This is a genomic window from Streptomyces sp. NPDC046465 (assembly GCF_040646035.1).
In the GTDB taxonomy this organism is placed as follows: domain Bacteria; phylum Actinomycetota; class Actinomycetes; order Streptomycetales; family Streptomycetaceae; genus Streptomyces.
On sequence record NZ_JBEYZK010000002.1, the window covers coordinates 336397 to 389583 of the forward strand.

69 protein-coding genes (1 of these 69 only partly in view) are annotated in these 53187 nt (G+C 69.4%); 12 read left to right on the top strand and 57 right to left on the bottom strand.

Annotated elements, in window-relative coordinates; all coding sequences use genetic code 11:
* Positions 1-41: 41 nt before the first annotated feature.
* From guaB to ABZ953_RS04485, 3 genes are all read right to left on the bottom strand, one after another.
* Positions 42-1556, bottom strand: coding sequence for an IMP dehydrogenase (gene guaB, locus ABZ953_RS04475; RefSeq protein ID WP_361716552.1), 1515 nt, complete (start codon positions 1554-1556; stop codon positions 42-44).
* A 162-nt stretch (positions 1557-1718) separates the two neighbouring features.
* Entirely contained in the window at positions 1719-2294 is a 576-nt protein-coding gene (locus tag ABZ953_RS04480) for a sigma-70 family RNA polymerase sigma factor (RefSeq protein ID WP_361716555.1), read from the bottom strand.
* 245 nt (positions 2295-2539) lie between these two features.
* Positions 2540-3151, bottom strand: a complete 612-nt coding sequence (locus ABZ953_RS04485; protein WP_003948568.1) for a response regulator transcription factor — start codon at positions 3149-3151, stop codon at positions 2540-2542.
* A gap of 388 nt (positions 3152-3539) precedes the next feature.
* On the opposite strand from ABZ953_RS04485, the gene ABZ953_RS04490 reads away from it, so the two are divergent.
* Complete coding sequence (locus ABZ953_RS04490) at positions 3540-3989, top strand: WhiB family transcriptional regulator (protein WP_361716558.1); 450 nt, start codon at positions 3540-3542, stop codon at positions 3987-3989.
* A gap of 31 nt (positions 3990-4020) precedes the next feature.
* Here ABZ953_RS04490 and ABZ953_RS04495 read toward each other — a convergent pair whose 3' ends face one another.
* Positions 4021-4917, bottom strand: a complete 897-nt coding sequence (locus ABZ953_RS04495; protein WP_361716561.1) for a LysR family transcriptional regulator — start codon at positions 4915-4917, stop codon at positions 4021-4023.
* A gap of 80 nt (positions 4918-4997) precedes the next feature.
* On the opposite strand from ABZ953_RS04495, the gene ABZ953_RS04500 reads away from it, so the two are divergent.
* Positions 4998-5681: an MOSC domain-containing protein gene (locus ABZ953_RS04500; RefSeq protein ID WP_361716564.1), complete on the top strand. Its 684-nt coding sequence runs from the start codon at positions 4998-5000 to the stop codon at positions 5679-5681.
* A gap of 54 nt (positions 5682-5735) precedes the next feature.
* A complete protein-coding gene (locus ABZ953_RS04505; RefSeq protein WP_361716567.1) occupies positions 5736-6509 on the top strand; it encodes an SDR family oxidoreductase in 774 nt (257 codons plus the stop codon).
* 211 nt (positions 6510-6720) lie between these two features.
* Here the strand turns inward: ABZ953_RS04505 and groL are convergent, their stop codons facing one another.
* From groL to ABZ953_RS04520, 3 genes are all read right to left on the bottom strand, one after another.
* Positions 6721-8349, bottom strand: a complete 1629-nt coding sequence (gene groL, locus ABZ953_RS04510) for a chaperonin GroEL (protein WP_361716570.1) — start codon at positions 8347-8349, stop codon at positions 6721-6723.
* A gap of 136 nt (positions 8350-8485) precedes the next feature.
* A complete protein-coding gene (groES, locus tag ABZ953_RS04515) occupies positions 8486-8794 on the bottom strand; it encodes a co-chaperone GroES (RefSeq protein WP_018528412.1) in 309 nt (102 codons plus the stop codon).
* 595 nt (positions 8795-9389) lie between these two features.
* Positions 9390-10310 (bottom strand): polysaccharide deacetylase family protein, encoded by a 921-nt coding sequence (locus ABZ953_RS04520; RefSeq protein WP_361716575.1) that lies wholly within the window; start codon positions 10308-10310, stop codon positions 9390-9392.
* A 202-nt stretch (positions 10311-10512) separates the two neighbouring features.
* Between ABZ953_RS04520 and ABZ953_RS04525 the strand changes: the two genes are divergently transcribed.
* Positions 10513-11673, top strand: a complete 1161-nt coding sequence (locus ABZ953_RS04525; RefSeq protein WP_361717071.1) for a class I SAM-dependent methyltransferase — start codon at positions 10513-10515, stop codon at positions 11671-11673.
* A 26-nt stretch (positions 11674-11699) separates the two neighbouring features.
* Here the strand turns inward: ABZ953_RS04525 and ABZ953_RS04530 are convergent, their stop codons facing one another.
* The 3 genes from ABZ953_RS04530 to ABZ953_RS04540 form a co-directional block, all read right to left on the bottom strand.
* On the bottom strand, positions 11700-12926 hold the full coding sequence (locus tag ABZ953_RS04530; RefSeq protein ID WP_361717074.1) for a DUF6596 domain-containing protein: 1227 nt from the start codon (positions 12924-12926) through the stop codon (positions 11700-11702).
* A gap of 187 nt (positions 12927-13113) precedes the next feature.
* Entirely contained in the window at positions 13114-13467 is a 354-nt protein-coding gene (locus tag ABZ953_RS04535; RefSeq protein ID WP_361716578.1) for a YciI family protein, read from the bottom strand.
* Positions 13468-13508: 41 nt separating this feature from the next.
* A complete protein-coding gene (locus tag ABZ953_RS04540) occupies positions 13509-15137 on the bottom strand; it encodes an MFS transporter (RefSeq protein WP_361716581.1) in 1629 nt (542 codons plus the stop codon).
* Between the two features lie 80 nt (positions 15138-15217).
* Here ABZ953_RS04540 and ABZ953_RS04545 point away from each other — a divergent pair, with 80 nt between their 5' ends.
* Together ABZ953_RS04545 and ABZ953_RS04550 are read left to right on the top strand one after the other, a co-directional pair.
* Complete coding sequence (locus tag ABZ953_RS04545) at positions 15218-15937, top strand: helix-turn-helix domain-containing protein (protein WP_361716584.1); 720 nt, start codon at positions 15218-15220, stop codon at positions 15935-15937.
* A 28-nt stretch (positions 15938-15965) separates the two neighbouring features.
* Positions 15966-16553: a class I SAM-dependent methyltransferase gene (locus ABZ953_RS04550; RefSeq protein WP_361716587.1), complete on the top strand. Its 588-nt coding sequence runs from the start codon at positions 15966-15968 to the stop codon at positions 16551-16553.
* On the opposite strand, the gene ABZ953_RS04555 is transcribed toward ABZ953_RS04550, so the two are convergent.
* From ABZ953_RS04555 to tsaB, 4 genes are read right to left on the bottom strand one after another with little or no spacing between them, the layout of a single operon-like run.
* Complete coding sequence (locus tag ABZ953_RS04555; protein ID WP_361716590.1) at positions 16550-16807, bottom strand: hypothetical protein; 258 nt, start codon at positions 16805-16807, stop codon at positions 16550-16552. The two genes, ABZ953_RS04550 and ABZ953_RS04555, sit on opposite strands and share 4 nt — an antisense overlap.
* Positions 16804-17928 carry a tRNA (adenosine(37)-N6)-threonylcarbamoyltransferase complex transferase subunit TsaD gene (tsaD, locus tag ABZ953_RS04560; RefSeq protein WP_361716593.1) on the bottom strand — a complete coding sequence of 375 codons (1125 nt, stop codon included), beginning with the start codon at positions 17926-17928 and terminating at the stop codon, positions 16804-16806. The genes ABZ953_RS04555 and tsaD overlap by 4 nt, the downstream gene beginning before the upstream one ends.
* Complete coding sequence (gene rimI, locus ABZ953_RS04565; RefSeq protein WP_361717077.1) at positions 17921-18403, bottom strand: ribosomal protein S18-alanine N-acetyltransferase; 483 nt, start codon at positions 18401-18403, stop codon at positions 17921-17923. The genes tsaD and rimI overlap by 8 nt, the downstream gene beginning before the upstream one ends.
* Positions 18404-18447: 44 nt before the next feature.
* A complete protein-coding gene (tsaB, locus tag ABZ953_RS04570) occupies positions 18448-19104 on the bottom strand; it encodes a tRNA (adenosine(37)-N6)-threonylcarbamoyltransferase complex dimerization subunit type 1 TsaB (RefSeq protein WP_361716596.1) in 657 nt (218 codons plus the stop codon).
* A 223-nt stretch (positions 19105-19327) separates the two neighbouring features.
* On the opposite strand from tsaB, the gene ABZ953_RS04575 reads away from it, so the two are divergent.
* Positions 19328-19858 carry a hypothetical protein gene (locus ABZ953_RS04575; protein WP_361716599.1) on the top strand — a complete coding sequence of 177 codons (531 nt, stop codon included), beginning with the start codon at positions 19328-19330 and terminating at the stop codon, positions 19856-19858.
* Here the strand turns inward: ABZ953_RS04575 and ABZ953_RS04580 are convergent.
* The 6 genes from ABZ953_RS04580 to ABZ953_RS04605 form a co-directional block, all read right to left on the bottom strand.
* On the bottom strand, positions 19848-20036 hold the full coding sequence (locus ABZ953_RS04580; RefSeq protein WP_361716602.1) for a hypothetical protein: 189 nt from the start codon (positions 20034-20036) through the stop codon (positions 19848-19850). The two genes, ABZ953_RS04575 and ABZ953_RS04580, sit on opposite strands and share 11 nt — an antisense overlap.
* Positions 20037-20196: 160 nt before the next feature.
* Positions 20197-20739, bottom strand: a complete 543-nt coding sequence (tsaE, locus tag ABZ953_RS04585) for a tRNA (adenosine(37)-N6)-threonylcarbamoyltransferase complex ATPase subunit type 1 TsaE (RefSeq protein WP_361716605.1) — start codon at positions 20737-20739, stop codon at positions 20197-20199.
* Positions 20740-20784: 45 nt separating this feature from the next.
* Positions 20785-22032 (bottom strand): alpha/beta hydrolase, encoded by a 1248-nt coding sequence (locus ABZ953_RS04590; protein WP_361716608.1) that lies wholly within the window; start codon positions 22030-22032, stop codon positions 20785-20787.
* Positions 22033-22056: 24 nt separating this feature from the next.
* Positions 22057-23244 (bottom strand): alanine racemase, encoded by a 1188-nt coding sequence (alr, locus tag ABZ953_RS04595; RefSeq protein WP_361716611.1) that lies wholly within the window; start codon positions 23242-23244, stop codon positions 22057-22059.
* Positions 23245-23337: 93 nt separating this feature from the next.
* The gene (locus ABZ953_RS04600; protein ID WP_361716614.1) at positions 23338-24786 is read right to left on the bottom strand and encodes an NAD(P)H-hydrate dehydratase; all 1449 of its coding nucleotides are present in this window, start codon (positions 24784-24786) and stop codon (positions 23338-23340) included.
* A gap of 38 nt (positions 24787-24824) precedes the next feature.
* Entirely contained in the window at positions 24825-25193 is a 369-nt protein-coding gene (locus tag ABZ953_RS04605; RefSeq protein WP_361716617.1) for a holo-ACP synthase, read from the bottom strand.
* A 97-nt stretch (positions 25194-25290) separates the two neighbouring features.
* On the opposite strand from ABZ953_RS04605, the gene coaA reads away from it, so the two are divergent.
* The gene (coaA, locus tag ABZ953_RS04610; RefSeq protein ID WP_361717079.1) at positions 25291-26271 is read left to right on the top strand and encodes a type I pantothenate kinase; all 981 of its coding nucleotides are present in this window, start codon (positions 25291-25293) and stop codon (positions 26269-26271) included.
* Positions 26272-26326: 55 nt separating this feature from the next.
* Here coaA and glmM read toward each other — a convergent pair whose 3' ends face one another.
* The 4 genes from glmM to ABZ953_RS04630 all read right to left on the bottom strand — a co-directional run bounded on the left by glmM (position 26327) and on the right by ABZ953_RS04630 (position 30292).
* On the bottom strand, positions 26327-27685 hold the full coding sequence (gene glmM, locus ABZ953_RS04615; RefSeq protein WP_361716620.1) for a phosphoglucosamine mutase: 1359 nt from the start codon (positions 27683-27685) through the stop codon (positions 26327-26329).
* 157 nt (positions 27686-27842) lie between these two features.
* Positions 27843-28364, bottom strand: a complete 522-nt coding sequence (gene rpsI, locus ABZ953_RS04620; RefSeq protein ID WP_361716623.1) for a 30S ribosomal protein S9 — start codon at positions 28362-28364, stop codon at positions 27843-27845.
* A 46-nt stretch (positions 28365-28410) separates the two neighbouring features.
* Positions 28411-28854 carry a 50S ribosomal protein L13 gene (gene rplM, locus ABZ953_RS04625; RefSeq protein ID WP_361716626.1) on the bottom strand — a complete coding sequence of 148 codons (444 nt, stop codon included), beginning with the start codon at positions 28852-28854 and terminating at the stop codon, positions 28411-28413.
* Between the two features lie 211 nt (positions 28855-29065).
* Entirely contained in the window at positions 29066-30292 is a 1227-nt protein-coding gene (locus tag ABZ953_RS04630) for a glycosyltransferase family 87 protein (protein ID WP_361716629.1), read from the bottom strand.
* A 73-nt stretch (positions 30293-30365) separates the two neighbouring features.
* Here ABZ953_RS04630 and ABZ953_RS04635 point away from each other — a divergent pair, with 73 nt between their 5' ends.
* Positions 30366-31232, top strand: a complete 867-nt coding sequence (locus ABZ953_RS04635) for a hypothetical protein (protein ID WP_361716632.1) — start codon at positions 30366-30368, stop codon at positions 31230-31232.
* A 28-nt stretch (positions 31233-31260) separates the two neighbouring features.
* Here ABZ953_RS04635 and truA read toward each other — a convergent pair whose 3' ends face one another.
* The 31 genes from truA to rpsJ all read right to left on the bottom strand — a co-directional run bounded on the left by truA (position 31261) and on the right by rpsJ (position 48537).
* Positions 31261-32115 carry a tRNA pseudouridine(38-40) synthase TruA gene (gene truA, locus ABZ953_RS04640; protein WP_361716635.1) on the bottom strand — a complete coding sequence of 285 codons (855 nt, stop codon included), beginning with the start codon at positions 32113-32115 and terminating at the stop codon, positions 31261-31263.
* A gap of 88 nt (positions 32116-32203) precedes the next feature.
* A complete protein-coding gene (gene rplQ, locus ABZ953_RS04645) occupies positions 32204-32692 on the bottom strand; it encodes a 50S ribosomal protein L17 (protein ID WP_361716638.1) in 489 nt (162 codons plus the stop codon).
* Between the two features lie 167 nt (positions 32693-32859).
* Positions 32860-33882, bottom strand: coding sequence for a DNA-directed RNA polymerase subunit alpha (locus ABZ953_RS04650; RefSeq protein WP_016645160.1), 1023 nt, complete (start codon positions 33880-33882; stop codon positions 32860-32862).
* Between the two features lie 114 nt (positions 33883-33996).
* On the bottom strand, positions 33997-34401 hold the full coding sequence (gene rpsK, locus ABZ953_RS04655) for a 30S ribosomal protein S11 (RefSeq protein WP_003948617.1): 405 nt from the start codon (positions 34399-34401) through the stop codon (positions 33997-33999).
* 65 nt (positions 34402-34466) lie between these two features.
* Positions 34467-34847, bottom strand: coding sequence for a 30S ribosomal protein S13 (gene rpsM / locus ABZ953_RS04660; protein ID WP_030782528.1), 381 nt, complete (start codon positions 34845-34847; stop codon positions 34467-34469).
* Positions 34848-35048: 201 nt separating this feature from the next.
* Complete coding sequence (gene rpmJ / locus ABZ953_RS04665; RefSeq protein WP_003948619.1) at positions 35049-35162, bottom strand: 50S ribosomal protein L36; 114 nt, start codon at positions 35160-35162, stop codon at positions 35049-35051.
* 57 nt (positions 35163-35219) lie between these two features.
* Positions 35220-35441 (bottom strand): translation initiation factor IF-1, encoded by a 222-nt coding sequence (gene infA, locus ABZ953_RS04670; protein WP_003948620.1) that lies wholly within the window; start codon positions 35439-35441, stop codon positions 35220-35222.
* 176 nt (positions 35442-35617) lie between these two features.
* Complete coding sequence (gene map, locus ABZ953_RS04675; RefSeq protein ID WP_361716643.1) at positions 35618-36454, bottom strand: type I methionyl aminopeptidase; 837 nt, start codon at positions 36452-36454, stop codon at positions 35618-35620.
* Between the two features lie 118 nt (positions 36455-36572).
* Complete coding sequence (locus ABZ953_RS04680) at positions 36573-37226, bottom strand: adenylate kinase (RefSeq protein WP_361716646.1); 654 nt, start codon at positions 37224-37226, stop codon at positions 36573-36575.
* Positions 37226-38539, bottom strand: a complete 1314-nt coding sequence (gene secY / locus ABZ953_RS04685) for a preprotein translocase subunit SecY (RefSeq protein WP_361716649.1) — start codon at positions 38537-38539, stop codon at positions 37226-37228. The genes ABZ953_RS04680 and secY overlap by 1 nt, the downstream gene beginning before the upstream one ends.
* Before the next feature lie 224 nt (positions 38540-38763).
* On the bottom strand, positions 38764-39219 hold the full coding sequence (gene rplO, locus ABZ953_RS04690) for a 50S ribosomal protein L15 (protein ID WP_361716652.1): 456 nt from the start codon (positions 39217-39219) through the stop codon (positions 38764-38766).
* A 1-nt stretch (position 39220) separates the two neighbouring features.
* Positions 39221-39400 carry a 50S ribosomal protein L30 gene (gene rpmD, locus ABZ953_RS04695; RefSeq protein WP_326020845.1) on the bottom strand — a complete coding sequence of 60 codons (180 nt, stop codon included), beginning with the start codon at positions 39398-39400 and terminating at the stop codon, positions 39221-39223.
* Entirely contained in the window at positions 39400-40002 is a 603-nt protein-coding gene (gene rpsE / locus ABZ953_RS04700; protein ID WP_055513610.1) for a 30S ribosomal protein S5, read from the bottom strand. The genes rpmD and rpsE overlap by 1 nt, the downstream gene beginning before the upstream one ends.
* A 41-nt stretch (positions 40003-40043) precedes the next feature.
* Complete coding sequence (gene rplR, locus ABZ953_RS04705) at positions 40044-40427, bottom strand: 50S ribosomal protein L18 (RefSeq protein WP_055564833.1); 384 nt, start codon at positions 40425-40427, stop codon at positions 40044-40046.
* Between the two features lie 3 nt (positions 40428-40430).
* Positions 40431-40970 carry a 50S ribosomal protein L6 gene (gene rplF / locus ABZ953_RS04710; RefSeq protein WP_361716657.1) on the bottom strand — a complete coding sequence of 180 codons (540 nt, stop codon included), beginning with the start codon at positions 40968-40970 and terminating at the stop codon, positions 40431-40433.
* Between the two features lie 21 nt (positions 40971-40991).
* Complete coding sequence (gene rpsH, locus ABZ953_RS04715; protein WP_361716660.1) at positions 40992-41390, bottom strand: 30S ribosomal protein S8; 399 nt, start codon at positions 41388-41390, stop codon at positions 40992-40994.
* Between the two features lie 210 nt (positions 41391-41600).
* Positions 41601-41786: a type Z 30S ribosomal protein S14 gene (locus ABZ953_RS04720; protein WP_003956452.1), complete on the bottom strand. Its 186-nt coding sequence runs from the start codon at positions 41784-41786 to the stop codon at positions 41601-41603.
* Positions 41787-41791: 5 nt separating this feature from the next.
* Positions 41792-42349, bottom strand: coding sequence for a 50S ribosomal protein L5 (rplE, locus tag ABZ953_RS04725; RefSeq protein ID WP_055564831.1), 558 nt, complete (start codon positions 42347-42349; stop codon positions 41792-41794).
* Entirely contained in the window at positions 42349-42672 is a 324-nt protein-coding gene (rplX, locus tag ABZ953_RS04730; RefSeq protein WP_361716664.1) for a 50S ribosomal protein L24, read from the bottom strand. Before rplX ends, rplE begins: the two co-directional genes overlap by 1 nt.
* Before the next feature lie 2 nt (positions 42673-42674).
* The gene (gene rplN / locus ABZ953_RS04735; protein ID WP_003974257.1) at positions 42675-43043 is read right to left on the bottom strand and encodes a 50S ribosomal protein L14; all 369 of its coding nucleotides are present in this window, start codon (positions 43041-43043) and stop codon (positions 42675-42677) included.
* Between the two features lie 107 nt (positions 43044-43150).
* Positions 43151-43438, bottom strand: coding sequence for a 30S ribosomal protein S17 (gene rpsQ / locus ABZ953_RS04740; RefSeq protein ID WP_150171090.1), 288 nt, complete (start codon positions 43436-43438; stop codon positions 43151-43153).
* The gene (gene rpmC / locus ABZ953_RS04745) at positions 43438-43662 is read right to left on the bottom strand and encodes a 50S ribosomal protein L29 (RefSeq protein ID WP_006347226.1); all 225 of its coding nucleotides are present in this window, start codon (positions 43660-43662) and stop codon (positions 43438-43440) included. The genes rpsQ and rpmC overlap by 1 nt, the downstream gene beginning before the upstream one ends.
* Positions 43662-44081, bottom strand: a complete 420-nt coding sequence (gene rplP, locus ABZ953_RS04750; RefSeq protein ID WP_030782563.1) for a 50S ribosomal protein L16 — start codon at positions 44079-44081, stop codon at positions 43662-43664. The genes rpmC and rplP overlap by 1 nt, the downstream gene beginning before the upstream one ends.
* Before the next feature lie 5 nt (positions 44082-44086).
* A complete protein-coding gene (rpsC, locus tag ABZ953_RS04755) occupies positions 44087-44929 on the bottom strand; it encodes a 30S ribosomal protein S3 (protein ID WP_361716669.1) in 843 nt (280 codons plus the stop codon).
* Positions 44929-45276, bottom strand: a complete 348-nt coding sequence (gene rplV, locus ABZ953_RS04760) for a 50S ribosomal protein L22 (RefSeq protein WP_361716672.1) — start codon at positions 45274-45276, stop codon at positions 44929-44931. Before rplV ends, rpsC begins: the two co-directional genes overlap by 1 nt.
* A 42-nt stretch (positions 45277-45318) precedes the next feature.
* Positions 45319-45600 carry a 30S ribosomal protein S19 gene (gene rpsS / locus ABZ953_RS04765; RefSeq protein ID WP_356251643.1) on the bottom strand — a complete coding sequence of 94 codons (282 nt, stop codon included), beginning with the start codon at positions 45598-45600 and terminating at the stop codon, positions 45319-45321.
* A 12-nt stretch (positions 45601-45612) separates the two neighbouring features.
* The gene (gene rplB, locus ABZ953_RS04770; RefSeq protein ID WP_361716676.1) at positions 45613-46449 is read right to left on the bottom strand and encodes a 50S ribosomal protein L2; all 837 of its coding nucleotides are present in this window, start codon (positions 46447-46449) and stop codon (positions 45613-45615) included.
* 39 nt (positions 46450-46488) lie between these two features.
* Positions 46489-46908: a 50S ribosomal protein L23 gene (gene rplW, locus ABZ953_RS04775; RefSeq protein WP_361716679.1), complete on the bottom strand. Its 420-nt coding sequence runs from the start codon at positions 46906-46908 to the stop codon at positions 46489-46491.
* A complete protein-coding gene (gene rplD / locus ABZ953_RS04780) occupies positions 46908-47561 on the bottom strand; it encodes a 50S ribosomal protein L4 (RefSeq protein ID WP_356251647.1) in 654 nt (217 codons plus the stop codon). The genes rplW and rplD overlap by 1 nt, the downstream gene beginning before the upstream one ends.
* Positions 47562-47569: 8 nt before the next feature.
* Complete coding sequence (rplC, locus tag ABZ953_RS04785) at positions 47570-48214, bottom strand: 50S ribosomal protein L3 (RefSeq protein WP_055564825.1); 645 nt, start codon at positions 48212-48214, stop codon at positions 47570-47572.
* A gap of 14 nt (positions 48215-48228) precedes the next feature.
* A complete protein-coding gene (rpsJ, locus tag ABZ953_RS04790; RefSeq protein ID WP_003948644.1) occupies positions 48229-48537 on the bottom strand; it encodes a 30S ribosomal protein S10 in 309 nt (102 codons plus the stop codon).
* Between the two features lie 794 nt (positions 48538-49331).
* Here rpsJ and ABZ953_RS04795 point away from each other — a divergent pair.
* The 3 genes from ABZ953_RS04795 (at position 49332) to ABZ953_RS04805 (ending at position 50978) form a co-directional block, all read left to right on the top strand.
* Entirely contained in the window at positions 49332-50288 is a 957-nt protein-coding gene (locus ABZ953_RS04795; RefSeq protein ID WP_361716684.1) for a helix-turn-helix domain-containing protein, read from the top strand.
* Between the two features lie 88 nt (positions 50289-50376).
* Positions 50377-50724, top strand: coding sequence for a hypothetical protein (locus ABZ953_RS04800; protein WP_361716687.1), 348 nt, complete (start codon positions 50377-50379; stop codon positions 50722-50724).
* On the top strand, positions 50721-50978 hold the full coding sequence (locus ABZ953_RS04805; RefSeq protein ID WP_361716690.1) for a hypothetical protein: 258 nt from the start codon (positions 50721-50723) through the stop codon (positions 50976-50978). The genes ABZ953_RS04800 and ABZ953_RS04805 overlap by 4 nt, the downstream gene beginning before the upstream one ends.
* A 140-nt stretch (positions 50979-51118) precedes the next feature.
* Here the strand turns inward: ABZ953_RS04805 and tuf are convergent, their stop codons facing one another.
* Both tuf and fusA read right to left on the bottom strand, forming a co-directional pair.
* Entirely contained in the window at positions 51119-52312 is a 1194-nt protein-coding gene (gene tuf / locus ABZ953_RS04810; RefSeq protein WP_360768512.1) for an elongation factor Tu, read from the bottom strand.
* A gap of 143 nt (positions 52313-52455) precedes the next feature.
* On the bottom strand, positions 52456-53187 hold the 3' portion of the coding sequence (gene fusA / locus ABZ953_RS04815; RefSeq protein WP_361716693.1) for an elongation factor G. It continues 1395 nt past the right edge of the window; 732 of the gene's 2127 nt are visible here — the last part of the coding sequence; its start codon lies off the right edge, out of view; the stop codon is at positions 52456-52458.

Consider the following 53187-nt stretch of genomic DNA (forward strand, 5'->3'; position numbering starts at 1 on the left):
ATGCGGGGCCGCCCCTTCCACGCGCGCGTGGAACCGGAAGACTACTTACTGCGGCTGTAGTTCGGTGCCTCGACCGTCATCTGGATGTCGTGCGGGTGGCTCTCCTTGAGGCCCGCGGACGTGATGCGGACGAAGCGGCCCTTGGTCTCCATCTCGTCGACGCTCGCCGCGCCGACGTAGCCCATCGTCTGGCGCAGGCCGCCGACGAGCTGGTGCAGCACGTTGGCCAACGGGCCGCGGTAGGCCACCTGGCCCTCGATGCCTTCGGGCACGAGCTTGTCGTCGGAGGCGACCTCGGCCTGGAAGTAGCGGTCCTTGGAGTAGGACTTCCCCTGGCCGCGGGACTGCATGGCACCGAGCGAGCCCATGCCGCGGTACGACTTGAACTGCTTGCCGTTGATGAACAGCAGCTCACCCGGCGACTCCTCACAGCCCGCGAGGAGCGAGCCGAGCATCACCGTGTCGGCGCCGGCGGCGAGCGCCTTGCCGATGTCACCGGAGTACTGGAGACCACCGTCGCCGATGACCGGCACGCCGGCCGCGCGGGCCGCGACCGCGGCTTCGTAGATCGCGGTGACCTGCGGGACGCCGATGCCGGCGACCACGCGGGTGGTGCAGATCGAGCCCGGCCCGACGCCCACCTTGACGCCGTCGACACCGGCGTCGATGAGCGCCTGCGCGCCGTCGCGGGTGGCGACGTTGCCACCGATCACGTCGACGCCCACGCTCGACTTGATCTTCGACATCCAGCTCAGGGCGTTGCTGTTGTGGCCGTGCGAGGTGTCGACGATCAGGAAGTCGACCCCGGCTCCGGCCAGCGCCTGGGCGCGCTCCAGCGCCTCGGGGCTGGCGCCGACGGCGGCACCCACGAGCAGCCGGCCCTCGGCGTCCTTGGCGGCGTTCGGGTACTGCTCGGCCTTCTTGAAGTCCTTGACGGTGATGAGGCCCTTGAGGAGCCCGGCGTCGTCGACCAGCGGCAGCTTCTCGATCTTGTGGCGGCGCAGCAGCTCCATGGCGTCCACGCCCGAGATGCCGACCTTGCCGGTGACCAGCGGCATCGGCGTCATGACCTCGCGGACCTGCCGGCTGCGGTCGTTCTCGAAGGCCATGTCGCGGTTGGTGACGATGCCGAGCAGCTTGCCCGCCGCGTCGGTCACCGGGACGCCGCTGATCCGGAACTTCGCGCAGAGCGCGTCCGCCTCGGCGAGCGTCGCGTCCGGGTGCACCGTGATCGGATCGGTGACCATGCCGGACTCGGACCGCTTCACGAGGTCGACCTGGTTGACCTGGTCCGCGATGGAGAGGTTGCGGTGCAGGACACCGACGCCGCCCTGACGGGCCATGGCGATCGCCATCCGGGCCTCGGTGACCTTGTCCATCGCCGCGGACAGCAGCGGGATGTTCACCCGAACGTTCCGGGAGATGCGGGACGAGGTGTCGACCGCGTTCGGGAGCACTTCCGACGCGCCCGGCAGCAGCAGCACGTCGTCGTAGGTCAGCCCGAGCGTCGCGAATTTCTCGGGCACCCCAGTCGAAGAACCGCCGTTTGCAGTCATGACACCTTCCCCAAATGGCCTTGATCGGTGCGGATGTCCATGCTAACGGGAACCAAGGGTGTCTCATTCCACGATCAAGATCATCGGCAAGCTTTGTACGTTCACACGTACGCCGACCGTACGCCGACAGGCTCCTGACCGTCGTCCCACCAATGCGGGGCCCTACTGCTCGGCGAGCGCCCTCAGCCTGCTCAGCGCCCGGTGCTGGGCGACCCGCACCGCACCCGGTGACATGCCCAACATCTGCCCGGTCTCCTCGGCCGTCAGGCCGACGGCGATCCGCAGGAGGAGCAGCTCCCGCTGATTGTCCGGGAGGTTGGCGAGGAGCTTCTTGGCCCACTCGGCATCGCTGCTGAGCAGCGCGCGCTCCTCGGGACCGAGCGAGTCGTCGGGCCGCTCCGGCATCTCGTCGGAGGGCACGGCGGTGGACCCGGGGTGCCGCATCGCGGCGCGCTGCAGGTCGGCCACCTTGTGCGCCGCGATCGCGAAGACGAAGGCTTCGAAGGGACGGCCCGTGTCCTTGTACCGCGGCAGGGCGAGGAGTACGGCGACGCAGACTTCCTGCGCCAGGTCCTCCACGAAGTGCCGTGCGTCACCCGGCAGACGGGAGAGGCGGGCCCGGCAGTAGCGCAGCGCCAAGGGGTGCACGTGCGCGAGAAGGTCGTGCGTGGCCTGTTCGTCGCCCTCGACCGCGCGAAGGACGAGGGCACCGATCACCGTCGTCTTGTCATCGCGCATCGGTCCATGGTGCCTTGACGGCGACTGATCCGTGGCACCGCGTCCGTAGTTGTGCACTGAAGCGTTATGAGCAGGTGCGCCGGAACTCATCTCCTGCGCCCTCCCCTCCCGCTCGATCGACTCGTCCCCGAGGAACTCCACACCTCAAGGATGCGGCATCGGCGACGAAACAAGCAGCCACGGGCATCCGCCACCCCGCCCACCCAGTGGCAGGCGGGGATCGCGGGCCCCCCGCGGCAGCACACTCAGCGCACCAGACCCCACCGGAAACCGAGTGCCACGGCGTGTGCACGGTCCGAGGCGCCGAGCTTCTTGAAGAGCCGCCTGGCGTGCGTCTTCACCGTGTCCTCGGAGAGGAAGAGCTCGCGCCCGATCTCCGCGTTCGAGCGGCCGTGGCTCATGCCCTCGAGGACCTGGATCTCCCGCGCGGTGAGCGTGGGCGCGGCGCCCATCTCGGCCGAGCGCAGTCTGCGCGGAGCCAGCCGCCACGTCGGGTCGGCGAGCGCCTGGGTGACGGTCGCCCGCAGCTCCGCGCGGGAGGCGTCCTTGTGCAGATAGCCGCGGGCACCGGCGGCGACCGCGAGCGCGACCCCGTCCAGATCCTCGGCGACGGTGAGCATGATGATGCGCGCACCGGGGTCGGCGGACAGCAGCCGCCGGACGGTCTCGACGCCGCCCAGTCCGGGCATGCGTACGTCCATCAGAATCAGGTCCGAGCGGTCGGCGCCCCAGCGGCGGAGGACTTCCTCGCCATTGGCCGCTGTCGTCACGCGCTCGACACCGGGCACGGTCGCGACCGCGCGGCGGAGCGCCTCTCGGGCAAGCGGGGAGTCGTCGCACACGAGGACAGATGTCATGACTGTCCTCCGCGGCTCTCACAGCTGCTGCGCGTCACCTTGAGCCTCCAGGCTGGTACATATTCGTCACCTGTGCGGTTGACGCTCTCGGACACCTGCCCGAGCGCTTGTTCTTTCAACCGCCTCGCCCTCTCAACGACGGTCACCCGAAAGAGTTACGGGGCGGTCGGACACGTTCGGCACTCTACGTGAGGGCACGGACACAGCGCAGAGCGCGCGGGAGACCCTCAACCTTTCATCACAAGCTATGCCCCATTTAGCGGCTTTTCTTCCCTTTTCCTGGTGTCTATGGCTAGATTCGCAATGAGTCATATTTTCATCTCCTTAGACAGTAGATGTACGGTCATGGGCACCGTATCCGCGAAGAACGGCATCAAGGGGACCAGCAATGGCAGATTTCTCCCGCCTTCCCGGACCGAACGCAGATCTGTGGGACTGGCAGCTCCTCGCGGCCTGCCGAGGGGTCGACAGCTCGCTCTTCTTCCACCCGGAGGGCGAGCGGGGAGCGGCGCGCAGCGCACGTGAGAACTCCGCCAAGGAGGTCTGCATGCGCTGCCCGGTGCGCGCGGAGTGCGCGGCGCACGCCCTCGCGGTGCGCGAGCCCTACGGCGTGTGGGGCGGACTGACGGAGGACGAGCGCGAAGAGCTCATGGGGCGCGCGCGCAATCGACTGGTCACGGCGTCCGCGACGGCGGGCAGCGCCGTTTCGCGCGGTGCCGCGTCACACAGCACCGCCTCGCACAACCCCACGTCACACAGCACCGCCTCGCACAGCGCCGGGTCACACACCGCCGCGTCACACACCGCCGTGCCACGCAGTGCCGTGTCGCACAACTGAAGGAACGTTTCTTCGGAACCCGCGCGCGACGTCAGCGGGCAGCGGCCCGCGCGAGGTGGTCCAGCGTGGCGGCGACGGCCGGCACCTGTGCCAGATCCGGCAGCGTGAGCGCGACGATCTCCCGCTGCACGGCAGGCTCCACCGTCACGGTGCGGGCGCCCTTGGGGCGCACCGACTCGATCGCGAGCTCGGGCAGCACCGCCACTCCCAGCCCGGCGCCGACCAGGCCGATCACCGCCGGGTAGTCGTCGGTCGCGAAATCGATCCGGGGCACGAAGCCCGCGCTCTCGCAGACCTCCACCAGTTGCCTGCGGCAGCGGGGGCAGCCCGCGATCCATGACTCCTCGGCGAACTCGCCGATGGTGACCGAATCCGCGCCGGCCAGCCGATGCCCCTCGGGCACGAGACCGACCAGCCGGTCCGCCAGCAGCGGCCGCACGATGAGGTCGCCCCACTCCTCGGCGTCCTTCGCCCCTTCGTACCGGAACGCGAGGGCGACGTCGCAGTCGCCCTCGCGCAGCATCTCCACCGAGCGCGGCGGCTCGGCCTCCACGAGGGAGACGCGGGTGCCGGGGTGGGCGGCGCGCAGGGCGGCGAGGGCGCCGGGGACGAGGGTGGAGCTGCCGCTCGGGAAGGAGACGAGCCGCACCCGGCCCGCGCGCAGGCCCGCGATCGCCGCGACCTCCTCCTCCGCCGCGGTGAGTCCGGCGAGGATGCCCGAGGCGTGCCTGACCAGGGCCTCGCCTGCCTGGGTCAGGCGCATCTCACGGCCGGTGCGGATCAGCAGCGGTGTGCCGGTCGAGGATTCGAGGGCCTTCATCTGCTGGCTGACGGCGGGCTGGGTGCAGCCGAGCTCGCGGGCCGCGGCCGAGAAGGAGCCGGTGGCGGCGACGGCGCGCAGGACGCGGAGATGGCGGGCCTCGATCATGGATCGAGCATAAGCCGCACTTGGACATATCGCGAAATAATGCTTCGCCGCTTTGAGGGTGCTGGCTTAGCCTGCTGGGTATGGAGCTTCTTTCGGTGAATGTTGGCCGTCGCACCCTCGTCGAGCACGCCGGTGCCCCCTCCGGCAGTACCGGCATCGACAAGCGGCCGGTGCGCGGGCCGGTCCTCGTGACGGCGCCGGGCGAGAAGGGCGTCGGCGGGAGCGGCCTTGCCGGGGACCAGATCAGCGACCTGCGCCACCACGGCGGCAACGACCAGGCGGTGTACGCCTATGCCCGCGAGGACCTCGACGCGTGGGAGGCGACGCTCGGGCGCCCGCTGCCCGACGGCTCGTTCGGCGAGAACCTCACGACGTCCGGGGTCGACGTGACCGGCGCGCGGATCGGCGAGCGCTGGCAGATCGGCTCCGATCTGGTGCTCGAAGTGACGAGCGGGCGCATCCCCTGCCGTACGTTCCAGGGCCACCTCGACGAGTCGGGGTGGCTGAAGCGGTTCACCGAAGAGGGTGTTCCCGGCGCGTATCTGCGGGTGATCGTGGCGGGCGAGATCCGGGCCGGGGACGCGGTCCGGATCGTGCACCGGCCGGAGCACGAGGTCACCGTAGGCCTGCAGTTCCGGGCCGTCACGACGGAGAGGTCGCTGCTGCCGCGGCTGCTCGCGGCGGGCGACGCCCTGCACCCCGGGACGGCCGAGCGCGCCCGCAAGTACCTGGCGCAGCACGCCGCGCAGGACCTCGTGACCTGAAGTCCGGGCCATCGGCGCGCCACGGGGGCCGCTCGCTCTCACTAGCCTTGGGCCATGACTACGGCTCTGATTACGGGATCAACCGCCGGCATCGGCGCCGCCTTCGCGCGGCGTCTCGCCGGTGACGGGCACAACCTCGTCCTGGTGGCTCGCGACACCAAGCGGCTGCGCGAGCAGGCGACCGAGCTGCACGACCGGCACGGCATCGAGGCGGAGGTCCTGACCGCGGACCTCGCGACGGACGCGGGCATCGAGAGCGTCGAGAAGCGGCTCTCGAACCGCAGGGACACGGTCGACCTGCTGATCAACAACGCGGGGTTCGGCAACAAGGGCCGCTACCTGGAGGTCTCGCTCGCCGACGAGCTGACCATGCTCAAGGTGCACTGCGAGGCGGTGCTGCGCCTCACGTCGGCCGCGACGGAGGCGATGCGGGAGCGCGGGCGCGGCGGTGTCGTGAACGTCGCGTCGGTCGCGGCGTTCGTGCCGCGCGGGACGTACGGGGCCTCGAAGGCGTGGGTCGTGCAGTTCACCCAGGGCGCGGCGAAGGACCTGGCCGGTTCCGGGGTGCGGCTGATGGCGCTCTGCCCCGGCTTCGTCCGCACGGAGTTCCACGAGCGGGCCGGGATGGGCACGTCCAACATTCCCAACTGGATGTGGCTCGACGCGGACAAGCTGGTCGCGGCGGCCCTCGTCGACCTCTCCCGCGGCCGGACCCTGTCCGTCCCCGACCCGCGGTACAAGGCGCTGATGGGGGTGGTGAAGGTGACGCCGCGAGCGCTCCTTGGCGGAGTCACGTCCCGTACCGGGCGCAAGTACGGGCCGCAGTAGCCGTCTCGGGTGCGGGTCGCCGTCGGCTGGTCGCGCAGTTCCCCGCGCCCCTGAGGCGACTTCGGCGAGCGCCCCCTAAGGGGCGCGGGGAACTGCGCGAGGACGGACCGCGATCCGCACCCGGCAACGGGAAGCAACCCGGCAGACGCATCCCCGAAAAGGCCCGAGGCCCGGCTCCCTGTGATGGGAACCGGGCCTCGGGCAACTCAGGTCAGTGGCTGTGACCGTGCCCGTGGCCGTGACCGGCCTCCGCCTCTTCCTCGGCCGGCTTCTCGACGACCAGGGTCTCGGTCGTGAGGAGCAGCGACGCGATGGACGCGGCGTTCTCCAGGGCGGAGCGGGTGACCTTGACCGGGTCGATGACGCCGGCCTTGACCAGGTCGCCGTACTCGCCGGTCGCGGCGTTGAAGCCGAAGCCCTTGTCGAGCTCGGCGACCTTCGAGGTGATGACGTAGCCCTCGAGGCCGGCGTTCTCGGCGATCCAGCGCAGCGGCTCGACGGCGGCGCGGCGGACGACGGCGACACCGGTGGCCTCGTCGCCTTCCTTGCCGAGCGAGTCGCCGAGCACCTTGGCGGCGTGCACCAGGGCGGAGCCACCACCGGAGACGATGCCCTCCTCGACCGCGGCGCGGGTCGCGGAGATGGCGTCCTCCAGACGGTGCTTCTTCTCCTTCAGCTCCACCTCGGTGGCGGCGCCGACCTTGATGACGCACACGCCGCCGGCCAGCTTCGCGAGGCGCTCCTGGAGCTTCTCGCGGTCCCAGTCGGAGTCCGTGGCGTCGATCTCGGCCTTGATCTGGTTGACGCGGCCCTCGACGTCGGCCTTGTTGCCGCCGCCGTCGACGATCGTCGTGTCGTCCTTGGTGATGGTGACACGGCGGGCGGTGCCGAGCACGTCGAGACCGACCTGGTCGATCTTGAGGCCGACCTCTTCCGCGATGACGGTGCCGCCCGTGAGGGTGGCGATGTCACCGAGCATGGCCTTGCGGCGGTCGCCGAAGCCGGGGGCCTTCACCGCGACGGCGTTGAAGGTGCCGCGGATCTTGTTCACGACCAGGGTCGACAGGGCCTCGCCCTCGACGTCCTCGGCGATGATCAGGAGCGGCTTCGAGGCGTTGGCCTGGATGACCTTCTCGAGCAGCGGCAGGAGGTCCTGGATGGAGGAGATCTTGCCCTGGTGGATCAGGATGTACGGGTCGTCGAGGACGGCCTCCATACGCTCCTGGTCGGACACCATGTACGGCGACAGGTAGCCCTTGTCGAAGGCCATGCCCTCGGTGAAGTCGAGCTCAAGGCCGAAGGTGTTGGACTCCTCGACGGTGATGACACCGTCCTTGCCGACCTTGTCCATCGCCTCGGCGATGAGCTCGCCGACCTGCGGGTCCTGGGCGGACAGACCGGCGACGGCCGCGATGTCGGCCTTGTCGTCGATCGGCCGGGCGGTGGCGAGGAGCTCCTGCGAGACGGCCGCGACGGCGGCGTCGATGCCCTTCTTCAGGGCGGCCGGGGAGGCGCCGGCGGCGACGTTGCGCAGGCCTTCCTTGACCAGGGCCTGGGCGAGCACGGTGGCGGTGGTGGTGCCGTCACCAGCGATGTCGTTGGTCTTGGTCGCCACCTCCTTCACCAGCTGGGCGCCGAGGTTCTCGTACGGGTCGTCGACCTCGACCTCACGGGCGATGGTGACGCCGTCGTTGGTGATGGTCGGCGCGCCGAACTTCTTGTCGATGACGACGTTGCGGCCGCGGGGGCCGATCGTCACCTTGACCGTGTCGGCAAGCTTGTTGACGCCGCGCTCAAGGGCGCGACGGGCGTCCTCGTCGAACTTCAGGATCTTCGCCATGGGAGCGATTCAGCCCTCTCGAAAACTCGGGTGAACGAACTGCGCCCCTCGCCGCCCGGCAATCAGCGGGGTGACCAGGGGCGCAGCTCAAAAGCAAATCTGCTGGTGAAGCAGGTGAAGCAGGTGTAGCGGTGAACTACTTCTCGACGATCGCGAGCACGTCGCGAGCCGAGAGGACGAGGTACTCGTCGCCGTTGTACTTCACCTCGGTGCCGCCGTACTTGCTGTACAGCACGACATCGCCGACCTTCACGTCGAGCGGAAGGCGCTCGCCGTTCTCGAAGCGCCCCGGGCCCACGGCGAGGACAGCGCCCTCCTGGGGCTTCTCCTTCGCGGTGTCCGGAATGACCAGGCCGGAGGCCGTGGTCTGCTCGGCGTCGAGCGGCTGGACCACAATGCGGTCCTCGAGCGGCTTGATGGCAACCTTGGAGCTGGTGGTCGTCACGATCCGGTCTCCCCCTTCGGAGATCTCACGGGGTTAAGAGTCTGAGTGTGGCGACCAGGTGGATCCGTCGTCGCGGGTGCCGGACCTGCCCGTCGCTATTGGCACTCTCCAGTGGGGAGTGCCAGAAGTGAGACTAGGACGGGGATTAGCACTCGGTCAAGCGGAGTGCCAGTCGACTGCGTCGGGCTTTAGCGGATGGGGGTGCTCCGTGCCGGGGCTGGCGGTGAGTTTTCCCTGTCGGGGCAACGGTTCTCTGGGCCTTCGGGTTCCCCACCTGCGATTTGTGGATGCCCTGATTCACGTTGCTCGGCACCGGGGGCTGTGCCCACCCGTTCCTCCCCCAGTGCCTCAAGGGCCTGGGGGGACCCCCAGCGGAACGCCTGCCCACAGCGGGGGGCGGACGGCTCTGAGCCTGGCTTCGGGGCTGGGTGGGAGGTCGTGCCCGGTTTGCGTGGGGGGAGTTTTTGCGTTGCCTTTCTGCCCAGGCGTTCGATCGGGTCCACCGATTCCGCGCAGCCTGCGAGCAGTGCGGGCGCGAGTACTCCGCACAGCAGGGCCCCGGCGAGGAGGCGGCGGCGCGCTCGCGCCCGGGGGGTCACAGGTAGTCCTCCAGTCTGGCCACCGCGTAACCCTTGTCCGTGACCGTCTTCATGACCTTGCGGACCATGTCGGGCATGGTGCCCTTCCAGTCCTCACGGCCACGGAAGTGCGTGAGGATGATGTCGCCGGGGTGCAGGTCGCGGTCCCACTCGCGCCACTCCATGTGGTCGGCGAAGGCCTCCGACGCCCACAGCGGGACCGCCTTGACGCCACAGGACTTGGCGGCGCGCAGGGTGTCACGGTTGTAGTTGCCGTACGGCGGGCGGAAGAGTTCGGGGCGCTTGCCGTAGTGCTTCGTGATCACGTCCTGCATGCCGCAGATCTCGCGGCGCTGGCCCTCGTACGACAGGCCGGGCAGGTAGCGGTGGTGGAGGGTGTGGTTGTTCAGGGTGACGCCGCGGTCCTGCATCTTCTTGAAGTAGCCGTAGTCCTCCTTGACCAGGTAGTCGCTGAGGAACGCGGTGTACGGCAGGTGCAGTTCGCCCATCATCCTCAGCAGTGCCGGGTCCTTCTCGGCGCCGTCGTCGATGGTCAGGAAGACGACCTTCTTCTTGGTGGGGATCGTCGTGAAGACCGGCGGCAGGCTCGACTGGCCCTTGACGTCGAAGCCCTTGCGGGTGGTGATCCGCGGCTTGGTCCTGGGCGGCGGGGGCGCGGCGAGCGGGGTCTTCGCCAGGCCCCAGCGCTTGGCCGCCGCGGCCCGCGCGGCCTGGATCGCGCCGAGCTTCTGGGCGTAGGAGTCGAGGGCGCGGGCGGGCGGGGCGTTGAGCGGCTGCTGACCATGGGCGGGGTTCGCGGAGTCGCCCGCGGAGGCGCAGCCCGAGGCGATGGCGGAGGCGGCCAGGACGGCGACTGCGGCATGCACCCGGTTGTTCCGTCTTCTGGCGTATTTTACGTTTTGTCGTACTAGTTGCATGGAGCCGGATCCTCGCAGCTCAAGGTCGTGTCGCGGCCCCGACACCGCCACCGGCCGCGCACCGTCCACCGACTGGCCCACAATGGGGCAGGTGAACGACCCGAACACGCCGAGCGACCCGAACACGCCGAGCGGCCACGCGACCGACCTCGGCGACCCCCTCGCCGCCTTCGCCGCCCTCCGTACCGCCGAGGGCCGGGCCCTGCTCGACGAGGTGCGGGACATCGAGCCCGCACAGGAGCTCGCCGCCGCCACCCGGCTGCGCCGCACGCACCCGGCGCTTCTGGTCTCCGCCGCCCTCGCGCAGGCCCGGCTGCGCCAACGGGCCGTGCCGAAGTTCGGCGCCGAGGACGCGGCCCGGATGTTCTTCACGCCGGACGGCGTCGAGCAGGCCACCCGCTCCTCCGTCGCCACCCACCGCGCCGAGCGCTTCAAGGCCCTCGGGGTCCGCTCGCTCGCCGACCTGTGCTGCGGCATCGGCGGCGACGCGATCGCCCTCGCGCGGGCCGGGATCTCCGTGCTCGCCGTCGACCGCTCGCCGCTGACCTGCGCGGTCGCCCGCGCCAACGCGGAGGCCCTGGGGCTCGCCGGGCTCATCGAGCTCCGCGAGGCCGATGTCACCGAGGTCGACACGTCGGCGTACGACGCGGTGTTCGTGGACCCGGCGCGCCGCTCCTCCAAGCGCGGCCGCATCTTCGACCCGGAGTCCTACTCCCCGCCCCTGTCGTGGGCGGTCGAGACGGCACTGAAGGCGCCGCGCGCCGCGCTGAAGATCGCTCCCGGCATCCCGCACGAGGCGATCCCGGCCGAGGCGGGGGCCGAGTGGATCTCGGACGGCGGGGACGTGAAGGAGGCCGTGCTGTGGTTCGGCACGGACGCGCCCTCCTCGCACCGCGCGACGCTGCTGCCCGGCGCCGCCTCCCTGTGGTCCTCGATCGACGCGATGCTGCCCGACCCCGACGTGCGTCCCGTCGGGCGCTATCTGTACGAGCCGGATGGCGCCGTCATCCGCGCGCATCTGGTCGCCGAGGTCGCCGCGCGGGTCGACGGCGGGCTGATCGACGAGACCATCGCGTACGTCACCTCCGACGCCCTGCACGCCACCCCGTACGCCACCGCCTATGAGATCACCGATCAACTCCCCTTCGGCGTGAAGAAGTTGAAGGCGCTGCTGCGGGAGCGCGGGGTCGGCATCCTCACCGTCAAGAAGCGCGGGTCCGCCGTCGAGCCGGAGGAGCTGCGACGCAAGGTGAAGCCTCAGGGGAAGCAGTCCGCGACCGTCTTCCTGACGCGGGTGGCGGGCGCGCCGACGATGCTGATCGGGCACCCGGCGCAGACGGCGCAGACGGCCGCCTCGGACTGACCCGGGCGGCGTTCAAAGACAGGCGCTCAGAGCTGGCAGGAGGCCGCCCGCGCGAGCAGCAGCTCCCGTTCCCTCTCGTTGCGCGCCAGCGACGCCGCCCGTTCGAACTCCGCGCACGCCTCGGCCGTCCTGCCGAGCCGCTCAAGCAGGTCGCCCCGCACGCTGGGCAGCAAGTGGTAGCCCTTCAGGGCCGGTTCGGCGCTGAGCGCGTCGACCAAGGACAGGCCGGACTCCGGGCCCTGCGCCATCGAGACCGCGACCGCGCGGTTCAGCTCGACCACCGGGGACGGGGTGCGGGCGGCGAGCAGGCCGTAGAGGACGGCGATCTGCTGCCAGTCCGTCTCCTCGTACGAGTGCGCGTGGGCGTGGCAGGCGGCGATCGCGGCCTGCAGCGCGTACGGGCCGAGGGCCCTGGACGAGGCCGCCGCGGCCCTGGCCCGCGCGAGGGCCGCGTAACCGCGCCGGATGAGGAGCCGGTTCCAGCGCGCCCTGCTCTGCTCCCTGAGCAGTACCGGCTCGCCGAACGGGCCCGTGCGTGCCGCCGCGCGCGACGCCTGCAGTTCGAGGAGCGCGGCGAGGCCGTGCGCCTCGGACTCCTCGGGCATGAGACCCGCGAGGACCCGCGCCAGGCGCAGGGCGTCCTCGCACAGCGCCGGGCGCAGCCAGTCGTCGCCCGCCGTGGCGGCGTACCCCTCGTTGAAGATGAGGTAGATGACTTCGAGGACCGAGCCGAGGCGGGCCTCGCGGTCCGGGCCGCGGGGGACTTCGAAGGCGACGTCCTTGGTGGCGAGGATGCGCTTGGCCCGCACGATGCGCTGCGCCACGGTCGGCTCGGGGGCGAGCACGGCGCGGGCGATCTCCGCGGTGGTCAGGCCGCCGAGCAGCCGCAGGGTGAGCGCCACCCGGGCCTCGGCGGAGAGCAGCGGGTGGCAGGCGGTGAAGACGAGGCGGAGCAGGTCGTCGTCGATCTCGTCGGGGTCGGCGGGGTCGGCGGGCTCGTCCGCGCCGGGCCGCATGGTCTCCAGGTCGCGGCCGACCTCCGCCAGCTTGGCGGCGTAGCGCTCGCGGCGGCGGACCAGGTCGATGGCGCGGTGCTTGGCGGTGGCCATGAGCCAGGCGCCCGGGTTGTCGGGGACGCCTTCCTCGGGCCACTGTTCGAGGGCTGCCACCAGGGCGTCCTGCGCCAGCTCCTCGGCGATGCCGACGTCTCGTACGATCCGCGTGACACCGGCGATGATGCGCGGCGACTCCATGCGGAAGACGGTCTCGACGGCGCGGCGGGGCTGCCGCTCCGGCGGTGTGCGACGGGGGTGCTCCGGCGGATGGCTCACGGCCACCCATCAGAACACCCCGGCGCACCCCCCGCAAAGGCTGGGACCGGTCCGGGCGGGCCCTGAGGCGGCCCCGCGGAGATCCGTCAGAAGCGCCCTGGCCCCAGCCCTAGCCCTCGATCTCCCGGACCTCCGCGGTGATCGTCCAGTAGTCCTCGTGGGTCCCCAGGAAGCGCTTGGTCCACTCGACCGCCTCGGCCATGTCCTTGGCCTGACAGATCGAGTAGCCGCCGATGACCTCCTTGGTCTCGGTGAACGGGCCGTCGGTCACGGACATCTCGCCCTTGTCCCAGGTCACGCGGGCGCCTTCGGAGGTCGGCCGCAGGCCCGCGGTGTCGAGCATCACCCCGGCCTTGGTGATCTCTTCGAGCAGTGCGCCCATGCGCTCCTGCAGCTCGGGGCTCGGGCCGCCCTCGGGAACGTTGTTCTCGTCGATACGGATCATCGTCAGGTAGCGCGGCATGGTGTCTCCCATTGGGTGGTGGCGGGGCCTCTCCTCGCCTCTCACCCCTGCGTCGAACGGGAGACGCCCGTTTCGACATCGTCGCCGAGATTTTTCGAGATTTCTTTCCCGGCAGGCGATTCCGCAGGTCGCAGCGGTGCGGTCGAGCCGGTCGAGTCCGTCGAGCCGGTCGAGTCGGTCGAGTCGGTCGAGTCGGTCGAGTCGGTCGGCGGGGTCGTACGGCGGCCGTGCAGCACCGCCGTCGCCAGGGCGGCCGCCACCAGGAGCCCCGCGGACGCCGCGAAGGCCGCCGCGTGCCCCTCGGCGAGCGCGCTCCTGCCCTGCCCCTGGCCCGTGAAGTTCGCCGCGACCGTGACCAGGACCGCGAGGCCGAGCGAGCCGCCGAGCTGGCGCGAGCTGTTGAGCAGTCCGGCGGCCATGCCGGTCTCCTCGGGGGCGACGCCGCTGGTGGCCGCCGTACCGAGCGGCACGAAGCACAGGCCGATGCCGACGCTCGCGACCAGCGAGGGGCCGAGGATGGAGCCGAGGAACGTGCCGCCCGCCTCGACCGTCAGGGCGAACCACCCGAACCCGGCGGCGCCGAGCAGCCCGCCCGCCACGAGGAGCGTCCGCTCGCCGAGCCGCCCGACCGTGCGGGTCGCGACCGTCGACCCGGCCACGATGCCCGCGCAGAACGGCAGGAACGCGGCGCCGGCCGCCGTCGGCCCGTACCCCATCACCTGCTGGAGGTAGAGCGAGGTGAAGTAGAAGGCGGCGAACTGTCCCGAGGACATCAGGAGGGCGAAGACATTCGCGGAGAGTACGGGCCGGTGCGCCGTGCCGAGCAGGCCGAGCCGCAGCAGCGGCTCCCGCTTGCGGGCCTCGACGGCGACGAAGGCGGCGAGCAGCAGGGCCGCCGCGCCGAGCGTGCCCAGCGTGGCGCCCGACTCCCAGCCGTACGTCTCCGTGCGCACGAGGCCGAGGACGAGCAGCGTCGTCCCGGCCGTGACAAGCAGGGCGCCGGAGATGTCGAGGCGGGGCGCGGGGCCCGTACGGCGGTCGGCGGGGACCCCGTGCCGTGCGGCGAGGAGCGCGGCGAGCACCACGGGGACGTTGATCAGCATCACGGAGCGCCAGCCGACCCAGTCGGTGAGCAGTCCACCCGCCATGATCCCGACGGCTCCGCCGAGCGCCCCCGAGACGCCCCACAGGCCGAGCGCCCGGGACCGTGCGGGGCCCGCCGCGTAGTTCACGGTGATCAGGGCGAGCGCGACGGGGGCGAGCGCCGCCGCGCCCGCGCCCTGCACGGCCCGCGCCGCGATCAGCTGTCCCGGCGCGAGGGCCAGCCCGCCCGCGAGGCTCGCCGCGCCGAAGACCGCGAATCCCCAGGTCAGGGTGCGGCGCCGACCGACCAGGTCGGCGAGGCGGCCGCCGAGCATGAGCAGGCCGCCGAAGGCGAGCGCGTAGGCGTTGACGACCCAGAGCAGCGAGTCGGGGGCGAAGTCGAGGTCGTCGCCCATGTCGGGCAGGGCGATGTTGACGACGGACATGTCCAGGGAGACGAGGAACTGCACGGTGAGCAGCACCGGCAGCAGCCAAGGCCCGCGCGGAGCGTTCGAGTTCACCGTGTCCGCCGAGTTCACCGTGTCCGTCGAGTCCGTCGAGTCCGCCGTATCTATCGGTTTCACCATGCGACGCACGTTACTATACGCGTATAGAAACTGCGCAAGGGTTGCCGCCCGCTTCCCCTCCCAGGCGTGACAATGAGCAGGTGGCAGCAGATGACAACAAGCAGACAGCGGCGGACGGGGCCGAGGCCCCCGCTACGGCGAAGAAGCGCGCCGTAGGACGCCCCCGCCGCATCGAGAAGGCGACCATCGTCGCGACCGCCCGCCGAATCCTGGAGACGGAAGGCGTCTCGGCCCTGAGCATGCGCCGGGTCGCCAAGGAGGTCGGCGCGACGCCGATGGCGCTCTACCACCACGTGCGCGACAAGGACGAGCTCCTGATGCTCACGCTCGCGGGTACCGCCGCCACGGTCCCGCGCCCCGAACTGCCCGCCGACCCGCGCGACCGCCTCCTCGCCGTCTCGGTGCACATGCACGGGATCCTGGCGGGGATGCCCTGGGTGGTCGAAGTCCTCAGCCTCGGCGACCTCACCGACGAGGGCGCCCTGTGGATGGTCGAGGAGATCATCGCCTCCGGCATCGCGTGCGGGCTCACTCCCGAGGACGCCGTTCGCGCGTACCGGACCATCTGGCACTGCGTCTACGGAGACCTGGCCTTCCACCGCGCGATGGAGCGCCGCGCCGAGGACCCGGACCGCAAGCGCCACTTCCCCGGCCTGCTCACCGACGCGGACGCGGCCGAGCTGCCCCACCTCGCGGCGCTCGCGGGCCGCTGGGCCGAACTGACCGAGGACTACGACGTGACCCGCCAACTGGGCGCGGTCATCGACGGGTTGCTGGGCCGGGCGGCACACCGCACATGATTCAGGGAGGTGTGCCAGGCTCGCCCGCGTGCCCTTCGACCACAACGACCACTACCACCCGCTGCTCCTGCGGAACCTGCCGCCCGGCGGCCGCACCGCCCTCGACATCGGCTGCGGCACCGGGCGCTTCGCCCGCCGCCTCGCGGCCCGCGGCTACGAGGTCGACGCGCTGGACCCGTCGCCGGAGGTCATCGCCGAGGCGGAGGCCGCGGGCGGCGGCCCCCGCTTCCGCCGGGCGGACGTGACGAAGGAAGACCTGCCCGCGGCCCGGTACGACGTCATCACCTGCCTGGCGAGCCTGCACCACATGCCGTTCGCCACGGTGACCCGCCTGCGTGACGCCCTCGCCCCGGGCGGCACCCTGCTCGTCCTCGGCTGCTACGCGGGCATGACCTGGTGGGACCTCGCGGCATCCCCGGCGAACGCGGTGGCCCGCGCGACGGTGTACGCCTCCGAGCGCCTGCGCGGCGAGCACACGCCCCCGCTCAAAGCCCCCGTCCGACAGCCGGACATGCGGCTCCCCGACATCCGCACCGAGGCGGCCCGCCTCCTGCCCGGCAGCAGCGTGCGCCACCTGCTGTTCTGGCGCTACTTGTTGACGTACAAGAAGTCCTAGACCCGCTCCACCGACTCGAACCGCCAGCGGTGCACCGCCCGCGTCACCAACCCCTCAGCGGGCTCCGGGAGTTCGGGCAGCTCGGCGTCGGGCCCGGCGTCCCACCAGGTGATGACGAGGACCCGGTCCTGCGGCGCGCGGAAGGTCTCGCGGCGGACCGGGGAGCCGTCGATCTCCTGGGCCCGCGCCCAGGCCAGCAGCTCTTCGCCGCGCCCCTCGACGGCACGGGCCTCCCACATCAGCGCGAGCGTCATGAGTAGAGGTTCTCCTTGCTGACCTCGTGCACGTGATCGTGATCGTGGCCGTGGCCGTGGCCGTGCGTGTGCCCCGGCACGTGCGGCTCCGTCACCGGCAGCGAGGAGTCCGCCGACAGGTCCCAGGACGAGGCCGTCCGGTTGCGGGCCACCATCTCGGCGCCGAGGGCCGCGACCATCGCGCCGTTGTCCGTGCACAGCTTGGGGCGCGGCACGCGCAGCCGGATGCCCGCCTTCTCGCACCGCTCCTGCGCGAGCGCGCGAAGGCGCGAGTTGGCGGCCACGCCACCGCCGATCATGAGGTGGTCGACGCCCTCGTCCTTGCAGGCCCGCACGGCCTTGCGGGTCAGCACGTCGACGACCGCCTCCTGGAAGGACGCGGACACATCACGTACCGGCACCTCCTCGCCCGCTGCCCGCTTCGCCTCGATCCAGCGGGCGACGGACGTCTTCAGACCGGAGAAGGAGAAGTCGTACGGGGCGTCGCGCGGCCCGGTGAGCCCGCGCGGGAAGGCGATGGCCTTCGGGTCGCCCTCGCGTGCGTACCGGTCGATGACGGGGCCACCCGGGAAGCCGAGGTTCAGCACCCGCGCGATCTTGTCGAACGCCTCGCCCGCCGCGTCGTCGATGGTCGAGCCGAGCGGCCGTACGTCGGACGTGATGTCCTCGGACAACAGCAGCGACGAGTGGCCGCCGGAGACCAGGAGCGCCATGGTCGGCTCGGGCAGCGGCCCGTGCTCCAGCTGGTCCACGCAGATGTGCGAGGCGAGGTGGTTCACGCCGTAGAGCGGCTTGCCGAGGGCGTACGCGTACGCCTTGGCGGCCGAGACCCCGACGAGCAGCGCGCCCGCGAGCCCGGGGCCCGCGGTCACCGCGATGCCGTCCAGGTCCTTCGCGCTCACGCCCGCTTCCTTCAGGGCGCGCTCGATGGTCGGCACCATCGCCTCCAGGTGCGCACGCGAGGCGACCTCGGGGACGACGCCGCCGAAGCGGGCGTGCTCGTCGACGCTGGAGGCGATGGCGTCCGCGAGCAGGGTGGTGCCGCGGACGATGCCGACGCCGGTCTCGTCGCAGGAGGTCTCGATGCCGAGGACGAGGGGTTCGTCGCGCGAGTCAGCCATGAATCTCGGTTCCTTGTACGCCGGATACGGGGGTGGAGGGATCGGTGCGGCGCATGACCAGGGCGTCCACGTTGCCGGGCTGGTAGTAGCCGCGCCGGAAGCCGATGGGCTCGAAGTTGAAGCGCTCGTACAGCTTCTGCGCCCGTGTGTTGTCGACCCGCACTTCCAGCATCACCTCGGCACACTCGAAGGCGGTCGCGGCCTGCAGCAGGTCGGTGAGGAGCCGGGCGCCGAGGCCGGAGCCCCAGTGGTCGCGCGCCACGGCGATGGTCTGGACGTCGGCCAGGTCCCCGGAGGCGGCGAGCCCCGCGTACCCGACGAGGCGGTCGCCGTCCATGGCGACCACATAGCGGCGGGTGGCCAGCGGCCCGCGCGCGTGGGCCAGCTCCGACCAGAACATGCCGCGCGACCAGGCGTCGTCCGGGAAGAGCTCCTTCTCCAGGACGAACACCGCGTCGATGTCCCACCAGCGCATCTCGCGCAGCACGGCGGCCTCGGTCGCCTGGGTCACCTGGGTGGTCACTTCGGGGTGACCACCTTGTAGTTCTTGGGCACCTGCGCGTCAGGCCTGCGCAGGTACAGCGGCCGGGGCTCCAGGAGCTCCTCGCCCGCCGCCAGCCTCTCCGCCGCCAGGGCGGCGAGCGCGGCGGCCGAGACGTGCTCGGGCGCGCGGGCGTCGGGGAAGGTGTCGGGGTAGAGCAGCGCGCCCGCGCCGACCGCGGGCACCCCCGCGACCTCGGCCGCGATGTCCGCGGGGCGGTCTACGGCGGGTTCGCCCACGCGGGTGCGGACGTCGTCGTAACGCGCCCAGTAGACCTCCTTGCGCCGGGCGTCGGTGGCCACCACGAAGGGGCCTTCCTCGATGCCCGAGGCGTACGCGAGGCCGTCCAGCGTGCACACGCCGTGCACGGGCACGCCGAGCGCGAGGCCGAAGGTGTCGGCGGTCATCAGGCCGACGCGCAGACCGGTGTAGGGGCCGGGGCCCACCCCGGCGACGATGCCCGTCACGGCGTCGAGTCCGAGGCCCGCCTCGGCGAGCACCCGGTCGACGGCCGGAAGGAGCAGTTCTCCGTGCCGCCGGGCATCGACCTGGCTCGACTCCGCGATGACGGAGGAGCCGTCGTGGAGGGCGACGGTGACGGCGGGCGTTGCGGTATCCAGAGCGAGCAAGAGCACGCGAACAGCCTACGGCTCCGAGGCGCGGCGCACGGCCGTACCGGCATCCGGCGGGCATCCGACAGGCATCCGACGGGCATCGGACGGCATCCGACGGGCATCGCACCGGCGCCGGGTGCGGATGCCCGGGGATGGGGCGTGGCTGCTGCTAACGTCAACCCGGCAGCCGTACGCAGTACTAAGAGGTGGGTGGCGCAAGGTGTCAAGGAGCAGCTCGGGATTCGTGGCCGGGCTCACCGCCGCTGCGCTCGCCGCGGTCGCCTTCCTCGCCTACCAGGCCTCGGCCAGCGCGCCGGACGACCTGGCCAAGCACCCCGGCAAGACCTCTCCCTCGGCCGCCGCGCCGCGCTCCCCGAAGGAGAAGGCGGACCCGAAGGCGGTGCCCGCGCGGTCGGGGACGGGGCAGCGCGTCGTGTACTCCGTGGGCGAGGACCGGGTCTGGCTGGTCGAGCCCGACGGGAAGCTGCGGGTCACGTTCACGGTCACGCCGGGCACGATCGACCCGGCGCCGGGCACCTACAGCGTCACTTCGCGTACCGGTGCCGTCACCGGTACGGATGGCAAGGCGGTCGAGCACGTCGTGCGGTTCACGTCCGTCGAGGGGATCGGGGTCGGCTTCAGCGCGGCGGTCGACGGCTCGACTCCGGAGCCGGACCCGTCGAAGAAGACCGGTGGCATCCGCGAGTCGCGGGCGGACGGCAATGCGATGTGGGAGTTCGCGCTGCGCGACCGCAAGGTCGTCGTTATTCCTTGATCGACGGGCGGACCGCGGGAGCGTCCTCCGTGGCCGGATCGCCGGGCGGCGTGGAGACCGCCGTCGCCGCGGCACAGGACGCCAGCAGGTCACTCATCGACAGGTGCGAGGGCATCGGCACGGGCGAGGACGTCGGCACGTGCGGCTGCGGCTGTCCGTCGTGTTCTGAAGCCGACATGGATGCCTCCTGGGCTCCGGGGGCAGACGTGGTTAGGTAGACCTAACCAGTACCTCTCTCCATGTGACCACGCCCGGCACGCGCAACGCAACATTTTGCCGACGACTTGTCGGAACGTTAGGGCGAACGTACGAGAAGAGGCCGCGCCTCAGGCCGCGCCTCAGGCCGCGAGCGACTCCAGGTCCGCGTCGGCCCACCGCTGTCCGAGACCGGTGAGCGTCACCTCGCGCACCTCGTCCGTCGTATCCCCCACCGTCGTATCCCCCACCGCCGTGTCCCCCACCGCACGGTCGATGACGATCCGCAGCCGGTCGTCCGAGAGCTCCTCGACCTTGCCGTCGCCCCACTCCACGACGATCACCGAGTCGGGCAGCGAGACGTCGAGGTCCAGGTCCTCCATCTCGTCGAGCCCGCCGCCCAGGCGGTACGCGTCGACGTGCACGAGGGCGGGCCCTGCGCCGAGCGGCGGGTGCACGCGGGCGATGACGAAGGTCGGCGAGGTGACGGCGCCGCGCACGCCGAGGCCCTCGCCCAGGCCACGGGTCAGTGTCGTCTTGCCGGCGCCGAGCTCACCGGTGAGCATGACGAGGTCGCCGGGGCGCAGGATCTTGGCCAGGCGGCGGCCCAACTCACCCATCTGACCGGGGGAGTTGACCGTGATCTTGAGTACGCCGGCGGGGGCCTGGTGGTGCGGTGCTTCCATACCGTCCACGGTAGCGGCTGGCGGACCCTGCCCGAGCCGGGACGGTCAGCCGCCCGTCCGCCCCGCACGCCCCGTCCGACCGGTCCGCCCCGCACGGTCGGCCGCCGGTACGGCCCCCACCCGCACGAGGAGATCCGCGAGCCGGTCCATGACCACCTCCGGGTGCTCCAGCATGACCAGATGCCCGGCGTCAGGGACGAGAACCAGTTCGGCGTCGGGCAGCCGCTGGGCGATCGTCTCACTGTGCTCGCTCGGCGTGACCAGGTCCTTGTCCCCGGCGAGCACGAGCACCGGCAGCTCGGCGAAGTACTTGAGCGCGTCCGCCTTGTCGTGCTCGGCGAACGCCGGATAGAACTCCGCCACCACGTCGATCGGCGTCGCCTCGATCATCCGCTCCGCGAACCGCGCTATGGCCGGGTCCACGTCCCTGCGCGAGAACGAGTACCGCTTGATGACGCCCGCGAAGAGGTCAGCGGTGGCCCGGCGCCCGCGCTCCACCAGCTCGGCCTGCGAACCGAGCGCCCGCAGCAGGCCGGGCAGCACCCGCCGGACCGCGTTCATCCCCGCCACCGGGAGCCCGAAGTTCACCTCACCGAGTTGCCCCGACGACGTGCCGACCAGGGCGATGCCCACGACGCGCTCACGGATCAGCTCGGGGAACTGGTCGGCGAGGGCCATCGTCGTCATGCCGCCCATGGAGTGCCCGACGAGGACGAGTGGCCCCTCGGGCGCGGCGGCGTCGATGACGGCCTTCAGGTCCCGCCCGAGCTGGTCGATGGAGACCGGCAGCCTGCGCTCCAGCTGGTCGGCCCCGCGTCCCGAGCGGGCGTGGCTGCGCTGGTCCCAGTAGACGGCGCGCACGACACCGCGCAGGGCGGCCCGCTGGAAGTGCCAGGAGTCCTGGCTCAGGCAGTAGCCGTGGCTGAAGACGACGGTGACCGGCGCGGGGGCCCTGCGGCCGAAGAGGCGGCGGCGCCGCGAGGCCTGGTCGCTGTCCGCCTCGACCTCTTCGACCTCGTACGAGAGCTCCGTGCCGTCGTCCGCGTACGCCGTGCCGGGCATGCCGCGCAGCGAGCCGTAGGGCCCCGAGGCGTCGAGCGCGAGCCGCGCCTTCTTGCGCATGCCGCGTCCCACGGTGAGCCGCTCTATGGCGACCCCGGCGGCCGCGCCCGCGGCGATGACCCCTATCGCGGTGCCCGCCACTCCGGCCCGGCGCCAGCTCCCCGCCGCGGCCACGGCCGCGGCCTCGGTCACCGCTTCCGCAGCGGCCGCCCCCGTGCTGCTCTCGCTCACGTACCGCTCCTCGTCATTTCCTGGTCAGTCGTCGGACCGCTCGCCCACGTCGGACCGCTCGCCCACGTCGGACCGCTCGCCCACATAGACGCGCGGGACGCGCGATCCGATGCGGGTGACGATCTCGTACGCAATGGTGCCCGTGGCCTGCGCCCAGTCCTCGGCGGTCGGCTCGCCGCGGTCGCCGGGACCGAAAAGCACCGCCTCCGCGCCCACTTCGGGCTCGTCCCCGCCGAGGTCCACCACGAACTGGTCCATCGCGATCCGGCCCGCGACCGTCCGCCACTTGCCGCCGACGAGGACAGGGGCCGTGCCGGAGGCGTGCCGCGGGATGCCGTCGCCGTAACCGGCCGGAACGAGGCCGAGGGTCGTCTCGCCCGGTGTGACGTAGTGATGTCCGTAGCTCACGCCGTGGCCCGCCGGGGCGTGCTTCACGTGGGCGAGCGAGGCGGTGAGCGTCATGACGGGCCGCAGCCCGAAGTCCGCCGGGGTGCCCACCTCGGGGCTCGGCGAGACGCCGTACATCGCGATGCCGGGGCGGACGAGGTCGAAGTGCGCCTCCGGGAGCGTGAGCATCCCGGGGGAATTGGCGATGTGGCGCACCTCGGGGCGTATCCCCCGCTCCTCGGCGTACGCCACCATCTCGCGGAAGACCGTGAGCTGCGCGGCGACCGACGGATGCCCCGGCTCGTCGGCGCAGGCGAAGTGCGACCAGAGGCCGGTGACCCGGACCAGGCCCGCCGCCTCGGCGCGCAGGGACTCGGCGACCAGCTCGGGCCAGTCGGCCGGCATGCACCCGTTGCGCCCGAGGCCCGTGTCGGCCTTGAGCTGGATACGGGCGGGCCGCCCCGCCGCACGGGCGGCGGCCGTCACCTCGCGCAGCGCCCACAGGGCGCTCACCGCCATGTCCAGGTCGGCCTCGACGCCCTCGCGCCAGGGGCCGCCCGGCGTCCACAGCCAGCACATGATCCGGCCGGGCACGCCCGCCGCGCGCACGGCGAGGGCCTCCTCCGGTGTGGCGGTGCCGATCCAGGTGGCGCCCGCCTGGCGGGCGGCCCTGGCGCAGGGCACCATCCCGTGTCCGTACGCGTCCGCCTTCACCACGGCCATGAACGCGGCGTCCGGCGCGTGGGCGCGCAGCGAGCGCACGTTGGCGCGGAGGGCGTCGAGGTCGATCTCGGCGCGGACACGGAAAGGGGCTGTCTCGTTCATCGCGGACAAGTGTCTCAGAGCCCGCCGACAGCCCCCGCCGGGCGCCGAATCCGGCCCGGCCCGGCCCGTCCCGGCCCGGCCCACACCCCTGGCTCAGCCGGGCCTGCGGACCTCTCGCCACACGGCGGGAATCGCGTCGGCCACGTCCTGCGCGCTCACGGGCGCCCCGTCCGCCGCGTGCCGCCCGGCAAGACCGTGCAGATACGCGGCGACGGACCCCGCGTCCCGCGCCCCGAGCCCCGCCGCAAGGAGGGACCCGGCGAGCCCGGACAGCACGTCGCCGCTGCCCGCGGTGGCGAGCCAGGCGGTCCCGGTGGGGTTGACGCGTACGGGGCCCCGCGCCGACGCCACCAGGGTGGTGGAGCCCTTCAGGAGCGCCGTCGCCCCGTACCGCCGCGCCAGCTCCCGTACGGCCGATAGCCGCCCCGCCTCGACCTCCGCGCGCGCCACCCCGAGCAGCGCGGCGGCCTCCCCCGCGTGCGGCGTGAGCAGCGTGGGCGCGCGCCGCGCCCGCACCGCCTCCTGCCCCGCGAGCCGCAGCCCGTCGGCGTCGATCAGCACCGGCACGTCGGCGGCGACCACGTCCCGCAGCCCCTCCGCGTCGTCGCCGAGTCCGGGCCCCACGACCCAGGCCTGTACGCGCCCCGCCTTCGCGGGCGGGCCCGCGGACACCAGCACCTCGGGGAACCGCGCGATGACGGCGTCCGCGGCGGGCCCCACGTACCGCACGGCGCCCGCGCCCCCGCGCAGCGCGCCCGCCACGGCGAGCACGGCGGCGCCCGGATAGCGGGCGGACCCCGCGACGACCCCGACGACGCCCCGCCGGTACTTGTCACTCTCCCCGCCCGGCACGGGCAGCAGCCCGGCCACCTCGGCGAACTGCAGAGCCTCCAGTTCGGCCTCGTCGGCCGCGAGTTCGAGCCCGATGCCGACGAGCCGCACGGCACCGGCGTACTCCCGGCCCGGATCGATCAACAGCCCCGGCTTGTACGTTCCGAAGGTCACCGTCACATCGGCGCGCACCGCGTCGCCCGGCACCTCGCCCGTATCGGCGTCGACCCCGCTCGGCAGGTCCACGGCGACGACCGTCGCATCGCGCGCGGCACTGACCAGCCGGGCGGCGCGTTCCCGGAGTCCGCCGCGGCCCCCGATCCCCACGATCCCGTCGACCACGAGCCCGGCGCGGGCCACCACGCCCTCGGCCCGATCCTCGTCGGCGCCCACCACCACGCCCCCGGCGGCCCGCAACGCGGCGAGCCCCCCGGCGTGCGTGCGGTCCGGGGCGAGGAGCACGGCGCTGACCCCGGCGCCGCGCCGCGCGAGGCGGGCCCCCGCGTACAGGGCGTCGCCCCCGTTGTCCCCGCTGCCCACGAGCAGCGCGACTCTCGCGCCGTACACCTTGCCGTACACCTTGCCGAGCAGCCGCGCGCACTCGGCGGCGAGACCGGCGGCGGCGCGCTGCATCAGTACGCCTTCTGGCCCCTGGGCCATGAGCGCGCGTTCACTGGACCTGACCTTCTCCACGCTGTACGCAGTCCGCATGGGGCCAGTCTGCCTCTATGGGGGCGGTGGAGGGCGGATCACCCCTCCGCCACCACCACCGCCGAAGCGACCCCCGCGTCATGGCTCAGCGACACGTGCCACGAGCGGACGCCCAGCGCCGAAGCCCGCTCCGCCACCGTTCCCCGCACCCGTACCCGCGGCTGACCGCTGTCCTCGACGTAGACCTCGGCGTCCGTCCAGCGGAGCCCGCTCGGCGCGCCGAGGGCCTTGGCCAGCGCCTCCTTCGCCGCGAAGCGGGCCGCCAGTGAGGCGATGCCCCGGCGTTCCCCGCCCGGGAGCAGCAACTCGCTCTCCACGAAGAGCCGTTCGGCCATCCCGGGCGTCCGTTCCAGCGCCGCCGCGAACCGTTCGATCTCCGCGACGTCGATGCCAACCCCAATAATCACCGGCTCAGCGTGCCACAGGTGATGTAGCCCACCCCCCGTCCAACCCCCCATCCCGTTCAACCAGCCGTAACAATGGACTGTGATCTCTTCGGTCTCCGTGCCACCGACGGCACCCAGGAGCGCCCACCGGCCCAAGCCGGAGGCGACTCCCTACCTCGACCTCACCCGCACCGAGTGGAGCGCGCTTCGCGAGAAGACGCCTCTGCCGCTCACGGCGGAGGAGGTGGAGCAGCTGCGCGGCCTCGGTGACGTCATCGATCTGGACGAGGTCCGCGACATCTATCTGCCGCTCTCCCGCCTCCTGAATCTGTACGTCGGCGCGACGGACGGGCTGCGCGGCGCCCTCAACACCTTCCTGGGCGAGAAGAGGTCCCAGTCCGGCACGCCCTTCGTCATAGGGGTCGCCGGTTCCGTGGCGGTCGGCAAGTCCACCGTCGCCCGGCTCTTGCAGGCGCTGCTCTCCCGCTGGCCGGAGCACCCCCGCGTGGAGCGGGTCACGACCGACGGCTTCCTCCTGCCCACCAAGGACCTTCAGGCCCGCGGCCTGATGTCCCGCAAGGGCTTCCCCGAGTCGTACGACCGTCGCGCGCTCACCCGTTTCGTCGCGGACATCAAGGCGGGCAAGGACGAGGTGACGGCGCCCGTCTACTCCCACCTGATCTACGACATCGTGCCGGACCGGCGCCTCACGGTCCGCCGCCCCGACATCCTCATCGTGGAGGGCCTGAACGTCCTGCAGCCCGCGCTCCCCGGCCAGGACGGCCGCACCCGCGTGGGCCTCGCCGACTACTTCGACTTCAGCGTGTACGTCGACGCCCGCGCCGACGACATCGAGCGCTGGTACCTGAACCGCTTCAAGAAGCTGCGCCAGACGGCCTTCCAGGACCCGTCCTCGTACTTCCGCAAGTACACGCAGGTGTCGGAGGAGGAGGCGCTCGACTACGCCCGCACCACCTGGCGCACCGTCAACAAGCTCAACCTCGTGGAGAACGTGGCCCCGACCCGCAGCCGCGCCACCCTCGTCGTACGCAAGGGCGCCGACCACAAGGTGCAGCGCCTGAGCCTGCGCAAACTGTGAGGGCCCCCGCGCACCCCGCGAGGACCCTCACACTTGCACCGCGCGCCGCCAGGCCCTAGCCCAGCGCGGACTTCACCACGTCGGCGAGGCGGCCCGCCACGGCCCTGGCCTGCTCGATGTCGGCGGCCTCGACCATCACCCGCACCAGCGGCTCGGTCCCGGAGGGGCGCAGCAGCACCCGCCCCGTGGAGCCCAGCTCGCGCTCGGCGTCGGCCACCGCGGCCGCCAGCTCCGACGAGGTCTTCACACGGGTCCTGTCGACGTCGGGCACGTTGATCAGGACCTGCGGAAGCCGCTCCATGACACCGGCCAGCTCCCTGAGCGTCCGCCCGGTCTCGGCGACCCGGGCCGCGAGCAGCAGCCCGGTCAGCGTGCCGTCACCGGTCGTCGCGTGGTCGAGGATGATCACGTGCCCGGACTGCTCGCCGCCGAGGGCGTATCCGTGCTCCTTCATCGACTCCAGGACATACCGGTCGCCGACGCCGGTCTGCACCATGGCGAGCCCCTGGCCCTCCATGGCGAGCTTGAAGCCGAGGTTCGACATGACCGTGGCGACAACGGTGTCGTGGCGCAGCGTGCCGTGCTCCCGCATGGCGAGGGCGAGCACGGCGAGGATCTGGTCCCCGTCGACCTCGGCGCCCGTGTGGTCCACGGCGAGGCACCGGTCGGCGTCCCCGTCGTGCGCGACGCCGAAGTCGGCCTTGTGCTCGACGACGGCGGCCTTGAGCAGCTCCAGGTGGGTCGAGCCGCACCCGTCGTTGATGTTCAGGCCGTCGGGCTGGGCGCCGATCGTGATGACCTCGGCACCGGCGCGCGCGAAGGCCTCCGGCGACACGCGGGCGGCGGCGCCGTGCGCCTCGTCGAGGACGATCTTCAGCCCGTCGAGGCGGTTCGGAAGGACCCCGATGAGGTGGGCGACGTACTGGTCGAGGCCCTGGTCGTACGAGGTCACGCGGCCGACGCCCGAGCCGGTGGGCCGCTGCCACGGGGCACCGGTGCGGTGCTCCTCGTAGACGGACTCGATGCGGTCCTCGAGGTCGTCGGCGAGCTTGTGGCCGCCGCGGGCGAAGAACTTGATGCCGTTGTCGGGCATGGCGTTGTGGCTGGCGGAGAGCATCACGCCGAGGTCGGCGCCCAGCGCACCGGTGAGATGAGCCACCGCGGGGGTGGGCAGCACACCGACGCGCAGGACGTCCACGCCCGCGCTCGCGAGGCCCGCGACCACCGCGGCCTCCAGGAACTCCCCGGACGCGCGCGGGTCACGCCCGACCACCGCCACCGCGCGATGGCCTTCGAAAGTGCCCGCCTCGGCCAGTACGTGCGCCGCCGCCACGGAGAGTCCGAGCGCGAGCTCGGCCGTCAGATCCGCGTTGGCGACACCACGCACGCCGTCCGTGCCGAAGAGTCGTCCCACTGCTGTCCTCCGAACGTTCCAGAAAAACCATGAACCCCTGGGAAGAGAGTCCCAGAAACCAAGACAGTTCCAGCACCCCAGGGGTTCCTGATAGACGAACGCCCCGGCAGCACGGTGAGTGCCGCCGGGGCGAACGAGAAGTACGAGCAGGCAGCGATTAACGCTTGCTGTACTGCGGGGCCTTGCGGGCCTTCTTGAGACCGGCCTTCTTGCGCTCGACCGCACGGTCGTCACGCTTGAGGTAACCGGCCTTCTTGAGGGCGGCGCGGTTGTTGTCGACGTCGGCCTCGTTCAGCGCACGGGCGACACCGAGACGGAGCGCACCGGCCTGACCGGAGACGCCGCCACCCGAGATGCGGGCGATGACGTCGTAGCGGTTGTCGAGCTCGAGCACCTTGAAGGGCTCGTTGACTTCCTGCTGGTGGACCTTGTTCGGGAAGTAGTCCTCGAGCGTGCGCCCGTTGACCTTCCACTTGCCGGTGCCCGGGACGATCCGGACGCGGGCGATGGCGTTCTTGCGACGGCCCAGGCCGGCGGCCGGCTGGGGGTCGCCGAAGCGCGCGGCGTTCGACTCAGAGGTGTACTCGCCCTCGACGGGGACCTCGGACTCGGTGGTGTACTGCTCGACGTCAACAACCTCGGTCTCTTCGACCGGCTGCTCAACGGTGGTCTCGGCCACGATTCTCCTCAGAATTTCTTACGTCTTTGGGGGGTGGTGGCCGGAACTACTGCGCGACCTGGGTGATCTCGAACGGGACCGGCTGCTGAGCGCCGTGCGGGTGCTGGTCGCCCGCGTAGACCTTCAGCTTCGAGAGCATCTGACGGCCCAGGGTGTTCTTGGGGAGCATGCCCTTGACGGCCTTCTCGACTGCCTTCTCGGGGTTCTTGTCGAGCAGCTCGTCGTAACGGACGGAGCGCAGACCACCCGGGTAGCCGGAGTGGCGGTACGCCATCTTCTGGGTCTTCTTGTTGCCGGAGAGGTGCACCTTCTCCGCGTTGATGATGATGACGAAGTCACCGGTGTCAACGTGGGGGGCGTAGATCGCCTTGTGCTTGCCGCGCAGGAGGGTGGCGGCGGTGGTCGCCAGACGGCCCAGGACGATGTCCTGAGCGTCGATGACGTGCCACTGACGGGTCACATCGCCGGGCTTGGGGCTGTACGTACGCACTTCGTAGCCTTCGCTTCTTCAGTGGATGGGGTCCAGACACACGGCACCCAGGAAGCGATCATGCAGCTGGGGCACACAATGCCGGGGACGCTGCCCGTATGCGAGCCACTGGTAACTGCTCCAGGGAACCTACGTATGGGCCCTTCGCGTGAGAACGACGACACCAATACGCATAACAATCCACGAGAGTACCCGTGCCGCCCCGTACAGGTCAAAACGCGGACCTGGAGACCGGCACCACCGGCTCCACCGGCTCCACCGGCTCAGGCGGTTCCGCGCCATCCACGACAGCCGCCGTCGGTCGCAGACAGGACCGGGCGACCGTGCAGGCCAGCACGCACAGGGTGACGGAGTCCTTGAAGGCCCGCCGCGTGCCGGGTTCCAGCCAGGGCCAGGTGAACCCGGGAATCTGCGGGACGAGCGCCAGCCAGAACCACTTCCCCCTGGCCGCGGCCCCCGGCACGAGCACCCCCGCGAGCAGCAGCGGCACGACGACGAGCAGATAGTGGTCGTACGACGGCCTGGACACCAGGAACGCCGCCAGCATCAGCATCACGGCCGTCTCGACCACCCGCGACTCCCGCGGCTCCCCCGGCCCGCCGCTCCCCCAGCGCCGCCACGCACACCACACCCCCGCCCCCGCGGCCGCGAAGGCGAGCAGTGACGCCGCCCCCTGCGGCACCCCGAGCCGCGGCAGGACCGCACCGGGCGACGCCTCGTAGAGCCGTACGAAGGTGTCACCGCCCCGCAGCAGGAACGGCAGCGTCCGCGTGACGAACCCCGCCGGGTCCGGCAGGGCGAGGGCCGCCCCCGCCGACACCGCCGCGGGTACCAGCACCGCGGCGCCCAGCGCCCGCCACCGGCGCGCGAAGACGAAGAGCAGCACCACCGGCACGAGCAGCGGCTTCACCGCGACGGCGGCCCCGATCACCAGGCCCGCGGCCACCCACCTCCCCCGACACACGAGCAGCAGCGCGAGCGGCAGCGCGGCCGCCGACGCCACGGTCCAGTTGCCGAGCTGGACGAGGTGCCCGAACGGCGCGAAGCCGACGGCGAGCGCGAGCAGCCCGTAGACCGCGAACCGGCTGCGCCACGCCACCCCATGGATCCGCAGCGCGCACGCCCACCCGAAGACGAGCCCGGCGCTCACCCCCGCGGGCACCAGGTAGCGCACCACGTCCGCGGGCAGCACCGCCTGCGGCACCGCGGCGAGCACGGCGCCCGGCAGATAGAGGAAGTGCCGGTCGGCGTAGGGCGACCGGCCCGCGAGCCACGCGTCGGCGGCCCGCACCACGATGGCGTTGTCCATCCCGCCGCCCGGCCCCGCGAGCCCCACCCGGATCACTCCGGCGACGAGGACCGCCCCGAGGACCCACCGGGCCTGCCACTCGGCCGGCCGGGACAACCACCCACTAACAGCCGTTTTGCCCGTATTCATACGCCTCAGGCTAGGCCGGGCACCCCATGCAGCCCCGCTCAACATCCCGGAGTCCCCGTCTAAGATGCCGCCCATGAGCTTTGGGCAAGGGGGACCTCAGTGGGGTCCGGGTGGAACGGGCGGACCCGGCGGCGGTCCCACGCCCGACTGGGCGGCACTCGCCGAGGCCTCCGAGGCGCGCACCCGGCGCCGCAAGTGGCTGATGATCGGCGGCGGAGCCTTCGCCACGGTCGGCATCGCGGCGGCCGTGGCCATCACGGTCGTCTCCGCGAACGGCGACGGCGACACCACCTCGAACAAACCGGCGAGCGAACTGCCGACGGCCGCGGACATCCCCGGCGCGAGCAAGGACGCCGAGCCGTCCTTCGACGCGACCACACCGCCGCCCCCGCCGGACCCCAAGGACTTCATCGCCAGCGCCAAGAAGGACAAGGCGCCGCTCACCCCCGAGGGCCTCTTCCCCGGCAAGTCCCTGCGGTCGGGCGAGCACATCTATAAGAAGGGTGCGACCGACTCCACCTCAAGGTGCACGTCCGTCACGCAGAGCGCCCTCGGCTCGGTCCTCGCCAAGCACGACTGCACGCGCCTGATCCGGGCCAGCTACATCAGGAACGGCATCGCGGTCACGGTCGGCGTCGCCGTCTTCGACACCAAGCCCGACGCCGACAAGGTCAAGGACGAGGTGAAGAAGGGCCTCGTCGACGCCCTGCCCGGCAAGGGCGTGCCCGCCTTCTGCCGTACGGGGGTGTGCCGGGGCACCTACAACGCCCACGGCCGCTACGCGTACTTCACCACCACGGGCTACACCAGCGGCAAGAACGTGACGACAACGGACCGCAAGGCCTATGGCGTCGGCGACGACCTGGCCCGGTTCGCCTTCCAGCGGATCCAGCAGCGGGGCGAGGCCCAGGCGTCGGCCGCGGCCGAGGCCCCGCAGTAGCCACGCACCACGGGCGCCCGGCCGGGGCTCAGCAGCACCCGGCCCCGGGCAGCGTGCGCTTGTTCCTGGCTTCTTTGCTGCGCGCCGCGAGCAGTTCGTCGGCGGGATAGCCGACCTCCTCAAGCGTGAGCCCGTGCGGCCGCACCACATGCACGGCGGAGTCCCGCACCCCCGCCGCGAGCACCTTGCCCGGCCACTCCACGGGCCGGTGCCCGTCCCCCACGAACAGCATGGCGCCGACCAGCGACCGCACCATGTTGTGGCAGAAGGCGTCGGCCCGCACGGTGGCTTCGAGAATCCCGTCCGGCCGTCGCTCCCACCGCAGTTCCTGCAGCGTACGGATGGTCGTGGCGCCCTCGCGCTTCTTGCAGTAGGCCGCGAAGTCGTGCTCCCCGATCAGCTGCTCGGCGGCGGCGTTCATCGCGTCGAGATCCAACTCCCAGTCGTGCCACAGCACATGACTGCGCAACAGCGGGTCGACACCACCCGGATGGTCGGTGACCCGATACGCGTACCGCCGCCACACGGCCGCGAACCGCGCGTTGAACCCGGCGGGGGCCTCGGCCACCTTCCACACCCGTACGTCGTGCGGCAGCCGCCCGGCAAGCCTGCGCAGCAGCTTGTCACTGTGCTCGGCCCACACCCCCTCGGGCAGATCGACATGGGCGACCTGCCCCCGCGCGTGCACCCCGCTGTCGGTCCGCCCGGCCACAGTCAGCTCGTACGTCTCCTGCGACCGCGTCACGGTCCGCAGCGCCGTCTCGATCTCGCCCTGGACGGTCCGCTGCCCCTGCCGCTGCTTGGCCCAGCCGGAGAAGTCCTTGCCGTCGTACGAAAGGTCAAGACGCACGCGCACGAACCCGGGCGCCACTTCGTCACTCACTCGTGAATCCTCTCAGACAACACAAAAGCGGGCCCGCCCCCGCAGGGGACGGACCCGCGACGCCTTGAAGGGGCGCGAGGAAGAACGCTTACGCGTCCTTCGACTCCTCGGCAGCCTCGTCGGCCTTGGCGGTGTCGACCTTGGCGTCGGCGACCTCGGCGTCCTTGGCGGAGCGCTTCGTGGCGGCCTCGGCCTCACCGGTGGCCTCCTGGGCCACGGTCAGGGCCTCCACCAGCTCGATGATCGCCATGGGCGCGTTGTCGCCACGACGGTTACCGATCTTGGTGATGCGGGTGTAACCACCGGGGCGGTTCTCGTAGCGCGGGCCGATCTCCGTGAAGAGCGTGTGCACGATGCTCTTGTCGGTGATGACGGACAGCACCTGGCGGCGGTTGTGAAGGTCACCCTTCTTCGCCTTGGTGACCAGACGCTCCGCGTAGGGACGCAGACGACGGGCCTTCGCCTCGGTGGTGGTGATGCGGCCGTACTCGAAGAGCTGCTTGGCGAGGTTCGCCAGCAGGAGCTTCTCGTGCGCGGCGCTGCCGCCCAGACGGGCACCCTTGGTGGGCTTCGGCATGGTGTTTCTCCTTCATCGCTGCACCGGCCGTATCAGGTACCGGTGTCAGTGCCTGTGGGGCGGCTGCCCCGCAGGAAGTCTTTTTCAGCCCGTCCGGCGTTTGAGGACAAGGGCTCAGCCGCAGCGGCGGGGCGACCGGAAGAATCCGCCCACCCCGCCGGAGGCGACTAGTACTGCTCGGTCTCCACGAAGCCCGCGTCCGCGTCGTCGTCCGCGCCAAACGCGTCAGCCGCAGCGGTCGGGTCGAAGCCGGGAGGCGAGTCCTTCAGCGCGAGACCCATGCCGTTGAGCTTCATCTTGACCTCGTCGATCGACTTCGCACCGAAGTTGCGAATGTCGAGCAGGTCCGCCTCGGAGCGGGCCACGAGCTCACCCACGGAGTGGATGCCCTCGCGCTTGAGGCAGTTGTACGACCGAACGGTGAGCTCGAGCTCCTCGATCGGCAGGGCGAGATCGGCGGCGAGCGCGGCGTCCGTCGGGGACGGGCCCATGTCGATGCCCTCGGCGTCGATGTTGAGCTCGCGGGCCAGACCGAACAGCTCGACCAGGGTCTTACCGGCGGACGCCATGGCGTCACGCGGGCGCATGGCCTGCTTGGTCTCGACGTCGACGATCAGCTTGTCGAAGTCGGTGCGCTGCTCGACACGCGTGGCCTCGACCTTGTACGTGACCTTCAGGACCGGCGAGTAGATCGAGTCGACCGGGATGCGCCCGATCTCCTGACCGACCTGCTTGTTCTGAACGGCGGAGACGTAGCCGCGACCGCGCTCGACGGTCAGCTCCATCTCCAGCTTGCCCTTGCCGTTGAGCGTGGCGAGGACGAGGTCGGGGTTATGCACCTCGACACCGGCCGGGGGCGCGATGTCGGCGGCGGTGACCAGACCCGGGCCCTGCTTGCGCAGGTACATCACGACGGGCTCATCGTGCTCACTGCTCACGACGAGCTGCTTGATGTTGAGGATGAGGTCGGTGACGTCCTCCTTGACGCCCGGCACGGTGGTGAACTCGTGCAGGACACCGTCGATGCGGATGGACGTGACAGCCGCACCCGGGATCGAGGAGAGGAGCGTACGACGCAGCGAGTTGCCGAGGGTGTAACCGAAGCCCGGCTCCAGCGGCTCGATCACGAACCGGGAGCGGAATTCGTCGACGACCTCTTCGGTCAGCGACGGGCGCTGAGCAATAAGCATGAAGGAATCCTTCGATCAGGGGCACCCACTATTTGATGCCCTGAGGTATTTCAAGGGTACGGGCGGCACGCCTCCGAAGAGCCGTACCGCCCGAAAACCTAAGACAACCGTGCGTCAGACGCGGCGGCGCTTGGGCGGACGGCAGCCGTTGTGCGGCGTGGGCGTCACGTCCTGGATCGAGCCGACCTCGAGGCCGGTGGCCTGGAGGGAGCGGATCGCGGTCTCACGGCCGGAGCCGGGACCCTTGACGAAGACGTCGACCTTGCGCATGCCGTGCTCCTGCGCGCGACGGGCGGCCGACTCGGCAGCCATCTGCGCGGCGAACGGCGTGGACTTGCGCGAGCCCTTGAAGCCGACGTGGCCGGCGGAGGCCCACGAGATCACGTTGCCGGTCGGGTCCGTGATGGACACGATCGTGTTGTTGAACGTGCTCTTGATGTGCGCGTGGCCGTGAGCGACGTTCTTCTTTTCCTTGCGGCGCACCTTCTTGGCAGCGCCCTGACGACCCTTGGGGGGCATCTATAACTCCTACGGGAGGTGGTCGGTCCTGCAGCGTCAGCTGTCGATAGACCGCTGAGCGAGGACTACTTCTTGCCCGGCTTCTTCTTACCGGCGATGGCGCGACGCGGGCCCTTGCGGGTGCGGGCGTTCGTGCTGGTGCGCTGACCGCGGACGGGCAGGCCACGACGGTGACGGAGACCCTGGTAGCAACCGATCTCGACCTTGCGGCGGATGTCGGCCTGGATCTCGCGACGGAGGTCACCCTCGGTCTTGATGTTGGCGTCCACGTACTCGCGGATCTTGACGAGGTCTTCCTCGGTCAGGTCGCGAACACGGGTGTTGCGGTCCACCTCGGTGGCGTCCAGCGTCTGCTGGGCCAGCGTGCGGCCGATGCCGAACACGTAGGTGAGGGCGACCTCAATGCGCTTTTCGCGCGGGAGGTCAACGCCTTCAACGCGTGCCATTCATGGCTCCTGTTGATTCTTCGGAGGTCTTCAGCAGAACCACTCCCGGCCGCCGTCCCCTTCGTGAAGGGTCGGTACGTACTGGGTCCCCGGCCTCCGACCGGGGGTGCCGCCCTCCACCACCAAAGGAACTGAAGAGGGACGGGTTCTGCGTATCTACTTACGTGCGTCGCGCGAAAATCTGCGAACTGCAGTCGTGCGTCAGCCCTGGCGCTGCTTGTGGCGCGGGTTGTCGCAGATGATCATGACCCGGCCGTGACGGCGGATCACCCTGCACTTGTCGCAGATCTTCTTGACGCTCGGCTTGACCTTCATTGGTGAGGTTCTCCGGGTCAGTGCCACCACCCCGCGCGAGCGGGATGCGGGCAAGATCTACTTGTACCGGTAGACGATCCGGCCACGCGTCAGGTCGTACGGAGACAGCTCCACCACGACCCGGTCGTCAGGGAGGATGCGGATGTAGTGCATGCGCATCTTGCCACTGATGTGTGCCAGGACCTGGTGGCCGTTCTGGAGCTCCACCTTGAACATGGCGTTCGGGAGAGACTCGACGACAGTGCCTTCGATCTCGATGGCACCTTGCTTCTTGGCCACGCTTCGCCCTTCGAATCGACTACCTTGATCGACTCCGTACACCGAATGCAGACACACGGATGCACGAGAGCCGACGCGTCAGTCTACGTCAGTGCACTCGGAAAGACGAATCGAGAAAGTCTGCCCCACGGGCAAGATCCTTAAGCAAACGACCCGCCCGGCACCGACGCCCCACATCAGCCCAACGGATCCGGCGCCACAGTAACCCCGTACTCCGCCAGCCTGGCCTTACCGCAGTCCGGGGCCGTCAGCACCAGCGGGCCCTCCTCCGTCAGCGCGATGGAGTGCTCCCAGTGCGAGGACCATGTCCCATCCGTCGTGATGACGGTCCAGTCGTCCTCCAGGACCTCCGTGCGGGGGGTGCCCAGGGAGACCATCGGCTCGATGGCCAGGCAGAAGCCGGGGACCAGCTTGGGGCCCTTGCCGCGGCGGCGCTCGACGTAGTTCAGGAGGTGCGGGTCCATGTGCATCTCGGTGCCGATGCCGTGGCCGCCGTAGTCCTCGACGATGCCGTACTTGCCGCCGCCGGGCTTGGGCTGGCGGCGGATGTACGTCTCGATGGCGCGCGAGATGTCCATGAGCCGGTTGCCCAGCTTCATCGCCGCGATGCCGGCCCACATCGACTCCTCGGTGACCCGGGAGAGCTCGACGAGCTCCGGAGCGTGACCGGTGCCCACGAACGCCGTGTAGGCCGCGTCACCGTGCCAGCCCTCGATGATCGCGCCCGCGTCGATGGAGATGATGTCGCCGTCCTTCAGGACGGTCTTGTCGTCGGGGATGCCGTGGACGACGACCTCGTTGACCGAGGTGCAGATCGTGGCGGGAAAGCCCCCGTACCCGAGGAAGTTCGACTTCGCGCCGTGCTCGGCGATCACCTTGCGGGCGACGTCGTCCAGATCCTTGGTGGTGGCGCCGGGCACCGCGGCCTCACGGGTCGCGGCGTGGATCGCGGCGACGACAAGGCCCGCCTCACGCATCTTCGCGATCTGCTCGGGGGTCTTGATCTGCACCATGGGGCTTCCGCTCTCCGTCATCCGTCCAACAACCGGCTGCGTACACGAACCGACTACGTACACAACACTACGGCCGCGGTCCCCCGAGGGGCACCGCGGCCGGAGGCAGCGTACTGAATTACTTGTTGCCCTTGAGGGCGTCCATCGCGCGCTTCGTGACCTCGTCCACCTTGCCGAGCGCGGAGATCGTGACCACCAGGTCCTGGCCCTTGTAGTGGTCGATAATCGGCTCGGTCTCGCGGTGGTACACGTCGAGCCGCTTGCGCACGGTCTCTTCCTTGTCGTCACCGCGCTGGTAGAGCTCGCCGCCGCAGACGTCGCAGACGCCGTCCTGCTTCGGCTTGCTGTACGTCACGTGGAAGACGTGGCTGGAGTCGTTGCGGCAGATGCGGCGGCCCGCGATGCGCTTGACGACCTCGTCCTCGGGGACCTCGAGGTCCAGGACGGCGTCGAGCTTCTGGCCGTCCGTCTTCAGCGCCTCGTCAAGCGCCGCGGCCTGCGACACATTGCGCGGAAAGCCGTCCAGCAGAAAGCCGTTCTCGGCATCCGGCTGCGCCATGCGGTCCTTCGCCATGCCGATGGTGACCTCGTCGGGTACGAGGTTGCCCTCGTCCATGTAGGCCTTCGCCCGCTTGCCCAGCTCCGTGCCCTGGCTGATGTTGGCACGGAAAAGGTCACCGGTGGAGATGTGCGGGATCGACAAGTTCTTGGCCAGGAACGCGGCCTGCGTTCCCTTGCCCGCACCGGGCGGCCCGACGAGGACGATTCGCATCAGCGGAGGAACCCTTCGTAATTGCGCTGCTGGAGCTGGCTCTCGATCTGCTTCACGGTTTCCAGACCCACACCCACGATGATGAGGATGCTCGTCCCGCCGAACGGGAAGTTCTGGTTTGCCTGGAAGCCCACCAACGCCATCGTCGGCACAAGAGCGATCAGTCCCAGATACAGCGAACCCGGCCACGTGATCCGGTTGAGTACGTAACTCAAGTACTCAGCGGTCGGGCGGCCAGCCCGGATGCCCGGGATGAAGCCACCATACTTCTTCATGTTGTCGGCGACTTCCTCGGGGTTGAAGGAGATCGCGACGTAGAAGAAGGCGAAGAAGACGATCAGGATGAAGTACGTGGCGATGTAAATCGGGTGATCACCCTTGGTCAGGTTCGCCTCGATCCACGTCTTCCATCCCGAATTGCCGCCCGCGAACTGGGCGACCAGGGCCGGAATGTAGAGCAATGACGAGGCGAAGATCACAGGGATGATGCCCGCCTGATTGACCTTCAGCGGAATGTACGTCGACGTTCCGCCGTAGGACCGGCGGCCGATCATGCGCTTCGCATACTGGACCGGAATGCGGCGCTGCGCCTGCTCGACGAAGACCACCAGACCGACCATGACCAGACCGACCGCGATCACGGTGCCGAACTCGATCCAGCCGCCCGCCAGGTCGCCCTGCTGCTTGATCGCCCAGAGGGCGCTGGGGAAGGTGGCGGCGATCGAGATGAACATCAGGATGGACATGCCGTTGCCGATGCCGCGGTCGGTGATGAGCTCACCGAGCCACATGACGCAGGCCGTACCGGCGGTCATCGTGATGACCATCGTGATGGTGACGAAGATCGACTGATCGGGGACGATCTCGCTGGCGACGGGGCAGCCCTGGAAGAGGGAGCCGGTGCGGGCGGTGGCCACCAGGCCGGTGCCCTGCAGGATCGCGAGTGCGATGGTCAGATAGCGCGTGTACTGCGTGATCTTCGCTGTGCCGGCCTGGCCCTCCTTCTTGAGGGCCTCGAGTCGCGGGATCACCACGGTCAGCAGCTGCAGAATGATGCTCGCGGTGATGTACGGCATGATGCCGAGCGCGAAGATCGTGATCTGCAGCAGCGCGCCACCACTGAACATGTTGACGAGACCGAACAGACCTTGGTTCGCATTCGCGTTGTCGATGCAGGTCTGGACGTTCTTGTAGTCGACACCGGGGATCGGCACATGCGTACCCACCCGGTAGATCACGATGATGCCGAGCGTGAAGAGCAGCTTCTTGCGCAGGTCGGGCGTCTTGAACGCCCGGGCGAACGCGGTGAGCACGGTGCCTCCTGCGACCCCCGCGCGCGTGCGCCAGAGGTGGTGGTCTGAGGTTCGACGAATACGTATCAGTCAAGAAAACCGTGCGGCCAGGCCGCACGGAGCTTAGACAGTGCACGCCACCTTACCGGCGACCGTGCCCCCCTTGGAACGACCAACCGGGGATGCCCCTTTTGTGGGGCATCCCCGGCTGGGAATCGCTCATGTCATCGACACGTCCGAGGGAATCAGACGAGCTCGGTGACGGTACCGCCGGCGGCGGTGATCTTCTCCTTGGCGGAGCCGGAGACGGCGTCAACCGTCACCTGCAGCGCCACGGTGACCTCACCCTGGCCGAGGACCTTGACGAGGCTGTTCTTGCGAACCGCACCCTTGGCCACGAGGGCCTCGACGGTGACCTCGCCACCCTCGGGGAACAGCGAGCTCAGCTTGTCGAGGTTCACGACCTGGAACTCGGTCTTGAACGGGTTCCTGAAGCCCTTGAGCTTCGGGAGACGCATGTGGAGGGGCATCTGGCCACCCTCGAAGCGCTCCGGAACCTGGTAACGGGCCTTGGTGCCCTTGGTACCACGACCAGCGGTCTTACCCTTGGACGCCTCACCACGACCCACACGGGTCTTGGCGGTCTTGGCGCCCGGGGCAGGCCGGAGGTTGTGAACCTTCAGCGGGTTCTGCTCCGCCATGTCAGACCTCCTCAACCGTCACGAGGTGGCGGACGGTCTGCACCATGCCGCGGAACTCGGGGCGGTCCTCCTTGACGACCTGCGTGTTGATGCCCTTGAGACCAAGGGAACGCAGGGTGTCGCGGTGGTTCTGCTTGCTGCCGATGTACGACTTCGTCTGCGTGATCTTGAGCTGTGCCATTACGCACCCGCTCCTGCACGCGCACGAAGCAGAGCCGCGGGGGCGACGTCCTCGAGGGGCAGACCACGGCGAGCCGCGATCTCCTCGGGACGCTGCAGGCCCTTGAGGGCCGCCACGGTCGCGTGCACGATGTTGATCGCGTTGGACGAACCGAGCGACTTCGACAGGATGTCGTGAACGCCGGCGCACTCGAGCACAGCACGCACCGGGCCACCGGCGATAACGCCGGTACCGGGGGAAGCAGGCTTGAGCAGGACGACGCCCGCGGCCTTCTCGCCCGTGATCGGGTGCGGGATGGTGCCCTGGATACGGGGGACCTTGAAGAAGTGCTTCTTGGCCTCCTCAACACCCTTGGCGATGGCGGCCGGCACCTCCTTGGCCTTGCCGTAACCGACACCTACGGTGCCGTCACCGTCACCCACCACGACCAGCGCGGTGAAGCTGAAGCGACGACCACCCTTGACAACCTTGGCAACGCGGTTGATCGCGACAACGCGCTCAACGTATGCGGTCTTCTCGGCGGCAGCGCCACCGTCGCGACCCTTCCGGTCCCGCCGCTCGCCGCCACCGGCACCGCTTCCGCGGCGCTGGGGTCCAGCCATTGGAATTACCTCTCTCTGTTTCCGCTAGCTACGGAACCGACTCAGAACTTGAGTCCGGCTTCGCGGGCGGCGTCCGCCAGGGCGGCGATGCGCCCGGCGTACTGGTTACCACCACGGTCGAACACGACAGTCTCGACACCGGCAGCCTTGGCGCGCTCGGCGACCAGGGCGCCGACCGACTTGGCAGCCGCGGACTTGTCGCCCTCGGCCCCGCGGATCGTGGTGTCCAGGGTCGACGCCGACGCCAGGGTGTGACCCTTGATGTCGTCGATGACCTGGGCCACGATGTGGCGGTTGGAACGCGTCACGACCAGGCGCGGACGCTCAGCCGTACCCGAGATGTGCTTACGGATGCGGATGTGACGACGCTTGATGGCAGCACGCTTGTAAGCGTCGCCCTTAGCAATCTTGACACCGTATGCCATGGCTTACTTACCCGCCTTTCCGACCTTGCGGCGGATGACTTCGCCTTCGTACTTGACGCCCTTGGCCTTGTACGGGTCGGGCTTGCGCAGCTTGCGGATGTTGGCCGCAACCTCGCCGACCTTCTGCTTGTCGATGCCCTCGACCGAAAGCTTGGTCGCGGACTCCACCTTGAAGGTGATGCCCTCGGGGGCCTCGACCAGGATCGGGTGGCTGTAGCCCAGCGAGAACTCCAGGTTGGAGCCCTTCGCGAGGACGCGGTAACCGACACCGCTGATTTCGAGCTTCTTCACGTAACCCTCGGTCACGCCGGTGATCATGTTCGCCACCAGCGTGCGGGACAGGCCGTGCAGGGCCTTGTTCTGACGCTCGTCGTTCGGACGGGTGACGTTCAGAACGCCGTCCTCGTCCTTAGCGATCTCGATCGGCGCGACAACGGTGTGCGAGAGGGAACCCTTGGGGCCCTTCACAGCGACCGTACGGCCGTCGATGGTGACGTCCACGCCGGCGGGAACCGTGATGGGGAGCTTGCCAATACGCGACATTAGCTATTCCTCCGTTCCCGACTACCAGACGTAGGCGAGGACTTCCCCACCTACGCCCTTCTTGCCTGCCTGCTGGCCGGTCAGAAGACCGTGCGACGTGGAGATAACCGCCACGCCGAGGCCGCCGAGGACCTTGGGCAGGTTGGTGGACTTCGCGTAAACCCGGAGACCGGGCTTGGAGATCCGCTTGATGCCCGCAATGGAGCGCTCACGGTTCGGGCCGAACTTCAGCTCGAGAACGAGGTTCTTGCCAACCTCGGCGTCCTCGACCTTCCAGCCCGTGATGAAGCCCTCCTGCTGGAGGATCTCCGCGATGTGAGACTTGATCTTGCTGTGCGGCATTGCCACGGTGTCGTGGTACGCCGAGTTCGCGTTACGCAGACGAGTCAGCATGTCCGCGATCGGATCAGTCATGGTCATGAATTGGCCTTCGGCCTCTCTCGCCGTGGTTTCCTATCTGCGCCATCCCTCTCCCCACTCAGAGGCAGGACGGGTGCGGCGCGGGGACCTACGGCGTAGTAAGTCGGTCGGGGCGGCAGACGCCCAACCCTCCTAGCCTAAGCCATACGGAGGACGGCATCTGCCAACCCTTTACTTACCGAGAGATCCAAGCAGTCCGAAAAGTACGGACTACCAGGAGCTCTTGGTCACGCCCGGCAGCTCGCCACGGTGAGCCATCTCACGAAGGCACACGCGGCAGAGGCCGAACTTGCGGTAGACGGAGTGCGGGCGGCCGCAGCGCTGGCAGCGGGTGTACGCACGCACACCGAACTTGGGCTTACGAGCAGCCTTGGCAATCAGAGCCTTCTTCGCCATCTCGCTTACGCCTCCTTGAAGGGGAAGCCGAGGTGACGGAGAAGGGCACGGCCCTCAGCGTCGTTGGTCGCCGTGGTGACCACGGTGATGTCCATACCCCGGACGCGGTCGATCTTGTCCTGGTCGATCTCGTGGAACATGACCTGCTCCGTGAGACCGAAGGTGTAGTTGCCACGGCCGTCGAACTGCTTGGGGGACAGACCACGGAAGTCGCGGATGCGCGGCAGCGCGAGCGACAGGGTGCGGTCCAGGAACTCCCACATGCGGTCGCCACGGAGCGTGACGTGGCAGCCGATCGGCTGACCCTCGCGCAGCTTGAACTGCGCGATGGACTTCCGGGCCTTCGTCACGGCCGGCTTCTGACCGGTGATCGTGGTCAGGTCGCGGATGGCGCCGTCGATCAGCTTCGAGTCACGGGCGGCGTCGCCGACACCCATGTTGACCACGATCTTGACCAGGCCGGGGATCTGCATGACGTTCTCGTACGAGAACTCCTCACGCAGCTTGCCGGTGATCTCCTCGCGGTACTTCGTCTTGAGACGCGGAGTGGTGGTGGTCGTCATCAGATGTCCTCACCCGTCCGCTTGGCAACGCGGATCTTGTTGCCCTCGTCGTCGAAGCGGTAACCGACACGCGTGACAACCTTGTTGCCGTCCTTCTCCACGACCAGCTGGACGTTGGAGATGTGGACGGGGGCCTCGGTGGTCACGATGCCGCCGGCCTGCGAGCCGCTGGCGGTCGGGCCGGCCTTCGTGTGCTTCTTGACCCGGTTGACACCCTCGACCAGGACGCGCTCGTCGCGCGGGTAAGCGGCAATGACCTTGCCCTGCTTGCCCTTGTCCTTACCGGTGATGACCTGGACCAGGTCGCCCTTCTTGATCTTCATGCTTACAGCACCTCCGGCGCGAGCGAGATGATCTTCATGAACTTCTTCTCGCGCAGCTCACGGCCGACGGGGCCGAAGATACGGGTGCCGCGAGGGTCGCCGTCGTTCTTCAGAATGACGGCGGCGTTCTCGTCGAAGCGGATGTACGAGCCGTCCGGACGGCGGCGCTCCTTGACGGTGCGAACGATGACCGCCTTGACGACGTCACCCTTCTTCACGTTGCCACCGGGGATCGCGTCCTTGACGGTGGCGACGATGACGTCACCGATACCCGCGTAGCGGCGACCCGAGCCACCGAGAACACGAATGGTGAGAATTTCCTTCGCACCCGTGTTGTCGGCGACGCGAAGTCGCGACTCCTGCTGGATCACGTCTATCTCCTGTTTGTCTGCCGGTTCCCGGCGGGGGCGAATCCCTTACGGGAAACGGCCCCCACCGAGCCTGGCGGAACTGATCCGAGGGGAAACCCCCTCGGAAATTACTTGGCCTTCTCGAGGATCTCGACGATGCGCCAGCGCTTGGTCGCCGACAGCGGACGCGTCTCCATCAGGAGGACGCGGTCGCCGACGCCGGCAGCGTTCTGCTCGTCGTGCGCCTTGAGCTTGTTCGTACGGCGGATGACCTTGCCGTACAGCGCGTGCGTCACGCGGTCCTCGACAGCGACGACGACGGTCTTGTCCATCTTGTCGCTGACGACAAGACCCTGACGGGTCTTGCGGAAGCCGCGCGCGGCCTTCGTCTCTTCAGTCACGTTGCTCTCGCTCATCAGGCGCTCTCCACCGTCTCGATGCCCAGCTCGCGCTCACGCATCAGGGTGTAGATCCGCGCGATGTCCTTACGGACGGCCTTGAGCCGACCGTGGTTCTCGAGCTGACCCGTCGCCGCCTGGAAGCGGAGGTTGAACAGCTCTTCCTTGGCCTCGCGAAGCTTGTTGACAAGCTCCTCGTTGCCCAGCTCGCGCAGCTCGGACGCCTTGGTACCGGCCGACATCACGACTCACCTGCCTCGCGCCGGACGATGCGGCACTTCATCGGAAGCTTGTGAGCAGCGCGGGTGAGCGCCTCACGAGCAATCTTCTCGTTGGGGTACGACAGCTCGAACATCACCCGTCCCGGGTGAACGTTCGCGACCCACCACTCCGGAGAACCCTTACCGGAACCCATGCGGGTCTCGGCAGGCTTCTTGGTGAGGGGGCGGTCCGGATAAATGTTGATCCAGACCTTGCCGCCACGCTTGATGTGGCGGGTCATCGCGATACGAGCCGCCTCGATCTGGCGGTTGGTCACGTACGCCGGCGTGAGGGCCTGAATGCCGTACTCGCCGAATGCGACCGTCGTACCACCCTTGGCCTGACCGCGGCGCTTGGGGTGGTGCTGCTTGCGGTGCTTGACCCTACGGGGGATCAGCATTTCGGTCAGGCCTCCGTTCCGGTGCTCTCAGCCGGAGCGGCAGCGGCGGCGGGAGCGTCGGCCTTGGGGGCCTCGGCAGCCGGCGCGGACTGCTGCTGCGGCTTGCGGCCGCGGCCGCCACGCTCGCCACCGCGGCCACCACGGGCCGGGCGGTCGTTGCCGCCGCCACGGGCCGGGCGGTTACCCGCACGGGCAGCGGCGTTCTCGGCGCGGACCTCGGCGATGTTCTTGACGTCGCCCTTGTAGATCCAGACCTTCACGCCGATGCGGCCGAAGGTCGTCTTGGCCTCGAAGAAGCCGTAGTCGACGTTCGCGCGGAGCGTGTGCAGGGGCACGCGGCCCTCGCGGTAGAACTCCGAGCGCGACATCTCGGCGCCGCCGAGACGGCCGCCACACTGGATCTTGATGCCCTTGGCGCCGGCCTTCATCGACGACTGCATGCTCTTACGCATGGCGCGACGGAAGGAGACGCGGGAGGACAGCTGCTCCGCCACGGCCTGGGCCACGAGCTGAGCGTCGACCTCGGGGTTCTTGACCTCGAGGATGTTCAGCTGGACCTGCTTGCCCGTGAGCTTCTCGAGGTCACCGCGGATGCGGTCGGCCTCGGCGCCACGGCGGCCGATGACGATGCCGGGACGAGCGGTGTGGATGTCCACACGCACGCGGTCACGGGTGCGCTCGATCTCAACCTTCGAGATGCCGGCGCGCTCCATGCCGGACGTCATCATCCGACGGATGGCGACGTCTTCCTTGACGTAGTCCTTGTACAGCTTGTCGGCGTACCAACGCGACTTGAAGTCGGTCGTGACACCGAGCCGGAACCCGTGCGGGTTTACCTTCTGGCCCATTACCGGGTTCCTTCCTTGCTGCTGACGACCACGGTGATGTGGCTGGTCCGCTTACGGATCCGGTAGGCACGGCCCTGAGCACGCGGACGGAACCGCTTCAGGGTCGGGCCCTCATCCACGTACGCCTCGCTGATGACCAGCGAAGAGGCGTCGTTGTGGTCGTAGTTGTGCGCGGCGTTGGCAATGGCGCTGTCAAGCACCTTGCCGACCGGCACGCTCGCGGCCTGCGGGGCGAAACGCAGGACCGCCTGAGCCTCCGTGGCATCCATGCCACGGATGAGGTCCACCACGCGGCGGGCCTTCATGGGCGTGACGCGGATGTACCGCGCCTGGGCCCTGGCTTCCATGGTTGTCCCTTCGGTGTTAGTCATAGTCGTTTCCACCCCGCGCTAGCGGCGCTTCGACTTCCGGTCGTCCTTGACGTGGCCGCGGAAGGTGCGAGTCGGCGAGAACTCGCCGAGCTTGTGGCCGACCATCGACTCGGTGACGAACACCGGGATGTGGGTCTTGCCGTTGTGCACCGCGATCGTGTGACCCAGCATGCTGGGAATGATCATCGAGCGACGGGACCAGGTCTTGATGACGTTCTTGGAACCGGCTTCGTTCTGGACGTCCACCTTTTTTACGAGGTGGTCGTCGACGAAGGGCCCCTTCTTGAGACTGCGCGGCATCTAAACCCGCTCCTAGCGCTTCTTGTTCGACTTGCGGCGACGGACGATGTACTTGTTGCTCGCCTTGTTGCGATCACGAGTACGACCCTCCTTCTGACCCCACGGCGAGACCGGGTGACGACCACCGGAAGTCTTGCCTTCACCACCACCGTGCGGGTGGTCGACCGGGTTCATCACGACACCACGCACGGTCGGGCGAACGCCCTTCCAGCGCATACGGCCGGCCTTGCCCCAGTTGATGTTCGACTGCTCGGCGTTGCCGACCTCACCGATGGTGGCGCGGCAGCGCACGTCGACGAGACGGATCTCGCCGGACGGCATACGAAGGTGCGCCATGGCGCCTTCCTTCGCGAGCAGCTGCACCGAGGCACCGGCCGAGCGGGCGAACTTCGCGCCGCCGCCGGGCCGCAGCTCGATGGCGTGGAGGGTCGTACCGACCGGGATGTTGCGCAGCGCCATGTTGTTGCCGGGCTTGATGTCGGCGCCAGGGCCGCTCTCAATCCGGTCACCCTGCTGCGTGCCACGGGGGGCGAGGATGTAGCGCTTCTCGCCGTCCGCGTAGTGCAGCAGCGCGATGCGCGCGGTGCGGTTGGGGTCGTACTCGATGTGCGCGACCTTGGCCGGCACACCGTCCTTGTCGTGACGACGGAAGTCGATCACGCGGAAGGCGCGCTTGTGTCCGCCACCCTGGTGGCGAACGGTGATCCGACCGGCGTTGTTACGGCCGCCCTTGCTGTGCAGCGGGCGAACCAGCGACTTCTCCGGCGTGGACCGCGTTACCTCGACGAAGTCGGCGACGCTGGAGCCACGACGGCCCGGCGTAGTCGGCTTGTACTTGCGGATTCCCATTTCTCAGTCCTCGTCCGATATTCGGACCAGGGCACTCCGTTAGGAGGCCTGGCCGAAGATGTCGATACGGTCGCCCTCAGCAAGGGTCACAATCGCGCGCTTGGTGTCGGCACGCTTGCCGAAACCACTCTTGGTGCGCTTGCGCTTGCCCTGGCGGTTGATCGTGTTGACGCCGGTGACCTTGACCGAGAAGACCGCCTCGACGGCCTGCTTGATCTGGGTCTTGTTGGCGCCGGGGGCCACGATGAACGTGTACTTGCCCTCGTCGAGCAGCGCGTACGACTTCTCGGAGACGACCGGCTTGACGAGGACGTCGCGCGGGTCCGAGAAGGACTTGCTCAGCGGGGTGGGCTCAACAGCGATCTTGCCCTCGGTCGCGATGCGCTTCGCCTTGGCGACGCGCGCGGCCTTGGCGGCCTTCGCAGCCTTGGACGCGATGCTCTGGTGACGGATAGCCATCAGGCTTCGCTCCCTTCGGTCTCATCGGCCTTGGGGCCAGACACGAAGGACTCGAAGGCGGCCTTGGTGAAGACCACGTCGTCCGAGACGAGCACGTCGTACGTGTTCAGCTGGCCCGGCTCCAGGATGTGCACCTGGGGCAGGTTGCGGGCGGAGAGCAGCGAAGTCTCGTCCGCACGGTCGATGACCAGGAGCACGTTCTTGCGCTCGCTGACCTTGCCGAGCAGCGTCTTCGCGGCCTTCGTGGAGATGTCGCCCTCGACCACGTTGGTGACAACGTGGATGCGAGCGTTACGGGCCCGGTCGGTGAGGGCGTGGCGCAGGGCCGCGGCCTTCATCTTCTTCGGGGTCCGCTGCGAGTAGTCACGCGGCTGCGGGCCGTGGACGACGCCACCGCCGGCGAACTGCGGCGCACGGGTCGAACCCTGGCGCGCGCGGCCGGTGCCCTTCTGGCGGTACGGCTTCTTGCCGCCACCGCGGACTTCGCCACGACGCTTGGTCTTGTGCGTGCCCTGTCGGGCAGCGGCCAGCTGGGCGACGACGACCTGGTGGATCAGCGGAATGCTGATCTTCTCGACGTCGAAGATCTCCGCGGGGAGCTCGACCGTCCCGGTCTTGTCGCCTGCCGGCGAAAGGATGTCAATGGTGCTCATGGGTTACCTCAGGCCCCCTTGGCCGCAGTACGGACCAGGACGAGGCCGCCGTTCGGACCAGGAACCGCGCCCTTGATGAGGAGCAGGCCCTTCTCCGCGTCAACGGCGTGGACGGTCAGGTTCTGGGTGGTGACCCGCTCGCTGCCCATGCGGCCGGCCATGCGCTGGCCCTTGAAAACACGGCCGGGCGTGGCGCAGCCACCGATGGAACCGGGCTTGCGGTGCACGCGGTGGGCACCGTGGGAGGCCTTGCCACCGGCGAAGTTGTGACGCTTCATCACACCGGCGAAGCCCTTGCCCTTGCTCTTGCCGGTGACGTCGACCTTGATACCGGCCTCGAACGTCTCGGCAGTCAGCTCCTGGCCGAGGGTGTACTCGCTGGCACCAGCGGTACGGATCTCGACGAGGTGGCGACGGGGGGTCACGTCGGCCTTGGCGAAGTGGCCCTTGAGGGGCTTGTTCACCTTGCGCGGGTCGATCTCGCCGAAGGCGATCTGGACCGACTCGTAGCCGTCGCTGTCATTCGTACGGACCTGGGTAACGACGCAGGGTCCGGCCTTGACCACGGTCACCGGGACGACACGGTTGTTCTCGTCCCAGACCTGGGTCATGCCGAGCTTCTCGCCCAGGATGCCCTTGATCTGCTTGGTCATCTTCTCCGCGCCCTTCAGAGCTTGATCTCGATGTCAACGCCGGCCGGAAGGTCCAGGCGCATCAGCGAGTCAACGGTCTTGGGGGTCGGGTCGAGGATGTCGATCAGGCGCTTGTGCGTGCGCATCTCGAAGTGCTCGCGCGAGTCCTTGTACTTGTGCGGCGACTTGATGACGCAGTACACGTTCTTCTCAGTGGGCAGCGGCACCGGGCCCGCGACCGACGCACCAGTACGCGTCACCGTCTCGACGATCTTCTTCGCCGAGGAATCGATGACCTCGTGGTCGTAGGCCTTGAGCCGGATGCGGATCTTCTGTCCCGCCATGGCTACCTAGTAGTCCTTTGTCTCGAACGCTCTGGCTCCCGATAGGCCCTTTTTTCTACTTCCTCCGACCCACGCGGTCGGGCGTGTCGCAGTCCCGTTCACACAGTTCTCCCGAAGGAGAATCCCTGCTAGGGGCTGCGGCCCTTAATGACCGCGGGTCCGGGGGAAGAAACCCACCGGGCGCCTGGCCGAGCCACCGCACCGCACTTCCCGAAAGATTCCCGTACGTCCGCCCCATCGCTGCCTCCAAGCCCTTACGGGCCCTTCGACAGATAAGGCGACGAGTACTGTGGGACTCGCTTCCGGTCCTCCCGGCGGGAGGCGCGCAGCATCGGCACTCAACCGAGCAACCAGGACAGTCTGCCATACGGGGCATGTCCTGTGCCAATCGAGCGGTAGAGCGTACCCGGTGGGTGACGGAGATCAAACCCGGGGTGCGCCCGGCGCGCCGAAGCTCCGGAGCCAGCCCGAGAGGCGTACGCCAGGGCGACCACACCTCACGCCACCGGAACCCGATCCCCCGCGCTCCGGTAAGACAGGCGACTACCCCCCAAGAAACCTGAGGGGTAAAGGACCCCACCAAGCCCCACCAAGCCCCACCAGGCCCGGCCGGTCCGCGAAGAGCCATGCCCACGCCCGCTCACTCCCCCGAGTGAACATCACCCGCCGGGCTGGCTTTTCGACCCCCCAACTCCCCTACGCTCACCGCAAACAACCCCGATAAACGCGACGGCCCCCGCCGGGACTGGCATCCCGAGGCGAGGGCCTGACCACCGAGGAAGAAGCCCTTCCCGATGGATATCCAAAACCCTAGCGCGCCCCCGCGCGCCAAGTCCGCCTACGGCGACAACAAACCCCTCGCAAGGGCGACCGGACCCCGCAGAGCCGACGCGCACGCGCCCCCCACCGCGGCCCGGCGCCGACCATCTGGCATCACCCACGAGAACACCCGCCACACCACCCGCTTCACGGTGATCGGCAATCACCTCACGCAGCACCAGGAGCTCTCCCTCCTGGCGATCGGCCTGGCCTGCCACATCCAGTCGCTGCCCGCAGGCGCCCACGTCGACATCAAGACCCTGACGGCCCGCTTCCCCGAGGGATCGGCCCGCATCGCCGCGGCACTCCGCGATCTCGAGACCCACGGCTACCTGCGCCGCGACCGCGAACGCACCCCCGCGGGCCGCATCGTCACCCGCACGACGTCCTGCAACCAGCCACGCCCCGCCCCCCGTCAGCACGCCCCGTCGCCACCGGCTCACCCCGAAGAAGCGCAGGCCACGCAGGCACCACCCGGGCCGCCCGTACCAGCCCGCAAAGCCCCCCGCCCCCTCCCGGCGGTCCCGCACCCCACCTGCCCGGCCCCGCCCCTCCTCGACGAGGCGGCCGACCTCCTGACCGGCCTGCGCCACCAGGACCCGCGCCTGATCCTGACGGCCCGCGACACGGCCCACCTGGCCACGGGCGTCGCAGCCTGGCTGGAACGAGAGGTCCCCCTGGAGGCCGTCCGCCACGCCCTCACCCACGACCTCCCGCCAACGGCCCTGCGCCGCCCGGCCGCCCTTCTTGCCCACCGCCTGACGGCCCTCCTCCCACCCGCACCGGCCTTCCGCGCCCCGCCGGAAACCGGGCGGCACCCCCTCCAGAACTGCGACACCTGCGACCGCGCCTTCCGCGCCCCGGGACCGGGCCTCTGCGGCGACTGCCGCACGGCTGAGAAATCGGCGACTGACCTGATGCACACCCACTGACCAGGGGAAACACTCAACAATGTTCGGGTCTGCCCATCCCGCGAGCCCCAGGCGACTAACCTGGCCAGTGCACTCCCGGGAGGACCTTATGAGCACGCAGGCCGACCACGGACACGAGCTGGCACCCCGCCCTGAGCACACCCCCGACGCTCTGCGCGCCGCCCTGGCCCTCGTTGCCCCCGCGCGCCTGCCGGAGATGCAGCGGACCAAGGACGAGGCCTTCGCCAAGGCCGTCGAGTGGCAGTCCCTCAGCCCGGTGCAGAGCTGGGTCCTCACCTGGGCCCGGGACATCGAGATCGCGCGCCGCCCCGACCTGTCCTCCCGGCACGCCCGCGCGACGCGGGACCTGGAGCACGAAGACGCGGCAGTCGCCCGGGAAGCCCTACGTGAGCTGAGCACGGTCCTCGACGAGGCCATGAAGGCAGTACGGGCTTGAGCTGGAGCTGGGAGTACGCCTTCGCGGCGGAAGAAGCCGCCCGCACCGCGCCATCAGCGTTCCTCGCCGAAGTGAAGCGCAAGGCCGACGAAGTGGTCAGAGCCGCCGCGGCACTGCACGTACACGGCCGCAGTCACAAGGGCGTCGATCCGAAGGGGGGCGACATCACCGTCCCCGGCGGCATGTTCCGCTACCAGATCGTCGTCCGCAGCGAACGCGTTTACGTCGTCCAGCTCACCTACCTGGGCTTCTGAAACCGCACGCCCTCCACGCGCACCCCACGCAAAAGGGCCCGTACGACCGAAGTCGTACGGGCCCTCCCGTTACCGCGTGTACTGCTGTGCTCTCAGTTCAGAGCAACCGGGTTACCCCGATCAACGCGCAAGCGAGAAGCTTACTTGTTGATCTTGGTGACCTGGCCGGCGCCGACGGTCCGGCCACCCTCACGGATGGCGAACTTCAGGCCCTCTTCCATCGCGACGGGCTGGATGAGCTCAACGGTCATCTCAGTGTTGTCGCCCGGCATGACCATCTCGGTGCCCTCGGGGAGGGTCACGACGCCGGTCACGTCCGTGGTGCGGAAGTAGAACTGCGGGCGGTAGTTGTTGAAGAACGGGGTGTGACGGCCACCCTCGTCCTTCGACAGGATGTAGGCCTGGGCCTCGAACTCGGTGTGCGGCGTGACCGAACCGGGCTTGATGATGACCTGGCCGCGCTCGACGTCCTCGCGCTTGATGCCACGGAGGAGCAGACCGACATTCTCACCGGCCTGGCCCTCGTCGAGCAGCTTGCGGAACATCTCGATGCCGGTGACCGTGGTGGTGGTCTTCTCGGTCTTGATGCCGATGATGTCGACGGTCTCGTTGACCTTGAGGACACCGCGCTCGATACGACCGGTGACGACGGTGCCACGACCGGTGATCGTGAAGACGTCCTCGATCGGCATCAGGAACGGCTTGTCGACGTCACGCTCGGGCTCCGGGATGGACTCGTCGACAGCCTTCATCAGGTTGAGGACGGACTCACCCCACTCCTTGTCGCCCTCGAGCGCCTTGAGCGCCGAGACCTTGACGACCGGCAGGTCGTCGCCCGGGAACTCGTACTCGGAGAGGAGCTCACGAACCTCGAGCTCGACGAGCTCCAGGATCTCCTCGTCGTCCACCATGTCGGCCTTGTTCAGGGCGACAACGATGTACGGAACGCCGACCTGGCGGGCCAGGAGCACGTGCTCCTTGGTCTGCGGCATCGGGCCGTCGGTGGCGGCAACCACGAGGATCGCGCCGTCCATCTGCGCGGCACCCGTGATCATGTTCTTGATGTAGTCCGCGTGCCCGGGGCAGTCGACGTGCGCGTAGTGACGCGTCTCCGTCTGGTACTCGACGTGCGCGATCGAGATCGTGATACCGCGCTGACGCTCTTCGGGAGCCTTGTCGATCTGGTCGAAGGCCGAGGCCTCGTTCAGCTCGGGGTACGCGTCGTGCAGCACCTTGGTAATGGCGGCCGTGAGGGTCGTCTTACCGTGGTCAATGTGACCGATGGTGCCGATGTTGACGTGCGGCTTAGTCCGCTCGAACTTTGCCTTCGCCACTGAATCCTCCTGCGGAGTGGTTCTGTACGCCTTGCTTCATCGGCGCCAGGTGATCTTTGCTGGGAAGCCAGCCGCCGGGGTTCTGGCCCTGGGGTTCGAACCCCGGCGGATGGTGTCAAGCCTAAAGCGTGAACTCGGGTGAGTTACTCGCCCTTGGCCTTCGCGATGATCTCCTCGGCGACGTTCCGCGGAACCTCGGCGTAGGAGTCGAACTGCATTGAGTAGCTTGCGCGACCCGACGTCTTGCTGCGGAGGTCTCCGACGTAGCCGAACATCTCCGAGAGGGGCACGAGGCCCTTCACGACGCGAGCACCGCTGCGCTCCTCCATGGCCTGAATCTGGCCACGGCGGGAGTTGATGTCACCGATGACATCGCCCATGTAGTCCTCGGGCGTGGTGACCTCAACGGCCATCATCGGCTCGAGCAGCACGGGCTTGGCCTTACGCGCGGCCTCCTTGAAGGCCTGCGAACCGGCGATCTTGAAGGCGAGCTCGGAGGAGTCGACCTCGTGGTAGGCGCCGTCGAGAAGCGTGATGCGAACACCAGTCATCTCGTAGCCCGCCAGGATGCCGAACTGCATGGCCTCCTGCGCACCGGCGTCCACCGACGGGATGTACTCCCGCGGGATACGGCCACCGGTGACCTTGTTCACGAACTCGTACGACGCCTCGCCGCCCTCGATGGGCTCGATCGCGATCTGCACCTTGGCGAACTGACCGGTACCACCGGTCTGCTTCTTGTGGGTGTAGTCCACGCGCTCGACGGCCTGACGGATCGTCTCGCGGTACGCGACCTGGGGCTTGCCGACGTTCGCCTCGACGCGGAATTCGCGCTTCATGCGGTCGACGAGCACCTCGAGGTGAAGCTCGCCCAT

Coding starts and splice junctions, on each gene's coding strand:
- guaB (WP_361716552.1), bottom strand. CDS start 1,556: ATGACTGCAAACGGCGGTTCTTCGACTGGGGTGCCCGAGAAATTCGCG.
- ABZ953_RS04480 (WP_361716555.1), bottom strand. CDS start 2,294: ATGCGCGATGACAAGACGACGGTGATCGGTGCCCTCGTCCTTCGCGCG.
- ABZ953_RS04485 (WP_003948568.1), bottom strand. CDS start 3,151: ATGACATCTGTCCTCGTGTGCGACGACTCCCCGCTTGCCCGAGAGGCG.
- ABZ953_RS04490 (WP_361716558.1), top strand. CDS start 3,540: ATGGCAGATTTCTCCCGCCTTCCCGGACCGAACGCAGATCTGTGGGAC.
- ABZ953_RS04495 (WP_361716561.1), bottom strand. CDS start 4,917: ATGATCGAGGCCCGCCATCTCCGCGTCCTGCGCGCCGTCGCCGCCACC.
- ABZ953_RS04500 (WP_361716564.1), top strand. CDS start 4,998: ATGGAGCTTCTTTCGGTGAATGTTGGCCGTCGCACCCTCGTCGAGCAC.
- ABZ953_RS04505 (WP_361716567.1), top strand. CDS start 5,736: ATGACTACGGCTCTGATTACGGGATCAACCGCCGGCATCGGCGCCGCC.
- groL (WP_361716570.1), bottom strand. CDS start 8,349: ATGGCGAAGATCCTGAAGTTCGACGAGGACGCCCGTCGCGCCCTTGAG.
- ABZ953_RS04520 (WP_361716575.1), bottom strand. CDS start 10,310: ATGCAACTAGTACGACAAAACGTAAAATACGCCAGAAGACGGAACAAC.
- ABZ953_RS04530 (WP_361717074.1), bottom strand. CDS start 12,926: ATGGAGTCGCCGCGCATCATCGCCGGTGTCACGCGGATCGTACGAGAC.
- ABZ953_RS04535 (WP_361716578.1), bottom strand. CDS start 13,467: ATGCCGCGCTACCTGACGATGATCCGTATCGACGAGAACAACGTTCCC.
- ABZ953_RS04540 (WP_361716581.1), bottom strand. CDS start 15,137: ATGGTGAAACCGATAGATACGGCGGACTCGACGGACTCGACGGACACG.
- ABZ953_RS04555 (WP_361716590.1), bottom strand. CDS start 16,807: ATGACGCTCGCGCTGATGTGGGAGGCCCGTGCCGTCGAGGGGCGCGGC.
- tsaD (WP_361716593.1), bottom strand. CDS start 17,928: ATGGCTGACTCGCGCGACGAACCCCTCGTCCTCGGCATCGAGACCTCC.
- rimI (WP_361717077.1), bottom strand. CDS start 18,403: ATGCGCTGGTGGGACATCGACGCGGTGTTCGTCCTGGAGAAGGAGCTC.
- ABZ953_RS04580 (WP_361716602.1), bottom strand. CDS start 20,036: ATGTCGGCTTCAGAACACGACGGACAGCCGCAGCCGCACGTGCCGACG.
- tsaE (WP_361716605.1), bottom strand. CDS start 20,739: ATGGAAGCACCGCACCACCAGGCCCCCGCCGGCGTACTCAAGATCACG.
- alr (WP_361716611.1), bottom strand. CDS start 23,244: ATGAACGAGACAGCCCCTTTCCGTGTCCGCGCCGAGATCGACCTCGAC.
- ABZ953_RS04600 (WP_361716614.1), bottom strand. CDS start 24,786: ATGCGGACTGCGTACAGCGTGGAGAAGGTCAGGTCCAGTGAACGCGCG.
- ABZ953_RS04630 (WP_361716629.1), bottom strand. CDS start 30,292: ATGAATACGGGCAAAACGGCTGTTAGTGGGTGGTTGTCCCGGCCGGCC.
- ABZ953_RS04635 (WP_361716632.1), top strand. CDS start 30,366: ATGAGCTTTGGGCAAGGGGGACCTCAGTGGGGTCCGGGTGGAACGGGC.
- rplQ (WP_361716638.1), bottom strand. CDS start 32,692: ATGCCGAAGCCCACCAAGGGTGCCCGTCTGGGCGGCAGCGCCGCGCAC.
- ABZ953_RS04650 (WP_016645160.1), bottom strand. CDS start 33,882: ATGCTTATTGCTCAGCGCCCGTCGCTGACCGAAGAGGTCGTCGACGAA.
- rpsK (WP_003948617.1), bottom strand. CDS start 34,401: ATGCCCCCCAAGGGTCGTCAGGGCGCTGCCAAGAAGGTGCGCCGCAAG.
- rpsM (WP_030782528.1), bottom strand. CDS start 34,847: ATGGCACGCGTTGAAGGCGTTGACCTCCCGCGCGAAAAGCGCATTGAG.
- rpmJ (WP_003948619.1), bottom strand. CDS start 35,162: ATGAAGGTCAAGCCGAGCGTCAAGAAGATCTGCGACAAGTGCAGGGTG.
- map (WP_361716643.1), bottom strand. CDS start 36,454: ATGGTGCAGATCAAGACCCCCGAGCAGATCGCGAAGATGCGTGAGGCG.
- ABZ953_RS04680 (WP_361716646.1), bottom strand. CDS start 37,226: ATGCGAATCGTCCTCGTCGGGCCGCCCGGTGCGGGCAAGGGAACGCAG.
- rplO (WP_361716652.1), bottom strand. CDS start 39,219: ATGGCGGAGCAGAACCCGCTGAAGGTTCACAACCTCCGGCCTGCCCCG.
- rpmD (WP_326020845.1), bottom strand. CDS start 39,400: ATGGCACAGCTCAAGATCACGCAGACGAAGTCGTACATCGGCAGCAAG.
- rpsE (WP_055513610.1), bottom strand. CDS start 40,002: ATGGCTGGACCCCAGCGCCGCGGAAGCGGTGCCGGTGGCGGCGAGCGG.
- rplR (WP_055564833.1), bottom strand. CDS start 40,427: ATGGCATACGGTGTCAAGATTGCTAAGGGCGACGCTTACAAGCGTGCT.
- rplF (WP_361716657.1), bottom strand. CDS start 40,970: ATGTCGCGTATTGGCAAGCTCCCCATCACGGTTCCCGCCGGCGTGGAC.
- rpsH (WP_361716660.1), bottom strand. CDS start 41,390: ATGACCATGACTGATCCGATCGCGGACATGCTGACTCGTCTGCGTAAC.
- ABZ953_RS04720 (WP_003956452.1), bottom strand. CDS start 41,786: ATGGCGAAGAAGGCTCTGATTGCCAAGGCTGCTCGTAAGCCCAAGTTC.
- rplE (WP_055564831.1), bottom strand. CDS start 42,349: ATGACGACCACCACCACTCCGCGTCTCAAGACGAAGTACCGCGAGGAG.
- rplX (WP_361716664.1), bottom strand. CDS start 42,672: ATGAAGATCAAGAAGGGCGACCTGGTCCAGGTCATCACCGGTAAGGAC.
- rpsQ (WP_150171090.1), bottom strand. CDS start 43,438: ATGAGCGAGAGCAACGTGACTGAAGAGACGAAGGCCGCGCGCGGCTTC.
- rpmC (WP_006347226.1), bottom strand. CDS start 43,662: ATGTCGGCCGGTACCAAGGCGTCCGAGCTGCGCGAGCTGGGCAACGAG.
- rplP (WP_030782563.1), bottom strand. CDS start 44,081: ATGCTGATCCCCCGTAGGGTCAAGCACCGCAAGCAGCACCACCCCAAG.
- rpsC (WP_361716669.1), bottom strand. CDS start 44,929: ATGGGCCAGAAGGTAAACCCGCACGGGTTCCGGCTCGGTGTCACGACC.
- rplV (WP_361716672.1), bottom strand. CDS start 45,276: ATGGAAGCCAGGGCCCAGGCGCGGTACATCCGCGTCACGCCCATGAAG.
- rpsS (WP_356251643.1), bottom strand. CDS start 45,600: ATGCCGCGCAGTCTCAAGAAGGGGCCCTTCGTCGACGACCACCTCGTA.
- rplB (WP_361716676.1), bottom strand. CDS start 46,449: ATGGGAATCCGCAAGTACAAGCCGACTACGCCGGGCCGTCGTGGCTCC.
- rplW (WP_361716679.1), bottom strand. CDS start 46,908: ATGGCTATCCGTCACCAGAGCATCGCGTCCAAGGCTGCGAAGGCCGCC.
- rplD (WP_356251647.1), bottom strand. CDS start 47,561: ATGAGCACCATTGACATCCTTTCGCCGGCAGGCGACAAGACCGGGACG.
- rplC (WP_055564825.1), bottom strand. CDS start 48,214: ATGACCAAGCAGATCAAGGGCATCCTGGGCGAGAAGCTCGGCATGACC.
- rpsJ (WP_003948644.1), bottom strand. CDS start 48,537: ATGGCGGGACAGAAGATCCGCATCCGGCTCAAGGCCTACGACCACGAG.
- ABZ953_RS04795 (WP_361716684.1), top strand. CDS start 49,332: ATGGATATCCAAAACCCTAGCGCGCCCCCGCGCGCCAAGTCCGCCTAC.
- ABZ953_RS04800 (WP_361716687.1), top strand. CDS start 50,377: ATGAGCACGCAGGCCGACCACGGACACGAGCTGGCACCCCGCCCTGAG.